59 protein-coding genes (1 of these 59 running past the window's edge) are annotated in these 53149 nt (G+C 71.2%); 34 read left to right on the forward strand and 25 right to left on the reverse strand.

Going from position 1 to position 53149, the window contains the following annotated elements:
- Positions 1 to 180 carry the 5' end (the start) of an MBL fold metallo-hydrolase gene (locus ACQ5BE_RS14755; RefSeq protein ID WP_430297763.1) on the reverse strand. 456 nt of this gene lie to the left of the window's left edge, so 180 of the gene's 636 nt are visible here — the first part of the coding sequence; the start codon lies at positions 178 to 180; its stop codon lies off the left edge, out of view.
- A gap of 94 nt (positions 181 to 274) precedes the next feature.
- Between ACQ5BE_RS14755 and ACQ5BE_RS14760 the strand changes: the two genes are divergently transcribed.
- The 3 genes from ACQ5BE_RS14760 to ACQ5BE_RS14770 all read left to right on the forward strand — a co-directional run bounded on the left by ACQ5BE_RS14760 (position 275) and on the right by ACQ5BE_RS14770 (position 2220).
- A complete protein-coding gene (locus ACQ5BE_RS14760; protein ID WP_430297764.1) occupies positions 275 to 817 on the forward strand; it encodes a TetR/AcrR family transcriptional regulator in 543 nt (180 codons plus the stop codon).
- Positions 818 to 881: 64 nt separating this feature from the next.
- Complete coding sequence (locus ACQ5BE_RS14765) at positions 882 to 1559, forward strand: hypothetical protein (protein ID WP_430297765.1); 678 nt, start codon at positions 882 to 884, stop codon at positions 1557 to 1559.
- Between the two features lie 118 nt (positions 1560 to 1677).
- Complete coding sequence (locus tag ACQ5BE_RS14770) at positions 1678 to 2220, forward strand: flavodoxin domain-containing protein (protein ID WP_430297766.1); 543 nt, start codon at positions 1678 to 1680, stop codon at positions 2218 to 2220.
- A gap of 229 nt (positions 2221 to 2449) precedes the next feature.
- Here the strand turns inward: ACQ5BE_RS14770 and ACQ5BE_RS14775 are convergent, their stop codons facing one another.
- Positions 2450 to 2620 (reverse strand): CHY zinc finger protein, encoded by a 171-nt coding sequence (locus ACQ5BE_RS14775; RefSeq protein WP_430297767.1) that lies wholly within the window; start codon positions 2618 to 2620, stop codon positions 2450 to 2452.
- A complete protein-coding gene (locus tag ACQ5BE_RS14780) occupies positions 2617 to 3309 on the reverse strand; it encodes a biotin transporter BioY (protein WP_430297768.1) in 693 nt (230 codons plus the stop codon). Before ACQ5BE_RS14780 ends, ACQ5BE_RS14775 begins: the two co-directional genes overlap by 4 nt.
- A gap of 223 nt (positions 3310 to 3532) precedes the next feature.
- Between ACQ5BE_RS14780 and ACQ5BE_RS14785 the strand changes: the two genes are divergently transcribed.
- Entirely contained in the window at positions 3533 to 4069 is a 537-nt protein-coding gene (locus ACQ5BE_RS14785) for a flavodoxin domain-containing protein (RefSeq protein WP_430297769.1), read from the forward strand.
- A gap of 410 nt (positions 4070 to 4479) precedes the next feature.
- Here the strand turns inward: ACQ5BE_RS14785 and ACQ5BE_RS14790 are convergent, their stop codons facing one another.
- Complete coding sequence (locus ACQ5BE_RS14790; protein WP_430297770.1) at positions 4480 to 4884, reverse strand: hypothetical protein; 405 nt, start codon at positions 4882 to 4884, stop codon at positions 4480 to 4482.
- A gap of 214 nt (positions 4885 to 5098) precedes the next feature.
- Here ACQ5BE_RS14790 and ACQ5BE_RS14795 point away from each other — a divergent pair, with 214 nt between their 5' ends.
- Entirely contained in the window at positions 5099 to 5479 is a 381-nt protein-coding gene (locus ACQ5BE_RS14795) for a hypothetical protein (protein WP_430297771.1), read from the forward strand.
- Between the two features lie 78 nt (positions 5480 to 5557).
- Positions 5558 to 6478, forward strand: a complete 921-nt coding sequence (locus ACQ5BE_RS14800) for a dihydrodipicolinate synthase family protein (protein WP_430297772.1) — start codon at positions 5558 to 5560, stop codon at positions 6476 to 6478.
- Between the two features lie 35 nt (positions 6479 to 6513).
- Here the strand turns inward: ACQ5BE_RS14800 and ACQ5BE_RS14805 are convergent, their stop codons facing one another.
- Positions 6514 to 7275, reverse strand: coding sequence for an HpcH/HpaI aldolase family protein (locus ACQ5BE_RS14805; RefSeq protein ID WP_430297773.1), 762 nt, complete (start codon positions 7273 to 7275; stop codon positions 6514 to 6516).
- Positions 7275 to 8204, reverse strand: a complete 930-nt coding sequence (locus tag ACQ5BE_RS14810; protein WP_430297774.1) for a DUF6282 family protein — start codon at positions 8202 to 8204, stop codon at positions 7275 to 7277. The genes ACQ5BE_RS14805 and ACQ5BE_RS14810 overlap by 1 nt, the downstream gene beginning before the upstream one ends.
- 128 nt (positions 8205 to 8332) lie before the next feature.
- On the opposite strand from ACQ5BE_RS14810, the gene ACQ5BE_RS14815 reads away from it, so the two are divergent.
- Genes ACQ5BE_RS14815 through ACQ5BE_RS14825 form a run of 3 tightly spaced genes read left to right on the forward strand, consistent with a single transcriptional unit; the run spans position 8333 to position 10907 of the window.
- Positions 8333 to 8746: a cupin domain-containing protein gene (locus ACQ5BE_RS14815; protein ID WP_430297775.1), complete on the forward strand. Its 414-nt coding sequence runs from the start codon at positions 8333 to 8335 to the stop codon at positions 8744 to 8746.
- 32 nt (positions 8747 to 8778) lie between these two features.
- Entirely contained in the window at positions 8779 to 10101 is a 1323-nt protein-coding gene (locus ACQ5BE_RS14820) for an MFS transporter (protein WP_430297776.1), read from the forward strand.
- Positions 10102 to 10145: 44 nt separating this feature from the next.
- Positions 10146 to 10907: an IclR family transcriptional regulator gene (locus ACQ5BE_RS14825; RefSeq protein ID WP_430297777.1), complete on the forward strand. Its 762-nt coding sequence runs from the start codon at positions 10146 to 10148 to the stop codon at positions 10905 to 10907.
- Positions 10908 to 11027: 120 nt separating this feature from the next.
- Here the strand turns inward: ACQ5BE_RS14825 and ACQ5BE_RS14830 are convergent, their stop codons facing one another.
- The gene (locus tag ACQ5BE_RS14830) at positions 11028 to 11417 is read right to left on the reverse strand and encodes a hypothetical protein (protein ID WP_430297778.1); all 390 of its coding nucleotides are present in this window, start codon (positions 11415 to 11417) and stop codon (positions 11028 to 11030) included.
- 167 nt (positions 11418 to 11584) lie between these two features.
- Between ACQ5BE_RS14830 and ACQ5BE_RS14835 the strand changes: the two genes are divergently transcribed.
- Positions 11585 to 11836: a hypothetical protein gene (locus ACQ5BE_RS14835; protein WP_430297779.1), complete on the forward strand. Its 252-nt coding sequence runs from the start codon at positions 11585 to 11587 to the stop codon at positions 11834 to 11836.
- A 47-nt stretch (positions 11837 to 11883) separates the two neighbouring features.
- Here ACQ5BE_RS14835 and ACQ5BE_RS14840 read toward each other — a convergent pair whose 3' ends face one another.
- From ACQ5BE_RS14840 to ACQ5BE_RS14850, 3 genes are all read right to left on the reverse strand, one after another.
- A complete protein-coding gene (locus tag ACQ5BE_RS14840; RefSeq protein ID WP_430297780.1) occupies positions 11884 to 12810 on the reverse strand; it encodes a nuclease-related domain-containing protein in 927 nt (308 codons plus the stop codon).
- Between the two features lie 197 nt (positions 12811 to 13007).
- Positions 13008 to 13358 (reverse strand): HepT-like ribonuclease domain-containing protein, encoded by a 351-nt coding sequence (locus tag ACQ5BE_RS14845; RefSeq protein ID WP_430297781.1) that lies wholly within the window; start codon positions 13356 to 13358, stop codon positions 13008 to 13010.
- Complete coding sequence (locus ACQ5BE_RS14850) at positions 13355 to 13798, reverse strand: helix-turn-helix domain-containing protein (RefSeq protein ID WP_430297782.1); 444 nt, start codon at positions 13796 to 13798, stop codon at positions 13355 to 13357. The genes ACQ5BE_RS14845 and ACQ5BE_RS14850 overlap by 4 nt, the downstream gene beginning before the upstream one ends.
- 224 nt (positions 13799 to 14022) lie before the next feature.
- Between ACQ5BE_RS14850 and ACQ5BE_RS14855 the strand changes: the two genes are divergently transcribed.
- The 3 genes from ACQ5BE_RS14855 to ACQ5BE_RS14865 all read left to right on the forward strand — a co-directional run bounded on the left by ACQ5BE_RS14855 (position 14023) and on the right by ACQ5BE_RS14865 (position 17021).
- Positions 14023 to 14376 (forward strand): DUF898 family protein, encoded by a 354-nt coding sequence (locus ACQ5BE_RS14855; protein ID WP_413250165.1) that lies wholly within the window; start codon positions 14023 to 14025, stop codon positions 14374 to 14376.
- A gap of 384 nt (positions 14377 to 14760) precedes the next feature.
- Positions 14761 to 16017, forward strand: a complete 1257-nt coding sequence (locus ACQ5BE_RS14860; RefSeq protein WP_430297783.1) for an MFS transporter — start codon at positions 14761 to 14763, stop codon at positions 16015 to 16017.
- Complete coding sequence (locus tag ACQ5BE_RS14865; protein ID WP_430297784.1) at positions 16014 to 17021, forward strand: TolB family protein; 1008 nt, start codon at positions 16014 to 16016, stop codon at positions 17019 to 17021. Before ACQ5BE_RS14860 ends, ACQ5BE_RS14865 begins: the two co-directional genes overlap by 4 nt.
- A 298-nt stretch (positions 17022 to 17319) precedes the next feature.
- Here the strand turns inward: ACQ5BE_RS14865 and ACQ5BE_RS14870 are convergent, their stop codons facing one another.
- The 5 genes from ACQ5BE_RS14870 to ACQ5BE_RS14890 form a co-directional block, all read right to left on the reverse strand.
- Positions 17320 to 18771 carry an amino acid permease gene (locus ACQ5BE_RS14870; RefSeq protein WP_430297785.1) on the reverse strand — a complete coding sequence of 484 codons (1452 nt, stop codon included), beginning with the start codon at positions 18769 to 18771 and terminating at the stop codon, positions 17320 to 17322.
- 221 nt (positions 18772 to 18992) lie between these two features.
- Positions 18993 to 20735: a glycoside hydrolase family 13 protein gene (locus tag ACQ5BE_RS14875; RefSeq protein WP_430297787.1), complete on the reverse strand. Its 1743-nt coding sequence runs from the start codon at positions 20733 to 20735 to the stop codon at positions 18993 to 18995.
- Positions 20736 to 20880: 145 nt separating this feature from the next.
- A complete protein-coding gene (locus ACQ5BE_RS14880) occupies positions 20881 to 23454 on the reverse strand; it encodes a hypothetical protein (RefSeq protein ID WP_430297788.1) in 2574 nt (857 codons plus the stop codon).
- Between the two features lie 147 nt (positions 23455 to 23601).
- On the reverse strand, positions 23602 to 24144 hold the full coding sequence (locus ACQ5BE_RS14885; protein WP_430297789.1) for a hypothetical protein: 543 nt from the start codon (positions 24142 to 24144) through the stop codon (positions 23602 to 23604).
- A 60-nt stretch (positions 24145 to 24204) separates the two neighbouring features.
- Complete coding sequence (locus ACQ5BE_RS14890; protein WP_430297790.1) at positions 24205 to 24672, reverse strand: hypothetical protein; 468 nt, start codon at positions 24670 to 24672, stop codon at positions 24205 to 24207.
- Positions 24673 to 25018: 346 nt separating this feature from the next.
- Between ACQ5BE_RS14890 and ACQ5BE_RS14895 the strand changes: the two genes are divergently transcribed.
- The 4 genes from ACQ5BE_RS14895 (at position 25019) to ACQ5BE_RS14910 (ending at position 27486) form a co-directional block, all read left to right on the forward strand.
- A complete protein-coding gene (locus tag ACQ5BE_RS14895; protein WP_430297791.1) occupies positions 25019 to 26059 on the forward strand; it encodes a fatty acid desaturase family protein in 1041 nt (346 codons plus the stop codon).
- Between the two features lie 73 nt (positions 26060 to 26132).
- The gene (locus tag ACQ5BE_RS14900; protein WP_413250156.1) at positions 26133 to 26594 is read left to right on the forward strand and encodes a hypothetical protein; all 462 of its coding nucleotides are present in this window, start codon (positions 26133 to 26135) and stop codon (positions 26592 to 26594) included.
- A gap of 213 nt (positions 26595 to 26807) precedes the next feature.
- The gene (locus ACQ5BE_RS14905) at positions 26808 to 27011 is read left to right on the forward strand and encodes a cold-shock protein (RefSeq protein ID WP_208711856.1); all 204 of its coding nucleotides are present in this window, start codon (positions 26808 to 26810) and stop codon (positions 27009 to 27011) included.
- 106 nt (positions 27012 to 27117) lie between these two features.
- On the forward strand, positions 27118 to 27486 hold the full coding sequence (locus ACQ5BE_RS14910) for a hypothetical protein (RefSeq protein ID WP_430297792.1): 369 nt from the start codon (positions 27118 to 27120) through the stop codon (positions 27484 to 27486).
- A 106-nt stretch (positions 27487 to 27592) separates the two neighbouring features.
- Here ACQ5BE_RS14910 and ACQ5BE_RS14915 read toward each other — a convergent pair whose 3' ends face one another.
- Positions 27593 to 28093, reverse strand: a complete 501-nt coding sequence (locus tag ACQ5BE_RS14915) for a hypothetical protein (protein ID WP_430297793.1) — start codon at positions 28091 to 28093, stop codon at positions 27593 to 27595.
- A 162-nt stretch (positions 28094 to 28255) separates the two neighbouring features.
- On the opposite strand from ACQ5BE_RS14915, the gene ACQ5BE_RS14920 reads away from it, so the two are divergent.
- Both ACQ5BE_RS14920 and ACQ5BE_RS14925 read left to right on the forward strand, forming a co-directional pair.
- Complete coding sequence (locus tag ACQ5BE_RS14920) at positions 28256 to 28978, forward strand: DUF4386 family protein (RefSeq protein ID WP_430297794.1); 723 nt, start codon at positions 28256 to 28258, stop codon at positions 28976 to 28978.
- A 9-nt stretch (positions 28979 to 28987) separates the two neighbouring features.
- Positions 28988 to 30511 carry a CHAD domain-containing protein gene (locus ACQ5BE_RS14925; RefSeq protein ID WP_430297795.1) on the forward strand — a complete coding sequence of 508 codons (1524 nt, stop codon included), beginning with the start codon at positions 28988 to 28990 and terminating at the stop codon, positions 30509 to 30511.
- A 27-nt stretch (positions 30512 to 30538) separates the two neighbouring features.
- Here ACQ5BE_RS14925 and ACQ5BE_RS14930 read toward each other — a convergent pair whose 3' ends face one another.
- Complete coding sequence (locus ACQ5BE_RS14930) at positions 30539 to 31657, reverse strand: alcohol dehydrogenase catalytic domain-containing protein (RefSeq protein ID WP_430297796.1); 1119 nt, start codon at positions 31655 to 31657, stop codon at positions 30539 to 30541.
- A 101-nt stretch (positions 31658 to 31758) separates the two neighbouring features.
- On the opposite strand from ACQ5BE_RS14930, the gene ACQ5BE_RS14935 reads away from it, so the two are divergent.
- Positions 31759 to 32091, forward strand: a complete 333-nt coding sequence (locus ACQ5BE_RS14935) for a TfoX/Sxy family protein (protein WP_208711849.1) — start codon at positions 31759 to 31761, stop codon at positions 32089 to 32091.
- Positions 32092 to 33054, forward strand: coding sequence for an SDR family NAD(P)-dependent oxidoreductase (locus ACQ5BE_RS14940; RefSeq protein WP_430297797.1), 963 nt, complete (start codon positions 32092 to 32094; stop codon positions 33052 to 33054). It abuts the gene before it with no gap.
- A gap of 27 nt (positions 33055 to 33081) precedes the next feature.
- Here the strand turns inward: ACQ5BE_RS14940 and ACQ5BE_RS14945 are convergent, their stop codons facing one another.
- On the reverse strand, positions 33082 to 34005 hold the full coding sequence (locus ACQ5BE_RS14945; protein WP_430297798.1) for a hypothetical protein: 924 nt from the start codon (positions 34003 to 34005) through the stop codon (positions 33082 to 33084).
- Positions 34006 to 34116: 111 nt separating this feature from the next.
- Positions 34117 to 35124 carry an adenosine deaminase gene (locus ACQ5BE_RS14950; protein WP_430297799.1) on the reverse strand — a complete coding sequence of 336 codons (1008 nt, stop codon included), beginning with the start codon at positions 35122 to 35124 and terminating at the stop codon, positions 34117 to 34119.
- A gap of 57 nt (positions 35125 to 35181) precedes the next feature.
- Here ACQ5BE_RS14950 and ACQ5BE_RS14955 point away from each other — a divergent pair, with 57 nt between their 5' ends.
- Positions 35182 to 35847: a hypothetical protein gene (locus ACQ5BE_RS14955; protein ID WP_430297800.1), complete on the forward strand. Its 666-nt coding sequence runs from the start codon at positions 35182 to 35184 to the stop codon at positions 35845 to 35847.
- Between the two features lie 24 nt (positions 35848 to 35871).
- Here the strand turns inward: ACQ5BE_RS14955 and ACQ5BE_RS14960 are convergent, their stop codons facing one another.
- Positions 35872 to 36567, reverse strand: coding sequence for a type 1 glutamine amidotransferase domain-containing protein (locus ACQ5BE_RS14960; protein WP_430297801.1), 696 nt, complete (start codon positions 36565 to 36567; stop codon positions 35872 to 35874).
- Between the two features lie 70 nt (positions 36568 to 36637).
- Entirely contained in the window at positions 36638 to 37507 is an 870-nt protein-coding gene (locus ACQ5BE_RS14965; protein WP_430297802.1) for an NAD(P)-dependent oxidoreductase, read from the reverse strand.
- Positions 37508 to 37644: 137 nt separating this feature from the next.
- Here ACQ5BE_RS14965 and ACQ5BE_RS14970 point away from each other — a divergent pair, with 137 nt between their 5' ends.
- The 10 genes from ACQ5BE_RS14970 (at position 37645) to ACQ5BE_RS15015 (ending at position 47018) form a co-directional block, all read left to right on the forward strand.
- Positions 37645 to 38649 (forward strand): ABC transporter ATP-binding protein, encoded by a 1005-nt coding sequence (locus ACQ5BE_RS14970; protein WP_430297803.1) that lies wholly within the window; start codon positions 37645 to 37647, stop codon positions 38647 to 38649.
- 4 nt (positions 38650 to 38653) lie between these two features.
- Positions 38654 to 40276 (forward strand): ABC transporter permease, encoded by a 1623-nt coding sequence (locus ACQ5BE_RS14975; protein WP_430297804.1) that lies wholly within the window; start codon positions 38654 to 38656, stop codon positions 40274 to 40276.
- On the forward strand, positions 40273 to 40758 hold the full coding sequence (locus ACQ5BE_RS14980) for a GbsR/MarR family transcriptional regulator (RefSeq protein ID WP_430297805.1): 486 nt from the start codon (positions 40273 to 40275) through the stop codon (positions 40756 to 40758). Before ACQ5BE_RS14975 ends, ACQ5BE_RS14980 begins: the two co-directional genes overlap by 4 nt.
- A 35-nt stretch (positions 40759 to 40793) precedes the next feature.
- Positions 40794 to 41444 carry an SDR family oxidoreductase gene (locus tag ACQ5BE_RS14985; protein ID WP_430297806.1) on the forward strand — a complete coding sequence of 217 codons (651 nt, stop codon included), beginning with the start codon at positions 40794 to 40796 and terminating at the stop codon, positions 41442 to 41444.
- A gap of 89 nt (positions 41445 to 41533) precedes the next feature.
- Complete coding sequence (locus tag ACQ5BE_RS14990; RefSeq protein ID WP_430297807.1) at positions 41534 to 41962, forward strand: universal stress protein; 429 nt, start codon at positions 41534 to 41536, stop codon at positions 41960 to 41962.
- 68 nt (positions 41963 to 42030) lie between these two features.
- A complete protein-coding gene (locus ACQ5BE_RS14995) occupies positions 42031 to 42342 on the forward strand; it encodes a hypothetical protein (RefSeq protein WP_430297808.1) in 312 nt (103 codons plus the stop codon).
- A gap of 203 nt (positions 42343 to 42545) precedes the next feature.
- A complete protein-coding gene (locus ACQ5BE_RS15000) occupies positions 42546 to 43112 on the forward strand; it encodes a dihydrofolate reductase family protein (protein WP_430297809.1) in 567 nt (188 codons plus the stop codon).
- A gap of 102 nt (positions 43113 to 43214) precedes the next feature.
- The gene (locus tag ACQ5BE_RS15005) at positions 43215 to 45401 is read left to right on the forward strand and encodes an McrB family protein (RefSeq protein WP_430297810.1); all 2187 of its coding nucleotides are present in this window, start codon (positions 43215 to 43217) and stop codon (positions 45399 to 45401) included.
- Positions 45398 to 46579, forward strand: a complete 1182-nt coding sequence (locus ACQ5BE_RS15010) for a 5-methylcytosine restriction system specificity protein McrC (protein ID WP_430297811.1) — start codon at positions 45398 to 45400, stop codon at positions 46577 to 46579. The genes ACQ5BE_RS15005 and ACQ5BE_RS15010 overlap by 4 nt, the downstream gene beginning before the upstream one ends.
- Positions 46580 to 46658: 79 nt before the next feature.
- Positions 46659 to 47018: an iron chaperone gene (locus ACQ5BE_RS15015; RefSeq protein ID WP_430297812.1), complete on the forward strand. Its 360-nt coding sequence runs from the start codon at positions 46659 to 46661 to the stop codon at positions 47016 to 47018.
- A gap of 6 nt (positions 47019 to 47024) precedes the next feature.
- Here the strand turns inward: ACQ5BE_RS15015 and ACQ5BE_RS15020 are convergent, their stop codons facing one another.
- Both ACQ5BE_RS15020 and ACQ5BE_RS15025 read right to left on the reverse strand, forming a co-directional pair.
- Positions 47025 to 47363: a CU044_2847 family protein gene (locus tag ACQ5BE_RS15020; RefSeq protein ID WP_430297813.1), complete on the reverse strand. Its 339-nt coding sequence runs from the start codon at positions 47361 to 47363 to the stop codon at positions 47025 to 47027.
- Positions 47360 to 49609, reverse strand: coding sequence for a CHAT domain-containing WD40 repeat protein (locus ACQ5BE_RS15025; RefSeq protein ID WP_430297814.1), 2250 nt, complete (start codon positions 49607 to 49609; stop codon positions 47360 to 47362). The genes ACQ5BE_RS15020 and ACQ5BE_RS15025 overlap by 4 nt, the downstream gene beginning before the upstream one ends.
- A 200-nt stretch (positions 49610 to 49809) precedes the next feature.
- Between ACQ5BE_RS15025 and ACQ5BE_RS15030 the strand changes: the two genes are divergently transcribed.
- Complete coding sequence (locus ACQ5BE_RS15030) at positions 49810 to 50514, forward strand: DNA alkylation repair protein (RefSeq protein ID WP_430297815.1); 705 nt, start codon at positions 49810 to 49812, stop codon at positions 50512 to 50514.
- Positions 50515 to 50549: 35 nt separating this feature from the next.
- Here ACQ5BE_RS15030 and ACQ5BE_RS15035 read toward each other — a convergent pair whose 3' ends face one another.
- Positions 50550 to 51296 carry an HNH endonuclease family protein gene (locus ACQ5BE_RS15035; RefSeq protein ID WP_430297816.1) on the reverse strand — a complete coding sequence of 249 codons (747 nt, stop codon included), beginning with the start codon at positions 51294 to 51296 and terminating at the stop codon, positions 50550 to 50552.
- Between the two features lie 154 nt (positions 51297 to 51450).
- Positions 51451 to 52272 carry a glycosidase gene (locus ACQ5BE_RS15040; protein WP_430297817.1) on the reverse strand — a complete coding sequence of 274 codons (822 nt, stop codon included), beginning with the start codon at positions 52270 to 52272 and terminating at the stop codon, positions 51451 to 51453.
- A gap of 250 nt (positions 52273 to 52522) precedes the next feature.
- Here ACQ5BE_RS15040 and ACQ5BE_RS15045 point away from each other — a divergent pair, with 250 nt between their 5' ends.
- Complete coding sequence (locus ACQ5BE_RS15045) at positions 52523 to 52861, forward strand: hypothetical protein (protein ID WP_430297818.1); 339 nt, start codon at positions 52523 to 52525, stop codon at positions 52859 to 52861.
- Positions 52862 to 53149 lie beyond the last annotated feature (288 nt).

Genomic DNA, 53149 nt, shown 5'->3' on the forward strand with positions numbered 1-53149 from the left:
GGTGAGGACCAGGCCGCGGATGTCGGACAGCGGGCGGCCGATGGCGTCCAGCTCGCGGCGCAGGTCGTCCCAATGGCCCGGCAGGCCGGCATCGATGAGCGTGATCCCCTCGGGCAGGTCGACGAGGTACGAGGCGACGATGTCGTTGCCGAGGCGATGCAGGTGCGGCGCAAGCTTCATGGCGATCCCTTCCGCTACTATGGCTACGATCAGTAGCCTTCATAGCTACAGTACGTAGCCATGATGGCTGGCGTCAACAGCCGAGGAGGCCCGCGTGGCGGCACCCGCACGCATCACGAACGAGGAGGCGGTCAAGGCTGCGCGGGAGATCCTCGAGTCCTCCGGACCGGCCGGGCTCACGATGCAGTCCGTGGCCGCTCGTGTCGGCGTCCGGGCCCCGTCGCTGTACAAGCGCTTCCGGGACCGCGAGGCCCTGCTTTCGGCGGTGGCGTCGTCGTGCATCGACGAGCTGACCGGTCGGCTCGAGACCGCAGCGCCTGACCTGTCGCGTCTGGCCACCGCCTACCGGAGCTTTGCCCATGAGCACCCCGAGGCGTTTCGTCTGATCTTCACTCCCTCCGCTCCGCAGGAGGCCCTTCAGCGCTCGGCTGCGCCCGTCATCCGCGCCGTCGCCGCACTGGTCGGCGAGGAGCACGCGCTCGATGCGGCCCGGCTGGTCACCGCCTGGGCGACGGGTTTCGTGCAGATGGAGCTCGCGGGAGCCTTCCGCCTCGGCGGGGACGTCGACGAAGCGTTCGACTACGGGCTGCGGCGCATCGCTGCAATGCTCGACGCCGAACGTGCGCCGCGCAGGTGATCTCCCTGCCCTCACTGCCGCGCTCCCCCTTGCGGCTCCGAGCGCCGCTCGGGACGCTGGATTCATGAACAAGGTGCTCGTTTCATTCGGCGCGTCCACCGCCGCGGCCGTCGCCTGCTCGGCTGCCCTCCGCCCCGTGTTCAGGCACTGGGGCGCAACCCGCGACGAGGTCGACGGCCCGTACCCCGGCGAGGGCATCGTCCCCGACGGCGAGCGCGGCGCCACGATGGCCGTGACCATCGACGCCCCGCCCGAGGCCGTCTGGCCGTGGCTCGTCCAGCTCGGCGGCGACCGCGCCGGCTGGTACTCCTGGGACCGCCTCGACAACGGCGGCCTGCCGAGCGCCGACCGGATCCACCCCGAATGGCAGGACCTCAAGCTCGGCGACACCGTCAAGTACTGGACCAAGCGCAACGGAGCGGTGGACGCCTGGACTGTCGCCGCCCTCGAGCCCAACCGCTTCCTCGGGCTCCACGGGCTCAGCGACCTCACCGGCCGCCCCCTCGATCCCGCGCAGCCTCGCCCCTCCGCCTACACCGAGGGCCTGTGGGGCTTCCAGCTCAAGGGGCTCCCCGGCGGAAGGACGCGCCTCGTGATCGGCGGGTACGAGACCTTCCGGCCGCGCTCGGTCGGCTGGCTGCTCTCGCAGTGGATCTTCCCCCCGCTCGTGTGGGTCATGCAGTCCCGGATGCTCGCGGTCCTCAAGCGCAACGCCGAGCGGGCAGGGACGCACGCCGGCTGAGCGCGCGGCGGCCACACGCCGTCGTGCGCCGGAGCTCCACCCGGCGGGACCTTCGCCACTGGGCTCCGCCTCCGGCCAGGCGGACCATGGAGGAAACCCGCCTCTGGAAGGAGCCGTCATGGGCAAGGTCCTCATCGCCTACAGCACGCATGAGGGGCAGTCGGCGAAGGTCGCGGACTTCATCGCGGAGGTCCTGCGCGGGCGCGGGCTGGACGCGACGGTCTCCGACATCAAGGAGTCCCCCAACGCGACCCCGGCCGGGTACGACGGCGTGATCGTCGGCGGGTCGATCCACATGGGCAAGCACGACAACCGCATGGTCGAGTACGTCCGCAGCAACCTCGAGGCGCTGTCCGCGGCGCCGTCGGCCTTCTTCTCCGTCAGCCTCAGCTCGCACGGCGAGCCGGAGGAGGCCGAGGGCTACGTCAAGAACTTCGAGGAGCAGACCGGGTGGCGGCCGGACAGCGTCGCCATGTTCAGCGGCGGCCTCCCCTACACCCACATGAACTTCATCCTGCGGCACATGATGAAGAAGATCGTCGAGGGCAAGCCCGGAAGCATGGACACCGACACCTCCCGCGACTACGTCTACACCGAATGGGACGGCGTCCGGCGGTTCGCCGAGGACTTCGCCGCCCAGCTCGCGCCCGCCGCCTCCTAGGGGCGGTGGGCGCACGACGGCGGGTGCGCACCCGCCGTCGTGCGCCCGCCACCCGCGGGGCTCGGTCAGCTCACCCGAAGTAGAGGTGAGTGTGGAGCGCGCAGCGCTCGTTGAACCGGGCGCCGCAGCTGGGGCACGAGGTGGTCGCGAGATAGGCCTCAACGGCCATCTCGCCCTTGCACACCCCGCACAGCACCGCCGGCTCCGCCCAGCGGTCCGTGGGCCAGGTCTACGGCTCGTGGTCCGTGTCCTCGGCGTGGCAGAGGTGGCACGGGTAGTACCGCAGGCAGCAGGCGAACTTGATGGCGACGACGTCGACCTCGGTGCGGTAGTGGACGCAGCGGGTCTGGTCGTCGACGGTGGCGCCGAAGACCCGCACAGCCTGAGCTCTCCCGCTCACTTCACCCGGCGCACGAGCACGTCGGGGAACGCCCGGTGCACGGCCACCGCGGCGACGGCCGCCACGGCGTCCTTGAGGAGGTCGCCCGGGTAGAAGACGAGGTCGGCGGCGAAGGCGGCCTGCCAGGAGAGCTTGAGGTTGACCATCATCCCGAGCACGCCGGGCAGGTGGGAGGCGAACACCGAGACCACGGCCGCGGCCAGGAAGAACCACAGGGCCCGGCGCTTGGCGGGCAGGCGCCGGATGATCTGCTCGGCGGCGACGCCCACGAGGAAGGCCGCGAGGACGAACCCGACGATGTAGCCGGCGGACCCGCCGGCCATGACCTGCAGCCCGGCGCGGCCGCCCGAGAAGATCGGCAGCCCGGCGAACGCCAGGACGAGGTAGAGCCCCACCGCCGCCGCGGCGCGCCCCCCGCCGAGGACGAGGCCGGTGAGCATGATCGCGAGGGTCTGCAGCGTGATCGGCACCCCGAAGCCGCCCACCGGGATGCCCGGGACGAGCGCCGAGGCCGCGATGAACGCGGCGAAGACCGAGATCAGGGCCAGCGACCGGGAGTCCCACATGCGGCGGGGCTTGCGGGTGCTCTCGCGGGGGGTGTCACCGGGGTTCGTCTCGGCCTTCGGGGCGGTTTCAGTCTTCGGGGCGGGGCGGCCGGGTGCCGGGGTCGGCGTCGTGGGGTTGCTCATGGTTCCTCCAGAGGGTCCGGGCGGACGTTCTGCAGGAAGGCTATGCCGCCGCGGCGCCGGCTGTTTTGTGGGGAATCCACCACGTGCACGGGTGGTTTGTAGATCGGTGGCTACAAAGGCGGGCGCGCGTGACGTAGCACATCGCGGGCGTGCGTCAGTGGCTCGTACGCTGGTGCCATTGGCCCGGCACCCCGGCGGCCGGCCGCGCACCCAAGGAGCGTCCATGACCCAAATCCTCGTCGCCTACGGCACCACCGAGGGGCACACCGGCACGATCGCCGCCTTCGTGGCGGACGTCCTGCGCGAGCAGGGCCACGAGGTCACGGTCGCGGACGTGGAGGCACTCGAGACGGTCCCCGACACCTGCGGCGCGGTGATCCTGGCGGGCTCGGTCCACGTCGGCAAGCACGATACCCAGGTGGTCGACTTCGCGGCCGCGAACCTCGAGGCGCTCACCTCGCGCTCCTCGGCGTTCGTGTCCGTGAGCCTCGCGCTCGTCGGCGACACCGCCGAGGCGCAGAAGTACGTCCAGGACTTCGAGGCCGCCTCGGGGTGGACCCCCGAGCAGGTCTCCCTCGTGGCCGGCGCCCTGCTCTACACGCAGTACGGCTTCGCCAAGCGCCAGCTCATGCGCGGCATCGCCGCCAGCAAGCGCGGCGCCCTGAGCACCGACACCAGCCAGGACCACGTCTACACGGACTGGGACGCCGTGCGCCGCTTCGCCGAGGGCTTCGCCGCGCAGGTCGCCGCCGCGGCGTAGCACCCCGGCGGGCGGCGGGCGCACGACGGCGGGTGCGCACCCGCCGTCGTGCGCAGAGGGCCGCGGACCTGCAGGCCCTCCCGCCCTCGCCCATCAGGCCTTACAGGTGTGGTCGGACTCCTGTACCGTGCCTACCGCGGCCTCGGGGAGTGCAGCTGCGGGGGACCTTGCGCATGGCGCTCATCCGCGTGGTCCACATATCGCCGAATTCCTCACCGGAGAGGAAGAAGCCGGAGAACATGCGGTAGGTGTCCGGGCCGAACACCATGAGCTGTTCCTCGCCGAAGAGGTCGGCATGGTGCTCGAGGAGTCCGGGGCCCTGCTTGCCCCAGTACCCCGTCCACTCGTCCGTCGCGGAGCCGAACCCGTCGAGACGCCACCGGATCTCCGGAACCGCGCTCCGCGGCGCCCTACCGGCCGGCCCGGGGCCTGGTTCTGATCGACAGCAGCACGAAGGTGGCGACGAGCACGGGAAGCGCGACGAGGTGGTAGGCGACGTCCCCCGGTTCGCCCCCGAGGAGGGTGAACGACAGGCCCACGATGAAGCCGGCGACGGCGAAGCCGGTCGCGACCTGTGCCGCGAGCCGCCCTCGACGGGGGCGGCCGAGGAGGGCGACGGCCCCCGCGACGAGCACGACGCCGATGATCGCCTCGGCGACGCCCGCGGACGTCGGGCTGTAGGGCCGCCTGCCTTCTCCCGTCATGCCCGAGAGGTGGAGGGTCGAGACGACCGCGAGACTGGCCGCCTCGAGGATCATGAGCGCCGACAGTCCGCGGCGCGCACGGCCCGATGCGAAGACTGGGGTGGACGCCATCGTGATCTCCTGATCGTTGCCGGCAATCCCAGAATAGGCGCCTCCCCGATGCTCGCGCTGGTTGGCCCCTCACCCTCGGGTCTACACTGGCCACCTCACGTTCCACGTTGACCTTCAGGGGGCTTCCGGTGCTGCACAAGGGACTTGATAACCGGCAGCCGCTTTCTGCGTCGGACTGAACGTCATGTCTTTGCGTGTTTCGGGCGCACTTGCCGTGATCGGCGGACTCGCATGGCTCCTGAAGGTCGCCCTGATGTGGGCGAATGGCGGAACTGAGAGCACCACCGGGTTCGTTGGCTTTCTGTTCCTCGTGGGCATTACCTGTATCGCAATGGCAGGCAGCGTCAGAGCCTGGTTCTTCAGCCCCAGCGCAAGGGTGTGGCGGAGAATACTGGCGATACTCGCATTCCTGGTGGCGCTCGTCCTCATGGTGGATCTTCCGATCCTGGCCGGATGGCAGATCTTTGGCCGCGTGTGGATCGCCGAGGAACTCGGCATCATCCTCACAGCCGCGCTTGCGCTCGGAGTGGGGGCTCGCTGGCTCGTTCGTGGGTTCGGAACGAAAGCTGCAGCAGCCCCAGAAGCCGTCCTGTAAGGATTCCGGTCGCCCGCAGCAGACGCAGCGAGGGCCCCGGTCCCGAATATGCTGGCCACATCCGACCCGAGGAGCCGCATGTTCACCGGCCTGAGCGCCTTCACCCTGACCCCGCTCGACGAGCAGCGCATCGACGAGTCTGCGCTCGGCCGTCTGGTCGAGCGGGCAGCCGCGGCCGGCGTCGACAGTCTGGGCGTCCTCGGCTCGACGGGCAGCTACGCCTACCTCACCCGCGAGGAGCGGCGCCGCGTCCTCGAGGTCGCCGTCTCCCACGCAGGCCGCACGCCGGTGCTGGCCGGAATCGGCGCCCTCCGGACCCGCGACGTCCTCGCCCACGCCGCCGACGCCCAGCAGGCCGGCGCCGCCGCCGTCCTCCTCGCCCCGGTGTCCTACCAGCCACTCAGTCCCGACGAGGTCTTCGGCCTGTTCGAGGACGTCACCGCCGAGCTGTCCGTCCCGCTAGTCGTCTACGACAACCCCACCACCACGCGCTTTGCCTTCACCGACGGGCTCCACGCCGCCATCGCGCAGCTCCCCCACGTAGCCTCCATCAAGATCCCGCCCGTCCCGACCGACCCCGCCGCCGCCGCGGACCGCATCTCCGCCCTCCGCGCCCTCCTCCACGACGGCGTCACGATCGGGATCAGCGGCGATGCCTCCGCCGCCACGGCCCTCACCCACGGCGCGGACGCCTGGTACAGCGTGCTCGCCGGGATCCTCCCGGAACTCTGTGTTGAGCTCACCCGCGCCGCGCTCGGCTCACCGGATCAGGCGCACGACGCCGCCCGCGCCCTCGCGCTCTCGGCCCGCCTCGCGCCCCTCTGGGACCTCTTCGCCCAGCACGGCAGCATCCGCGTCGCCGCGACGGCCGCCGAGATCCTCGGCCTCACCACCGGCCCGAGCCTCCCCAAGCCCCTGCGAGCGCTCGACGGCAAGGCGCGCGCCGCCGTCGTGCGCGCCCTCGGCAGCCTGCCGCCCCGACACCGCCAGGGCAGCTGAGGCGCGGCGGGTGCTCACCCGCCGTCGTGCGTCCCCTACACCCGTGCGAGCAGCGAGCTGAACTGCTTCGCCCCGCTGGCAACCATGGTCAGGTCCGAGCCGGCGACGATATAGCGGTAGCCGCGGGCCACGGCGTCGGCCGCGGCCTCCGGCGAGCCGGCGAAGATGCCCATCGGCACCCCGCGGGCGGCGGCGGCAGCCTCGATCGCCGCTGCAGCGGTCCGCATCGGCTCCGAGTCCTGCTCCCCCGGCGTCCCGAGGTCGACGGACAGGTCGACGGGCCCGATGAACGCCACGTCCAGGGCGGCCATCGCGGCGTCGATCCCGTCGGCGTAGTCGGCGGTCTCGAACTGCCCCACCGCCAGCACGGTCGAGTTGGACCGTTCGAAATGCCCGGCGAGGGTCACGCCGATTCCGTAATCGGCGGCCGGCTGCGCCAGTGAGACCGACCGGGACCCGAGCGGCGGGTAGGAGACGAGCTGCCGCAGCTCTCCCGCCGCGGACCCCGAGCCGCGGGCGAGCTGGATCCCGGCGGCGCCGGCCTCGAGCAGGCGGTTGATGTCGCCGCGGTCCAGGGCGGGGACCCGGACCAGAACCGGAAGGCCGCGCGCGCGGCCGGCCCGCACGACGTCGCACGCCTCCCCGACCGACATCTGCGAGTGCTCGTAGTCGCACACCACGAAGTCGAAGCCGGACAGGGCCAGCAGGTCCACGATCTCGAACCGCGGGATCTTCAGGAACGTGCCGAGGACGGGGCGCTCGGCCATGAGGTCCCGGAGGGACTGCGGGAAGGCCATCAGATCCCCAGCAGGTCGGCGGGGTTGTCCGCGATGAGCCGGCGCACGTCCTCCTTGGAGACGCCCGCGTCCAGCAGGCCGCGGACAATGCGCGCGTAGGCATCCACCGGCAGCGGGTTGTTCGCCTGGCCCAGGTCCGAGCCCAGGAGGGTGTTCTCCACGCCGGCGGCCTTCACGAAGCCGAGCAGGGTGTCGAGGCCCCACTGGTAGAACGAGGTGCGGTCGTCGTACTGGCAGATCGAGTGCTCGATCCGGGCCCCGAGGCCCACCCAGCGGCGCACCCGCTCGGGCTCGGCGCCGATCACGAAGTTCGGGTGGTTCACGAGGATCCGCTTGATCCCCATGGAAGAGGCCTGCTCGATGAGCCGCTCCGTCTGGTCGGCGTCGAGGTGGCCGCAGGACATGATCGCGTCGTGGCCCTTGATGACCTCGAGGATGTCCAGGACCTCTGGCTTGAGCGCGCCCTCGGCGTCGAGGATGCCGATCTCGGTCGTGTGGCGCAGGCCCAGGTTGTTGGTGGGGAAGCGCATGTTCTGGCCCTCGGCCTCGTGCACGCAGATATGGGCGTGCGAGGAGATGGTGGGGAACCAGACCATCCGGCCGCCTTGGGCGAGCGCGAGCTCCGCCGCATACGGATTGAGGCCGCCCACGTAGTTGTTCAGCGCCACCCCGGAGACCACCGGGATCGGCAGCCCGCCGAGCGCCTCGGACGCCGCTCGGATGTCCGTGACCATCGAGTGGTGGTGGCTCTTGACCAGGATCGCCTGGAACCCGGCCTCGTGCGCCTGCCACGCGGCCTCCGCGATGGGCAGCCGGCGCGGGAACGGCGAGGGGCTGGGGTGGACGTGGAGGTCGACGGCGCCGTCGAGGATCGCGGCGACCTCGGGATCGTCGATGGTGACGGACTCATGGTCTGCAGGCTTCAGCATCGTTGCTGTCCTTCCGTTCGGTTGTGCCCTAGGGGCATTGACAGTGACCGTGATCACGATGCTACGCTCGTTCCACATTGCGCACAAGCTGTTCCGACAAACGGAACACAAGGTCAAAGGAGATCGCGGTGTCCCTCAACGAATCGCTCTACTCGGAGGTCGTCAGCTTCGACGACATCCCGCTCGAAGTCGCCCGCCCGGGCATCACCCGCAAGGCCTACGCCACGGACGAGGTCATGATCGTGTGGAACACCGTGGAGAAGGGCCTCGAGCTCCGCCCCCACTCGCACGAGGACTTCGACCAGCTCGTGTTCATCCTCGAGGGCGAGGCCGACTACTACGTCGACGGCGTCCCCCACCACATGGGTCCGCGGGACCTCATGCTCGTCCAGCGGGGCAAGGAGCACTACATCGATGTGACCTCCGGCCCGTGCGTGAACATCGACATCTTCGTGCCCCCGCGGGCCGACTACGCCCACCTCACCTCCTGGGTCGCCAATCTGGGCGCCAAGGAGCCCCTCACGCTGGGCGGCCGGGCGTGACCGCGCCGGCCCTGAACAGCCACACTGGGGCTGTGGGCACGACGGCGGGCGGCCACGAGCGCCGCGCGGTGGTCGGCGCGAGCGCCGGCTTCTTCATCGATATGTTCGACATCTACCTGCCGGTGATCGCCCTCGCCCCGGCGATGGCCTTCTTCACCCCCGCCTCGATCGACGCGGCCACGACGGCGATCCTCGGCGGCCTCGTCTTCGCCTCCACCCTCGTGGCCCGCCCCCTCGGGTCCATCATCTTCGGCTGGCTCGGGGACAAGGTGGGGCGCAAGAAGGCGACGGTCGCCGCCGTCGCCGGCGCCGGGGTGGCGACCGGGCTCATCGCGGCGCTGCCGGGCTACCAGAGCGTGGGCATCGCGGGCGTCATCGCGCTGATCGCGCTGCGGTTCATCGGCGGCGTGTTCCTCGGCGGCGAGTACACCGGCGCGGTCCCGCTCGCGATGGAGCACTCGGCCAAGCGCAACCGCGGCCGCAACGCGGGCCTGATTGCGCTCGGATTCCCGTCCTCCTACGTGGCCATCTCGGCGCTGACGCTGCTCGTGCTCACGTTCGCGCCGGCCGGCAATCCGGCCTCGGCCTACTCGCAGTGGGGCTGGCGGATCGCCTTCATCGTCGGCGCCGTCATCTCGATCGGCTTCGCGATCGCCTACGCCCGCGGCGTCGAGGAGAGCCCTGCCTGGGAGAACACCGCCGCCAAGCGGGTCAACCCGTTCAAGGAGCTCCTCGCCGGGTCCAACCGCAAGCCGCTCGCGCAGGCGTTCCTGCTCATGACCGGCGTGTGGTTCTCCTCCAACGCCTCGATCGTGATCCTGCCGCCCACCATCGCGCCCACCACCGGGCTCAGCGCGGTGCAGACCTCGACGCTGATGATCATCGCGTTCGCCGTAGTCTCCGTGGCGTACCCGCTGTTCGGGATGCTCTCGCAGCGGATCGGCCGCCGGGCGTTCTTCGTGCTCTGCGGGGTGGGCTCGCTGCTGGCGATCCCGCTGTTCGTGCTCTTCGCGTCCGGCGCCGTCAAGGGCTTCTGGGCCGCGACCGTCGCCGTCACCGCGATCGCGCTCCTCGGGATCCCGGCCTTCGGGGCCATCGGGGCGTACATGTCCGAGCGGTTCCCCGTGGAGATCCGGGCGACCGGGTACGGGGTGGGCTACTCCCTGGCGCTGATCATCCCCTCGTTCTACGCGTTCTACATGGCCGCGCTCGCCGGGATCATGCCGCTGAACCTCACGCCCACGGTGCTGCTCGCCGTCGGCGGCATCTGCCTCATCGCAGGCGCCCTCTGGGGTCCGGAGACCAAGGACCGGAACCTGGCCGAGCACACGATCGCCGCCGAGCGGCAGCCGTGACGCGGGCGCCTGTGCGGCGCGGCGCTGCGGCTAGAGTGTGGGCTATGCCAACGGACAGGGACGACGCCGCGCCGTCGGGCGGGCTGCAGGTGGTGAGCCGGAGCGCCCAGATCCTGCGGATGTTCAGCTCGGACCGCACCGAGGTGCGCATCAACGACGTCGCCGAGGAACTGGGGATCGGGCGGACCTCGGCGCACCGCTACCTCCAGTCGCTCGCCTCCGAGGGCTTCCTGCAGCGGATCAACGACAACGACTACCGGCCCGGCCCCCTCATCATGGGCATCGCCGCCTCGATGCTGACGGGGCCCAAGATCGTCGACGTCGCCGAGCCCCTCCTCGCGAGCCTCGCCGAGCTCTCGGGGCAGACCGCAGTCCTCGGGCTGTGGACCGGTTCCAGCGCCGTGGCCGTCGCGTCCAAGGAGCCGGCCGGGAAGTCGGTCAACATGACCGTCCGGATCGGCGCGCCGCTCGGCCCGCAGTCCGCGCAGGGCCTGGCGTTCCTCACCTGGGGATCCGCGGGAGCCAGGGAGCGCTCGCTCGGGAGGCTCGGCACCGCGCGGACGGAGGTCGAGCGGAAGCTGGCGGAAGCCGCGGCATCGGGCTACACCGTGAGCGAGGCGGTGATCGACGGCGTGGCCGCGATCGCGGCGCCGGTCTTCGACGCCGGCGGCAGCATCATCGCAACGCTCGCGCTTGTGGCGCCTTCCGGCGTCCTGGACACGTCCGCCGAGGGGCGCCACGTAGCGGACCTCAAGACGGCGGCGGCCGCCCTTTCTGGGCTGCTCGGGGCCTCGACCGCCGCATAGACCCATCACGCACGACGCCGGCGACTCGCCCCTGGCGGGGCGGCCGCCGGCGTCCTGTGCAGCCCGGTCATGCAGCGCAACTGAATCCCTGCTATGAACGGTCGCTCGGTTCAGCCGAGCTCACGACGGCCCCGCAGATTCTGGGTCGGGATCGTACGACACTGGGTTCCTGCGGTACTCGACCTGAGTGCCCATTAAAGCCTCACTCACGGGATGCCCCGCTGGCAGCGGGGCGCCTACAAGGGCCCTCTTCGGCTTGCCCGTCCGGCTATCCGATACTGTTTCGTGGTACGGGCCGTAGAGCTCCGCCACAAGCACTATTCGGCCTTGATAGTTGAGCGCCGCCCACCGCTCTCCCTCGATCCGCTTCTTGGCCAACCACCAGTCGCCGCGGTTATTCTCCCAAAGCTCCTCAGGCGTTACATCAGGGTCGTAGCCCCACCAATCGCGCCCGAGCGGATCATCGCGGTCTGCAATCTGCCGATCGATGAGCCTGATGTTGATGACCATGGGTCGAGTATCGCTGGTCAACCTGCGAATGTCGGAGCACCGTGCCAAGATTCTCTCGTGGCAGCGATTCCCTCTTCACCGCTTGGGGTGCCCCTCCGCAATAGGTGGGGTCTATGCGGAGCGCGTTCCGCGTAGCGGCTTTAGCCGCAGGTGAAAGGAAAGTGTCCATGCCCAAGTTCAAGGTCGCCAAGAAGCCCGTGGTCCCCACGCTCTCCTACTCCGATTCGAGGGGGATGGGCGAGAAGATCGTCGTGTGGCCGAGCATCCTCCACGATGATGACCCGTGCATCCAGATCGACCCCGACCACGAGTGCGAGATGAGCCGCGCCATCCACTTCCGCAGGGAGGACGCGCCCAAGCTCGCCGCGGCCATCCTCGCCGCCGCGATGGTGAAGCCCCGGAAGAAGAAGCGCCGGTAGGAGCGCGGCTAGCGGACGACGGCGGCCATGCACCCGCGGTCGTCCGCTCACCCTCCGCCGGGCGCGGCGTTGCCCGGTCCCGGCGGCCGTGGCGGAAGCGGGGGCTTGAGCTTCCCCACGAGCGCGGCGTGCACGGCGGGGTTGTCGGGCCAGTAGCCGATGGTGGCAGCGAGCGTGTTGCCGATCCGCTCCATGGCCTGCGCTGCGGTGGCGAGGTGGACCCCGTGCGCGGAGATGATCGACGGCCCGACGGTGACACCGCGCCCGTGGAGGAGGACCAGCGGGATGACCTCGACCTGCGGGCCCAGCAGCCGCCGGTAGCCTTCGGCGGCGACGTGCATCGCGTTGGGGCGGGGCGACCCGTACCCGTCCGTCCGGACCAGGACGTCGCGGTCCCGGCGAACATCCCACTGGTACGTGCCCCACCGGTAGAGCTTCGAGTCGATCAGGAAGACGACATTCCCACGCGCCACGGCGTGGTCGACGTCGGCCTTGTCGTCGTAGGGGAACAGCAGGCCATGGAAGACCGCGGTGCCGGGGATGCTCAGCAGCATGTCCAGGAGGAGGGCCGTTGCCTCCTCCCCCACAGCGCCAGCCTGCACCTGCGCCGCCCCAAATCTGCTTCCAGCGGTGCGGATGCCGCCGGGCGAACCGTGCGCCCTGCCCGCCCGGGCCGCCGCTGCCGCCACCTCCCGGTTGTGCTCGCGCTGGCGGGCGGCGGAGGCGAGGATGCGGATGAACCAGACGAAGCCGACGAGCAGCACACCCAGAACGAGTGGCGCCCACACCGGCGACTTCGACGTCCCCGTGACGAAGGCGAGCAGGGACAGTGCAACGAGCGCCCCGAGCGCAGCGGAGAGGCAGCCCCCGACGCGCAGCAGCGCCCGCCAGCCCACGGCGCGGTTGGCCTTCCTCAGCTCCGGCGTCACATAGTTGGGGCCGCCCCCAAAATTCCGGTACCAGGCCCACTGCATCGGATAGAGCCCAGAAAAGGCGACCGACCGCGCATCACGATCCACAGCTCCCCCACCGTCCCCCCAATTCAAGACCGGGCGCCGGCGCCTCGGTATCGCCCATTCCACCATCTGGGCGAGCGCCGCGACGAGGCCTGAAGTCCCGAAGGTGTTCTCCGCATCCGGGGAACCGGACATTCAACTAAACGCGCGCCCGCCTACGTGTCTAACCGACTCAAAATGCTCCGCACACGTTCCGCCTCGATCGGCAGCTGACGAGCCAGCGCGCCCCAGAGGAGGTCGTAGTCGACCTGGTCGTCGCTGTGCGCTACGAGATTGCGAGTCGCCTTCATGGACCGCCACGAGACTTCGGGGTTTGCGGCGGTGAAATCTTCGGGCAGCCGCGCGACGGCTTCCCCTATCTTGTGGAGGATCGCCTCCGCGGCAAGCCGCAGCGCCTCGTCGGAGTCGTAGGCCGCCTTGCCTCTGGCAATGATGACTTTCGCGGCGGTGTCGCTGAACCGCAGGAAATCGACCAGGCTTCTGAGGACCCGCTCCCGATCGCTCACAGGGCGACTGCTTCGTCCCGGATCGGATTCGGACCGGTGCGGAGACCGCCGTCGGAAACGACGTCCACATGGAGCCCCGTCAGGTCCTCGAGCTCGACTGTGAGTTCCGCTAGGTCGAGGACGGTGGCGTCGGGAGCCAGCGTGACCAGCAGGTCGATGTCGCTTCCGGAGATGTCCTCCCCGCGCGCGACCGATCCGAAAACGCGCACGTTCTCGGCCTTGTGCTCCTTGGCTACGGCGATGATCTGTCCGCGCTTCTCCGCGATCACTGCAGAGGGCCGCGGAGGGGCCGTATGCCTCAGTCGCGAGAGCATCGTCGCGGAGGGCGTGCGCTGTCCGCTCTCGTATGCCGCGATGTTGGGCTGGGCGACTCCCGAGCGTGCCGCTAGCTCGGCCTGCGTGAGTCCCGCCGCCAGCCGCAGTCGACGAATCTCATCCACACTCCCGATCATATCGCTTGATATAGTCCTTCGTTCCTCGCGCGGGGGCATGCAACGACAGAAAATCGGATCGAACGAGAACTGTCGGAGGTGTGCCCTATCGTTCATCTCACCTAGCAAGATCGACGCCGCAAGGCGGCGGAATTCTACGGGCGCGGTAACGATGTAGAGTCGGCTCCGCTGTCTCCGCACGGCACAGGAAACATCACTATGGGGGGATTCTGATGACGCATCAAATCATCATCAACAATGGGCCGGCGAACGTTCCGTCCGGAAAGATCATGGAGTTCGACGGCGGCGCGGCCGACTTCCTTGGAACCCAGATCCTCGGCTGGCTCATCACCGTTTGTACCGTGGGCATCTGCTACCCCTTCGCGCTGGTCCTTCTCGAGCGGTGGCGAGCGAAGCACACCATCCTGCACGGTCGCCGCCTTCAGTTCCGGGGAACGGCCATGGGGCTTTTCGGGCTCTGGATCAAGTGGCTTTTCCTGATCATCATCACGGTCGGGATCTACTCCTTCTGGGTCATGCCGCGGATTACGCGGTGGAAGATTGAGAACACGGTCTACGCGGACTGACTTCGCCATTCGCGCACGTTCGCGGCCCTTTCGACTTCATCGATTGCACGAGTCCTTGGCCCAGCAAGGCCTGGAGAGAACAACGGAAATCTTGCATGCCTCGAAGGCTTCGCAAGAACAGCGCCGCCTGGATCAAACAGAGCTGATCCGAGCGAGCGCGTCACTGTTCCCCACCCGCGCCCGCTGCATCCGCTCCTCCACCGCCTACGAGGCAGCCCAAGACGGGAGGAGCGTGAACGCGAAGTCGGGTACTCCCAGTGGCTTTTTCGAGTGGTCGGAGGTGGAGCTTTCGCGTACACCGATATGCCAGAGTGGGCCTACCGGCGCCGCAGTGTGGCCGCGGAGCCGGCCCACATGGGGCGATGGCGGCGATCGGAGCGGCCGATGTATCTATCCCTCGCGGACTGGCGCAGCCGCAGGACCGAACTCGCTGCCGGCAAGGCGCCGCCTTTCAGGCTGGCCCCCACGATCGTCGCGTTGGGTGTGGTGAGCCTGCTGACCGATGTCTCCTCCGAGTCGGTGGCGTCGGTCCTCCCCCTCTACGTCACGGCATCGCTGGGCCTGTCGACGGTGGCCTACGGGTTCATGGACGGGATCTACCAGGGCGTCAGTGCCACGGCCCGGATCGCTGCGGGCATGGCCGCGGACCGGTCAGGCAGCCAGAAGTGGGTCGCGTTCTTCGGCTACGGGCTCTCGGCCGCGGCAAAGGTGGTCCTGCTGGCGGCCAACGGGTTCAACTCGCTCGCCGCCGTGATCGCCGTCGACCGCGTCGGCAAGGGCATCCGCACCGCCCCGCGGGACGCGATGATCCGCTTCGCCGCACAGCCGGAGCACCTCGGCCGGTCGTTCGGCGTCCACCGCATGCTCGACACGATCGGCGCCACGCTCGGACCCGTCCTGGCGTTCCTGATCCTGCTGGCGATCCCCAACGGCTACGGCGTCGTCTTCGTAGCCTCGCTCGCGTTCGCGCTCGTGGGGCTCGCCGTGCTGGGCCTGTTCGTCCCGAATGATCGGGGGCGCCTCCCGGCCGACACCGTACCACCGCCCCCGCGCCCGCGCCCCCGCTGGCGGGACGTGAACACCCGCCCGATGCGGCGACTGCTGCTCGCCGCCGGGGTTCTCGGGCTCCTCACGGTCGGCGATGGGTTCCTCTACCTCGTCCTCCAGGCCCGCACATCGTTCGCCGCCCAGTGGTTCCCGCTCCTGTATGTCGGCACGAACACCGCGTACCTGGCCCTGGCCATCCCCATCGGCCGACTCGCGGACCGGTGGGGCCGCAAACGCGTCTTCCTCGCCGGTCATGCGGCTCTCCTCGCCGCCTACGCGTGCGCCGTCATGCCCTGGGCCGGGCTGCCCGCAACCGTCGCCACGCTGGCCCTGCTGGGCGTCTTCTACGGCGCAACCGACGGCGTGCTGGCCGCGATGGCCGGCATCCTCGCGCCCCGGCAGGCCGCCGCGACCGGGATTGCCGCCGCGCAGACGGTCGTCGCCGTCGCCCGCCTGCTCGCGTCGACCGGATTCGGCCTGCTCTGGTACACGGTCGGGAGCGACGCCGCGATGTGGCTGGTCGCCGTCGCGCTCGCGGCCGCCCTGCCGGTCGCGGCGATGCTGCTGCGCACCGCCCGGACGGCGGCTGCGTGACCGCCCGCGCGCGGAGCATCCTGCTCATCGTCATCGCCGTCCTGGCCCTCGGCGGTGCGGGCGGCTACGGCGCCTGGGCGTACGCCCAGTACCAGTCCGAGTCCCGCGCCCCCTCCCAGGCCGCCGTCGCCGCAAGCGCGCCCGCAGGCCCCGTTGTCTACTTCCGCAACGTCGCATCGGGCCAGGGCCAGGGGATGGTGGCGACCGTCCCGGTCGACAACTCCCTGGGACCGCGGACGATCACAGACCAGGCCTGCGACCGGATCTACGCGGCCGCCGCGCGCCGCGTCTGCCTACGCGCCACACCGGGCCTCGCGAATACGACCGACGAGGAGATCTTCGACGCCGACTGGAACCTCCTGCGCACACGCACCCTCAACGGGTCGCCCAGCCGGGCCCGCCTGCTCGCGGACGGCACGCTCGCGTCGTCGACGGTGTTCGTGGCCGGCAGCGGCTACGTCGGCGGGTTCTCCACCGCCACCGAGATCTCCGCGACGGACGGCGAGAGCTTCGGCAACCTGGAGAAGTACGCGATCGACATCCCAGGCGTCGCCCTGAGCCCCGCCGATCACAACCTCTGGGGAGTGACGTTCGCCGAAGACGGGGACACCTTCTATGCCACGGTCGGCTCGGCGGACCGCACCTGGCTCGTCAAGGGCAGCGTCAGGGCACGGACCCTCACGGCCGTCCGGCCCGGCGTCGAATGCCCCTCGCTCTCACCGGACGGGACCAGGATCGCCTTCAAGTACAAGGCCGACCCGAACCAACCCCGCACGAGGGTGCTGGCCGTCCTGGACCTCGCCACCGGCGAGGTGACGGTCCTCGCTGAGGGCCGCAACGTGGACGACCAAGCCGAGTGGCTGGACAACACCACGGTTCTCTACGGCCTCGCTCGCGGGGTTCCGATAGGCGACAGCGACGTCTGGTCGGTGCCCGCTGACGGCACGGGCAGGCCCACCCTCTTCATCGAGCACGCCTGGTCGCCCTCTGTCGAACGGCGGTAGCCTGCGCGCCCCGGGCCGAAGGGGCGGGGGAGCCATCGACCCGCAGCAGTGGGGCTGCCGCGCGGACGACGGCGGGTGCGCACCCGCCGTCGTGCGCCCGTGGTTTCGACTCCGCTCAACCACCGGTGTGCGTCCGTGGTTTCGACTCCGCTCAACCACCGTTGTGCGTCCGTGGTTTCGACTCCGCTCAACCACCGTTGTGCGCCTGCGGTTTCGACTCCGCTCAACCACCGGTGTGCGTCCGTGGTTTCGACTCCGCTCAACCACCGTTGTGCGCCCGCCCCTCGGAAGGGTTCGGTCAGCCTCGCAGGCTCGCCTCCTGCAAGCGGCGCGGGCTGTCCGGGTTCATGAGCGAGTGCTTGCGCCCGTAGGCGAAGTAGATGACCAGCCCGATCACGAGCCAGACCAGGAAGCGTAGCCAGGTCTCCCAGTGCAGCTGGCTGATCAGCAGAAGCGAGGCGATGACGCCCACCGCGGGGACCACCGGCATCCACGGCAGGCGGAAGGTGCGCGGGGCGTTCGGCTTGGTGCGGCGGAACACGATCACCGAGACGCACACCACCACGAAGGCGGCGAGGATGCCGATGTTGGTCAGGTCGGCCACGGCGCGGATGGGGAACACACCGGCCAGGAACGCCGAGCCGACGCCGGCGATCCAGGTGACGCGCTGAGGGGTCCCGCCGCGGTCCACCTTCGAGAACCACTTCGGCAGGAGACCGTCGCGGCTCATGGAGAACCAGACGCGGGTCACGCCGAGCAGGAAGGTCAGCATCACGGTGAGGATGGAGAGCACCGCGAACACCGAGATGATGCTCGCGATGACCGGCAGGCCCACCCCGGTGAACGCGGAGGCGAACCCGGCCTTGGGGTCGATGTCCTGGTAGTTCTGCATGCCCGTCAGGACCAGCGTCGCGGCCACGTAGAGGAGCATCGCGATGATCAGGGACAGGATGATGGCCTTGGGCATGTGCTTCTTGCCCTCGGTGGCCTCCTCGGCGGCGGTGCTCATGGCGTCGTAGCCGAAGACGGCGAAGAAGACCGTGGCCGCGCCGCTCATCACCGGCCCGAAGCCGCTGGGCATGAACGGCGTGTAGTTGTTGGTGTTGATGTAGAAGACGCCCAGGCCCACGATGAACAGGATCAGGGTGACCTTGATGGCCACGACGGCGAGCTCGAAGCGGCCGAACGCCTTGGTCCCGCGGCTGAGGATCAGCGTGACGAGGAGGCAGATCAGGATGGCCGGCACGTTGATGATGCCGCCCTTGCCCTCGTCCACCGTGGAGGTCATCCACGCCGGGAGGTGCACGCCGAAGCCGCTCAGGAACGCGTCGAGGTACCCGGAGATGCCGATCGCCACCACGGCGACGATCGCGATGTACTCCAGAAGCAGGTCCCACCCGATGAACCAGCCGGTGATCTCGCCGAGCGCGACGTAGCCGTAGGTGTACGCCGAGCCCGCGCGCGGGATCATGCCGGCGAACTCCGCGTAGGAGAGCGCCGCGGCGGCGGAGGCCAGGCCCGCGACCAGGAACGAGACCAGGACCGCCGGCCCGACCCCGGGGTTGTCGGCGTCGCCGTGCGCCACGAGCCCGGCGAGGGAGAAGATGCCCACGCCGATGATCCCGCCGACCCCGATCGCCGTCAGCTGCCACAGGCCGAGACTCCTGAACAGCCCGCTCTTGACGGTCTCGTCTTCCATGTCCTCCAGTGGCTTGCGCCGCCACATCGACCGAGGATTCTGCCCACTCATCGAGAAACTCCCACCGTTGCTCCAGACCCGTTGCCGGGCCTTCTGGACTGTGCGGCCTCCGCGGGCAGCGGCTCCCCAACGTGACGCCCACCACATCGGCCTTGTTCAGTATCTGGAGGTGTGTCCCATCAGGTAAAGCGACTCTTCCCGAAGACTATCGGTCAGCTTTTCCGATCAGTACCGCGCAGAGGGCCATCCGGTGGGGCCCCCAAGACGGGCGTTCAGGCCGAGACGGCGCGGATCCGGCAGGCGAACTCCCAGGGCCCCAGGTCCAGGCCCGGGCTGTCGGGGTAGTTGCCGAGAAGGACTTCCGCACGGCCCCAGCCCGGGTCGCCGAGGTCCACCGGCTGCGGCTCGCCCGAGAAGTTGCCGAGCACGAGCAGCTCCGTGGCGTCGAGCCGACGGGTGAAGGCGTAGACGGCCTCGTCTTCGGGCAGGAGCATGGTGAAGTCGCCGTCGGCAATCACCGGCAGCTCGTGCCGGAGGCGGATGAGCTCGCGGTAGAACGCGAAGACCGAGTCCTCACGGTCCACTTGGTCCGCGGCGTTGATCTCCGCGGCGTTGGGGTTGACCACGATCCAGGGGGTGGTGCCGGTGGTGAAGCCGGCATTGGGCCCGGCATCCCACTGGACGGGCGTGCGGGCGTTGTCCCGGTTGAGCGGGGCGATGGACTCCAGGACCTGGACCGGGTCCAGGCCCAGGCCGCCGGTGGCCTCGCGGTAGTGGTTGAGGACCTCGATGTCCCGGTGCGCGTCGATCCCGGCGAAGGCCATGTTCGTCATGCCCAGCTCCTCGCCCTGGTACACGTACGGGGTGCCGCGGTGCAGGTGCAGGACACCGGCGAGCATCTTGGCCGAGAGCTCCCGGTACTCCCCGTCGTCGCCCCAGCGGGACACGATCCGCGGCTGGTCGTGGTTGCCCCAGTAGAGGCTGTTCCACCCGCGCTCCTCGAGCCCCTTCTGCCATCGGCCGAACGAGGCCTTCAGGTCCGTGAGCCGCATGCGGCCGGGGCGCCATTTGCTGCCCCCGCCGTGGTCGAGGTTCACGTGCTCGAACTGGAAGACCATGTCCAGCTCGTGGCGGTCGGGATCGGTGAACAGGACCGCGTCCTCGACCGTGACGCTGGGCATCTCGCCCACGGTCAGCAGGCCCGGGTCGCGGTGTGCGAACACCTCCCGGTGCATCTCCTGGAGGAACTCGTGGATCCGGGGGCCGCACGCGTAGCCGCGGCGGTCGTGGCTGTGGAGCTCGCCCTCATGGATGGGGGTGTCCGCCAGGGCGGGGTCCTTGGAGATGAAGTTGATGACGTCCATCCGGAATCCGTCCACCCCGCGGTCCAGCCACCAGTTCATCATCGCGTAGACGGCCTGCCGGACCTCGGGGTTCTCCCAGTTCAGGTCCGGCTGCTTCCTCGAGAAGAGGTGGAGGTAGTACTCGCCGGAGGCCTCGTCGAACTGCCACGCGGACCCGGAGAAGAACGAGCCCCAGTTGTTCGGCTCCGCGCCGGGCGTGCCGGGCTTGCGGCCGGGGCGAGGCGGGCGCCACCAGTACCAGTCGCGCCGCGGCGAGTCCTTCGACGCGCGCGACTCCTCGAACCACGGGTGCTCGTCCGAGGTGTGGTTGACCACGAGGTCCATGACGAGCTTCATCCCGCGGGCGTGGAGGCCCTCGATGAGCTCATCGAGGTCTGCGAGGGAGCCGAAGAGCGGGTCGATGTCCCGGTAGTCGCTGATGTCGTAGCCGTTGTCGTCCTGGGGCGACCGGTACACGGGCGAGAGCCAGACCACGTCCACGCCAAGCCGCTCGAGGTAGTCCAGCTTTCCGATGATGCCGCGGAGGTCGCCCACGCCGTCGCCGTCGGAGTCCGCGAAGCTGCGGGGGTAGATCTGGTAGACGACGGCGCTGCGGAACCACTGGGGGTCGGCGGCGGGGTTGGCGTGGGGCGAGCGGTCCGGAACGGTCATGGGTCCTCCTGTCGCGGTCCGGGCATCGTAGGCACGGTGCGGACCCCCGGGCCAGAGCGCCGGGCACGGCCGGTGGGCGGCCAGCCCGACGGACCGCACCGCCCAGATTCAGGACCCCGTCGCCTCCCGCTCGGGACTCGGCCAATCAGGAGCCCGGCGTGTAGGACCCGTACGGGGCGTACTGGAACTCGACCTTCCCGTCTCTGACCTTGGCCACGCCGTAGAGGTAGATGCTCGTGCTGTCCTTGGTGTCCGTGTACGGGCTGTCCTTGGCGTAGGAGGAGGTGCTCTTGCTCTGGTAGGTGAGCTCCGCGGCCCCCGGGGCCTTCGGCTGCACGGCGACCGCGCCGTCGGAGTAGACGCGGTCGCCCACCGTGTAGGCCGGCGCCTTCGTGATGCTCCAGTGGACATTCCGGTAGTCGTAGCCCGACCATGCCGAACGGTCGAACGGGCACGCGCTGTCGCTCGAACTGCTGGACTTCGAGAGCTCGGTCCGGGCGGCGCAGCGGTCCAGGAAGGCCTTCACCGACGCGTCGAGCTGATCCTGGAAAGCCCTGCTCGGAGCAGCCCTGAGGCCTGCTGTTGCCGGCGCCTGCGCGCCGATGGCCACCCTGAGCCGTTGCTCGGGAACCTCGAGCAACGGGCTCCCGGTGTCGATGCCGAACGTGTACTCCCCCGGGAGGGCGTAGAAGGTCATGGCCGTGGTCCGGTCCGATAGCCAACCGTCCGGGCCAGTCGGCGCGTCCGCCGCGCCGAAGGCGTAGGAGTTCCCCACCTTCACGTCGGACGCACCGGTGCTGACGGCCGTCCCGTTGGCCAAGACCTTGGGGTTCTTCGTGTTCACGGCGACGGTCAGCGGACGCACGAGGCTGCCAGAGTCGACGGTCCAGTGGTCGTCGAGCAGGCTCGGATCGCGCTTGGACACGGTGAACGTCTGGCGCTCGGTGCGCCCGCCCTGGCTGAGCTCCACCACCACCGTCGATGCATTCCCTGCGGACTCCGTGCTCACCACCGAGTACCGGTCGATCCGGCCGCCTGCCTTCCCATACACGTCGTCGCTCAGCAGCGCCCGCGACTCATTCGGCACGTTCGGCGAGACCTTCTCCATGGCAGCCTCCGCCCGTCCCGCCACGACGTCGTCCAGGTACGCGCGGACCACTGCATCGGGTCCCTTGCCCACCTTGACGACCGCCACAGCGATCGCTCCCGCCCCCACGAGCAGGCCCACGCCCACGACGGCGACAGCCACTACGAGCGCCCGCTTCCTCGCCCGCGGGCTCAGGGTTCTGAGGGCGGGGGAAGCAGCCGGTGCGGTTCCAGCGGCCGCCGCGGCCCCGGCGTCGTGCGTCGGCGCCTCGCCGCTGGCTGCCGCGGACAGGACAGCGCCGTGCCCGTCCGGCGCGGGAGTGCCGGCAGGGGGCGCCTGGGGCCCGAGCCTGCGGCCGAGCCCGGCGAGGACCGGGGCCGGTAGAGCGCCCAGGGCGTACGGGGCGAGCGTCCGGCTCGCGACCTCGGCGAGCAGCCCCCACCCCGCGAGCACGAGCGGCGACCACGCCGAGGGGCCCGCGGACACGCGGGCCGAGCCCGTCCCCAGGAAGGCGCTGAACGTCACGTCCACCGAGACATGGAACACGCCCAGGATCACGAGGCCCGCGAAGGCGTAGGCGACAGGGCCGGTCCACGCCGACCTCCGGTCCCCGGCCGCCGCGCCGCGGGCCACGGAGAGCACGGCACCGGCGACCGCCGTCGCCACGAGCGCCAGGACCACGAGAAGCCACGCGGCCCAGACGGGAACCGGGCCGCCGTCGCCGGCGAGGAAGTAGTAGAGTCCGTCGCCGCGCATGGTGGCGGAGCTGCCGGCGGAAATCCCACCGACATGGCCGATGGTGAAGGCTCCAGCGACGGCATGGCCGAGCCACAGCGGACCGGAGAGGGTCGCGCCCCACCCGCCTTGGACGCCGCCGACGATCCAGGCGACGGGTGCCGCGATCAGGCTGAAGACCAGCAGGTGGGCGGCGCAGGCCTTCACGGGCGGGAGCAGCAGAGCGGCCACACTGGAGGTCTGGGAGCCAGTCAAGGGCCGCGGTGTCGACGGGCGGCCGATCCCGGACCCGATCCACCCCGTGGCGGCGCCGAGCACGAGCGCCACCAAGAACGGCACGACGCCGGCCGCGCTGAGGTCGAGCGTTGTGCCGGGTTCAACGGAATGCACCCGTGCGGAGGCGGCGATCGCAGTCGTGGTCGCGGCAAATCCGACGCCGAGGGCACCGGACTGGGCCGCTCGGACGGCAACACTCGGAGCCGGCGCGAGGCGTGCCTGCACGGCGCCGGCCCACAGGGCGAGCACCGCGGCGACGACCGTGAGCCCGAACGGCACCACGAAGGCGCTCACCGAACCCTGCATGCCCAACCCTGCAGATGCGCGGCCTTCCGACGTGCCCAGAAGGGCCATCGCGCCCACCTGCGCCGCGACCCCCACGACCGCACCGACGGCCCCCTCCGGGACCGCATCCCCGACCCCCGGGAGAGAGTTGCCCACCGACTGGACCGCGCCTCCCGCCGCCGCGAGGAGGACGCTCGCCAGGCACAAGGCCAAGAACACGAGTCCCGCGGCCACGCCGGCTACCGCACCCTCCCACGGAACCGCGGCCAGGTTCGGCGATGCCCCGGGCTGGCCCTCCCCCGCTGTCGGACTGTCAGCAGGCACATCAGAACGCATCGAGCAATCTCCCCCCGAGATAGACCTTGTCGGCGCCTTTCACAGACAGTCTGAGCGTAGCCCCCGGCGCGCTGGGCGGCGCACCGGGAAGGCCGCCTGTGGACAACGTGCAGAAGAGCTAGTGCCCGTCCCAGCCCTCGGGCCCTGTCAGGCCGGCCGGTGCCTGATGGGAGGGTGTGCGGCGTGGGCTTCGGCACGCCACTCCGCGCGGAGCAGCGGGACGATCGCCACGAGGACCACCGCGGCGTAGGCGGTGAGGAACCAGGAGAAGAACACGCCGAGGGCAACGTGGAAGAGGATCGCGCCGATCAGCCCGATGCGGGTCGGCCACCCTCCCGAGAGGATCATGATGCCCATGAGCGCCTGCAACACGACCAGCAGCCCGATCCACAGGAGTGGTTTGGCGGGGACAACCTCGCGCCAGATGTGTGTCACCCAGGCGAACTTCGCGTCATTGGCGAACGTCGCGTAGTCGGCGCCGGAGGCCAGGAACGAGGCATTCACCGCCGCGCCTCCGAGGAGCATCACGAGCCCCATGCCGATGCGCCCAACCAGTCTGGCCCAGACGTTCACCCCTGCGAAGAGGCCACCGATGACCGCCGGTATGGCCAGAATGAAGAAGACGATCATCGAGTTCTCGACGACCCTGTTCATGACCATTCCCCCAGTGCCGAAGGCCTCAGATGCCATCAGAATAGGACTGCTGCGACCCGAAGGTAAGTGGGGGATTCCGTCCGCGCGGCCAGCGGGTCAGTCGTCGTAGACCGTGTCGCTGCCAGCGTCGGATGGCCCAGCTTCGTCCTCCACCACGTGGTCCTCGAGCCCCGTCAGCGACTGGCCGGCGTAGCCGTACTGGTCGAGGTACTTGCCGTCCGTGAGCACAGTGCGTGCGGGGACGTCGGCGTACACGATGGGCCAGTCGTGGGCGATGAAGTCATCCCGTATGGCATGCTGGCGGGCGAAATCCTTGGAGAGCGTCACCCAGTCCCCGCTGTTGATCTCCCCGAGGCCCGGGGGCAGCGCCCTGTAGATCCTCACGGGGCCGTCGGGGACGTCACGCGCCAGCACGAGCTGCCGCATCGTCTCGGCATCGCACTCGCCGAACCCGTATTCACGGGGGTGGCCGAAGGCATCCTCCCCCAGTACCGAGGCGAGCTCGGTGATGGCGAAGCCCTGCTCCCCGGCTCGAGGGGCGCGGGGAGACATGGCGTAGTGCATGCCTTCAACAGTACTCCACAGCAATCACGTGTAGACTGGTGAGGACGCGGACTACCCAGATGGTCGTTCGGCGCAGGCTCGATGAGATCGCCGAGCCTCACGTATTCCTCCTTCCCCTCCTTCCCGGCGCGGACAGCGCGCTGTGCTGGAAGGACTCGTGCCGCTCCAGCGTGGCGGCCTCTGCCCCTTGTCCGGCAGCTCCCATCACCCATTTCCCGCCTGCCAGCGCCGCCGGCGCGGCGCATCCGCCCTCGAGCGGACGCAGTCAAGAAGGTCCCTGATCGCCACAGCATCCAGCACCGCAGTCCACCCCTCTCGCCGCGCCCAGCGCTATGCGGGCACCGACATGTTCCCGCCGCTGACCCAGGCCTATCTCCAGGTCGCCCAGGTGGTCCGCGAAACCGGACTCCTGCGCCGCACCCCCTGGTTCTACGCCTTGGTCGGCGCGGGCCTCCTCGCCACGCTGGCGGGCTTCCTCACCGGTTCCATCCTCTTGGGCCACAGCTGGTTCCAGCTGCTGATCGCGGCCGGCCTGGGGATCCTCTTCACCCAGGTCGCGTTCCTGGCCCACGAGGCAGCTCACCGGCAGATCCTCGCGACCGGGCCAGCGAACGATCGCCTCGCAAGGGCCCTCGGTGCGGTTGCCGGCATGAGCTACTCGTGGTGGGACTCCAAGCACACCCGCCACCACGCCAACCCGAACCGGGTGGGCAAGGACCCGGACATCGAGGTCGACACGATCTCCTTCCTGGTCGAGGACGCTGCAGAAGCCCGGGGTCTCCGGGCCTGGATCACCCGCCGCCAGGGCTGGCTGTTCTTCCCCCTGCTCACGCTCGAGGGGCTCAACCTGCACTTCCTGAGCTTCCGGCACCTGTTCTCCCGGGGCAAGGTCAAGGGGCGCTGGACCGAGCTGGGCCTGATCACGCTGCGCTTCGGCCTCGTGCTCGTCCCGCTCTTCTGGCTCCTGCCGCTCGGCATGGCGTTCGCATTCCTGGGCGTGCAGCTGGCGGTGTTCGGCCTGTACATGGGGGCAACGTTCGCCCCGAACCACAAGGGCATGGCGGTGATCGCGCGGGATGCGAAGCTGGACTTCTTCAGCAAGCAGGTCCGCACCTCGCGCAACATCACGGGCGGCTGGTGGGCCACGTGGCTCATGGGCGGCCTGAACTACCAGGTCGAGCACCACCTGTTCCCGAGCATGCCGCGACCCCACCTCGCGAAGGCGCGGCGGATCGTCCGGGAGCAGTGCGAACGCCTCGCGGTCCCCTACACCGAGACGAGCCTGTGGCGTTCCTACGGCATCGTCGTCGGCTACCTCAACCGGGTTGGGCTCGCCGCGCGCGATCCCTTCGAATGTCCGGTCACTGCCGCGTACCGGCGGGCGTAATGGCCACTCAGAACTCCACCATGCATCGAGCAGTCCGCACTTCAGCGCGGTGCCGAAGCGCATGCGTGACGCCATGACCGTCAACTACGTCCGGGGGGCCTCCCTGACCTGCTCGGATTCCCAGTCAGAGATCGAGGCCGTCCTGCTCGCCGCGGGTGCCGCGGGCTTCCGCTGCGTGTCGCAGCAGGGACGGGCCGTGCTCGCCTTCAGCTCCGGAGGCCGCCAGTTCCGCATCGTCCTCCCGCTTCCGGGACCGAGCGCTCCCCGGGTCGATCCCGCGGGACCGCGCCCCCACCGGCGCAGCGCGCCTCAGGAAGACGCCCGACGGCGCTGGCGCCAGCTGGCCCAGCTGATCCGCGCCAAGGTGGAGGCCGTCGAAGCGGGAATTGCCAGCTTCGACGAGGAGTTCCTGGCCTACATCGTCATGCCGGGCGGTGGCACGGTCTTCGAAGCCGCCGCGCCGAGCATCGCCACGGCCTACGACGGCAGAGAAGGCCCCGCAGCGGTTGCGGGCGGAAACGCCCGGACCATGTAGACTGGACTGACGATCGACCCAGAGCCGACGCGCGAGAACGGCGCCGTCCGCCGCCCACGTCAGCCATCATCGAACCGCGCACTCGCGACCAGCCGAGGCAGCGCCCCTCATTCTCAACCTCCATCACCCACAGTTGTCCCGCGCCGGCGCCGCCGACGCAGCACAAAACCGGCCGCGGACAAGCGGCCGGATCAACACAAGAAGGAAACACGCATGGCCACTGGCACCGTGAAATGGTTCAACTCCGAGAAGGGCTTTGGATTCATCGCCCCCGAAGACGGCACCCCTGACGTCTTCGCCCACTACAGCGCGATCGTCTCCACCGGCTTCCGCTCCCTCGACGAGGGCCAGCGGGTCGAGTTCGACTCCGAGCGTGGACCGAAGGGCCCGCAGGCCACGAACATCCGTCCCCTCTGAAGGGTGTAGGCCCCTGATCCAGGGCGCCAACGGGCGGGTCCGCTTCAGCGGACCCGCCCGTGCTGTTTTAACGTGAACCGCCAAACAGGCGGGTAAGGATGGCACCATGAGCGACGAGACGGAAATGGTCCAGCGCGGCATCGGGATCCTGACCGCGGCCCTCTCGTGGGAGCCCGAGGACCCCGCCGCGACCGAGATGTTCAAGGAATCGCTGAAGACTCTGGCCCGGGTGGACGACATGGTGTCGGTGTCCTTCTCCGGGGGCTCACCGGAACAGGCCGCACTGCTGCGGGAGGTCCTCCCCCAGGTGGTCCGGCAGGTCATCGAGGCGCTGGCCCCGGACTACACGCGCCTCGTCCTGGGGATGGCGATCGGGTTCAAGAGCGTCGCCGATGCGTACCGCGAGGACGTCCCCGGCGCGAACATCGAGGCCGTCCTGCAGGCAGCGTCGCTGAACCTCGCCGACGACGAGTAGGCGGGCGGCCGGTCACGCGGTGACGTGCCCGGCCGTGCAGGGAGGTGCCCGCCCGTGCGGTGACGGGTCGGAGACGCTCTGACCCGTCACCCCACGATCGAAAGCCCTACGCCAGACGGTGCCGGCGGATCCTCAGCACGGGCGCCGGCTCACGGCCCCACTCGGCCCGCAGCAGCAGCACCATGGAGACGATCATGACGGCGGCGTAGTACGTCAGGAACCACGTGAAGAACACGCCCAGCCCGAGGTGGAAGGCGATCGCGGCGAGGAGGCCGATCCTCGTGGGCCCCCCGCCCGAGAGGATCAGGATCCCGACTACGGCCTCGAACACGATGAGCAGCGCAATGTAGAACACCGGATTCGCGGGCACCACCGCGCGCCACGCCCGCGTGACCCAGCCGAACTTGGCCTCGTCGGCGAAGTCCACATAGGTCGCGCCGGCGATCAGGAACGAGGCGTTCACGCCCGCTCCGCCCACCAGCATCATCAGCCCGGTCCCGATGCGGCCGAGGTACCGCGCCCACGGGTACCAGGCCGCGAGCACGCTCCCCACGACGGCCGGGACCGCGAAGCAGAAGAAGACGATCATCTGGACGATGGGGTTCATGGCAACCACTCCCTCGGGAAGACGTCCTGCCCCACTCACCTCGACAGTAGGCCCGCACCAGCCGGCCGCGGCAGAGGCGGAGGTCCCGCAGCACGCCGGGCCACCCATCGCGGGCCCTTCGGCCCATGGCCGGCCGCGGCCTGGCGCACATACGCTCGACGCATGACGGCGCACCCCTGGCCTGCTGCCCGCGCGTGGGTCCCGCTGTACCGGGGCGCGGGGATCGCGGCGTTCCTCTTCGTCCTCTTCGGCCTGACCGCCCTCGCCCTGTACTTCGTCGACCCGCCCCCGGTATCCGGCGGCGAGGCGACGCTGCGCTTCATCGCCGACCACACGGCGTCGTACGTCGCGCAGCAGCTGCTCTGGCTCGTGCCGTCCGTGTTCGGGCTCGTCGTGTTCGCGGCGCTCCTCGTGGCGCTGCTGCCCGCCAGCCCGAGCCTGGCGGTGCTGGGCTTCGTGGCGGGGGCTGCGTCGTGGACGGCGCTCATCGCAGTGCCGACGACCAGCGTGGGCAGCCTCTCCCTCGTCACCCTCAGCTCCCAGTACGCGGCCGCGGCGGACGACGGCGCGCGGTCGGCCCTCGCCGCCGCCGCTGAGGCCCTCGTGGCGGAGAACAACACGGTCACCTTCGGAGGCGTTCTCACACCGCTGGGCATCCTGCTCATCTCGCTGCCGATGGTCCGGAGCGTGCTGCCGCGCTGGATCGGGTGGCTCGGGATCGTCACCGGGGCCCTGGGCCTTGCGGGCGAGGCTCTGCGCTTCGCCGTCCCCGGCGTGTACGCCGTGTACGGCCCGCTCCTGTGGATCTGGTTCGCAGCCGTCGGGGCGGCCCTGCTGAGGCTGGCTGCCTCGCCGCCCGGTGCGCTCCGGCTGCCCCAGCCGTAGGCTGAGCCCATGGCAGCCCAGGACGCCCTCGAGGTGGAACGCAAGTACACCGTCGAGGCAGCCACCCCGATCCCCTCCCTCGAAGGCCTGCCCGAGGTGAGACGCGTCGGCACGCCCGTCACCCACACCCTCGAGGCGGTCTACTTCGACACCGAGGACTTCGCCCTGGCCGCGAACCGCATCACCTTGCGCCGGCGCACAGGCGGCAAGGACGCCGGCTGGCACCTCAAGCTCCCCGGCAAGGGGGGCGCGCGGACCGAGGTGACCGAACCGCTCGGGGCCGACGCCGCGCGGGTGCCGGAGCGGCTCCGGCACCTCGTCTCGGTGCACACCCGGGCCAGGGACCTCGGCCCGGTGGCCCGACTGAGGACCCAACGCACGGTGGTGCTGCTTCTCGACGCGGAAGGCACCGCGCTCGCGGAGTTCTGCGACGACCGCGTCGAGTCCGAGGCACCTCCCTCGGGCGGGCTGCGGCAGGCGTGGCGGGAATGGGAGATCGAACTCGTCGGCGGCGAGGAAGAGCTCCTGTCAGCGGCCGATGACCTCCTCGCCGACGAGGGGGTGCACCCCGCGGAGCTCCCGTCCAAGCTGGCCCGTGCCCTGGGCCCCTCCTACCCGGTGCGGCCCGAGCGTGCGGCGAGGCCGAAGCGCAAGGGCCCGGCCGGCGTCGTGCTCCTGGCCCGGCTGCGGGAGCAGGCCGAGGCGCTGAAGGCGATGGACCCGCAGGTGCGCCAGGACGCGCCCGACGCCGTGCACCAGCTCAGGGTGGCCGCCCGCCGCATGCGCTCGGCCCTGGCGACGTTCCGGCCGTTCGTGGACGCGGGGAGGGCCAACCGGCTCCGGGACGAGCTCAAGTGGCTCTCCCAGACCGTGGGCCAGGCGCGCGACGTCGAGGTCATGCGCGAGCGCCTCGCCGAGCTGGCCGGCGCGGAGCCAGCAGCGCTCGTCGTGGGCCCGGTCGCGGACCGGATCCGCCGCGAGTCGGACGACCGGTACCGGCAGGCGCACGAGGTGGGCCTCGTGGCGCTGGACAGCGAGCGCTACTTCCGCCTCCTCGACACCCTCGACGCGTTCCTCGCCGAGCCGCCCCTGACCGAGCGGGCCGCGAAGGCAGCCCGCAGGGCCGTCGCGAAGCGCGTCGCGAAGGACATCGAGCGCCTCCACGACGCCGTCGACGCCGCGGAGGAGGCCGAGGACGCCGACGCGGACCAGGACACCGTCGACGCCGCCCTGCACGAGGTGCGCAAGAAGGCCAAGCGGCTCCGCTACGCGGCCGAGGCCGCCCGCCCCGTCCTGGGCAAGCGGGCCAAGCGGCTCGCCAGGGCCGCCGAGCAGATCCAGGAGACCCTCGGCGAGCTCCAGGACAGCGTCGTGAGCCGCGGGCACCTGCTGGACCTCGCCGCCCAGGCCCACGAGGAGGGCGACAGCGCGTTCAGCTTCGGGCGCCTGCACGCCCTCGAGCAGCAGCGCGCGGCGGAGGCGCGCACGCGGTTCGCCCTCGACTGGGCCGACTTCACCGAACGCCACCCCTGACCTGGCGCGGCGCACGACGCCGGCCGCTCATCCGGCGTCGAACGTCACCACCTGGCGGATCACCGAGCCCGAGGCGAGGGCGTCCATGCCCTCGTTGATCTCGTCGAGGGTGATGCGCCGGGAGACGAGCCGCTCGAGCGGGAGGCGGCCCTCGCGCCAGAGCCGCTCGAACGCGGGCACGTCCCGCTTCGGCACGGCCGAGCCCAGGTAGCTGCCCACTACCGTCTGGGCCTTCGCGGTCAGCTGCAGCGGCTCGATCTCGGCGGTCGCCCCCGGCGCCGGGAGCCCGACGGTCACGAGCGTCCCGCCCAGGCCCAGGAGCCGGTACGCGGTCTCGAACGCGCGCGGGTGGCCCACGGCCTCGAGCACGACGTCGGCCTCGACCTTGCGCTCGACCGCCTCGGCCGGGGTGAACGCCTCGGCGGCGCCCCACTCGCGGGCCGTGGCGAGCTTGGACTCCTGCGCGTCCACCGCCACGACCCGGCAGCCGGTCGCGAGCGCGGTCAGCAGCCCGGCCATCCCCACTCCCCCGAGGCCCACGACGGCGACGCTCGTCTCCGGCGTGATCCTCCCTGCATTGAGCAGCGCCCCGCCGCCGGTGAGCACGGCGCAGCCGAGCAGGGCGGCGACGGTGGGCGGGACGTCGTCGCCGAGGGGGACAACCGAGCGCTCGTCGACCACCGCGTACGTCGCGAAGCCGGAGACGCCCAGGTGGTGCTGGACCTCGTCGCCGGCCCGGGTGAGGTGCCGGGTGCCGGTGAGGAGCGTCCCGGCGGCGTTCGCGGCGCTGCCCCGCTCGCAGGGCAGGCGCCCGTCGGTGGCGCACGCGGCGCACTCGCCGCAGCGCGGCAGGAACGTCATGACGACCCGCTGGCCCGGCGCGACGGCGACCCCCTCGCCGACCTCCTCGACTATGCCCGCGGCCTCGTGGCCCAGCAGCATCGGCAGCGGGCGCGGGCGCGAGCCGTTGACCACGGAGAGGTCCGAGTGGCACAGCCCCGCCGCCTCGATGCGGACCAGGAGCTCGCCGGGGCCGGGGCCTTCGAGCTCGATCTCGTCGACGGTGATGGGCCGGCTGGCGGCGTACGGCTGCTCCGCCTCCATGGTGTTCAGGACGGCGCCGCGGATCGTGCGGGTGGCTGGCATCGGTGCTCCTTGATCTCGGGATGTTCTCGGGACGTGAACGCTCATCCGCTCTGTGCCCTCCCATCATTGCCCCAGACGCCCTCGCACCGCAGGATGAGCGCATGGCTTACGACCCTGAACTGGCGGACCGCGTCCGGCACACCGTCGCCGGCATGGCCGACGCGACCGAGAAGAAGATGTTCGGCGGGCTCGCGTTCCTCGTCGGAGGGAACATGGCCGTGGCCGCGAGCGGCGAGGGCGGCCTGCTGCTCCGGGCCGATCCGGCCGCGAGCGCGGACCTCTGCGCGAACCCCGGCGTCGAGCGCGCCGTCATGCACGGCAAGGCCATGGACGGATGGCTCCGCGTCTCCCGGGAGGCCGTCGAGCTCGACGACGCGCTCGACCGGTGGGTGCGCGTCGGGGTCGACTACGCGGCCTCGCTCCCGGTCAAGTAGATGCCGGCACCGCTCCCCGGCGGCTTCCCGCGCCTGGACGGCAGGACCGTCCTCGTCACCGGCGCGACGGCCGGGATCGGCTACTTCGCCGCCGAAGGCCTCGCGCTCCTGGGCGCGCAGGTCATCATCGCCGCCCGCAACCCCGCCCGGGCGGGCGCGGCGGTGGCGAGCATCGCCGCCCACGTGCCGGGCGCCGTCGTGCGCCACGAGCCGCTGGACCTCGCGAGCCTGGGATCCGTGCACGACGCCGCCGCCCGGCTCTCGCAGCTGCCTCGCCTCGACGCGGTGGTCGCCAACGCGGCCGTGGTCGGCATGCCGTCCCACCTCAAGCCGCGCGGCGAGCGCGGACCGACCCCCCGGACGACAGCCGACGGCTTCGAGCTGTTCTGGGGCACGAACCATCTGGGGCATTTCGCGCTCGTCGCGCAGCTCCTGCCCCTCCTGCTGGACTCGGGCGGCCGGGTGGTCCACGTGGGGAGCCTGAGCTACACGGCGCCGAAGCAGCCGGCCGACTCGCTCCCCGACCCGTCCGAGCCGCAGTCGGACCTGCACAAGTACGCCCGCTCCAAGCTCGCCGCGATGGCGTTCGGGTTCGAGCTGGCCCGGCGCCTCGGCGACGCGGGCGCGGCGGCGAGCTCCGTCGTCGTGCATCCGGGGACGGCGATGGACGCGCTCTCGCCGGCGCGCGCCGGAGTGGGGGTCAACCAGCCGGCGTCGAGCCCGGCGCTCCGGCCCCTCCTGCCGCTCATCGGCCAGGGCAAGCACGCGGGGGCCGAGCAGCTCGTCGCCGGGGTCGCCTCGCCACAGGTGGCGAACGGGCAGTACTGGGGGCCGGGCGGCGCGTTCCACCTGAGGGGCCGCCCGGCGCGGCTCTCCCCGCGCCCCGTGGTGCTGGACCGGGACGTAGCCGCGCGGCTCGTGGCGCGCTCCGAGGAACTCAGCGGGGTGCGGCTGGGAGTGTGAGCTTTCGCGCCGCGGTGAGCGGCGCGGTCAGGAGCGCCGCAGCGCGTCGGCGACCCGCTGCACGACGGTCTCGAACCGCCGCCGGAGGACCTCCTGCTTTCCCGCGGGCCACTGGGAGTACGCGAGGCAGAGGCTGACCGTCTCGCCCCGGGGCAGCTCGAAGTGCGCGTACAGGTCACCGTACGGGCTCGGCCCGATGTCCAGGGGCAGGGCGTCGTCCGCGCGGTCCGTGCCGTCGACCCGGTCGGTGCCGAGGAGGCCGAAGGAGTCCGGCACGAGGAACACGGCACCCTCGAGGTCGTCCAGGGCGAACAGGACGGCGCCCTTCTCGGGCACGCCCGTGGGCAGCAGGGCCGCCGTCGCGGGCGAGAGCATCCCGTCGGTGAGGACGAACGCGAACCCGCGCGGCGTGCTCACGAGGGCGCCGTTCAGCTCGACCGGGTCGGCGTCTCCCTGGTCGAGGAGCAGGAACCCGGGAAGGAGCACCGACTCGTCCATGTAGAGCTCGTGGTTGTACTCCGGGTCCGAGGCGGCCGCGTGCTCGAGCGCCGCCCGCATCATCATCGGCTCCGCCTTCGCCGCCGTGGCGAGCAGCGGGTCCTCGATGGCCTCGTCCTCGGCCTCCCGCGCCATCTCGCCGAGCACCTCGGCCGCCTCGGGAACGTGGCGGAGCACCAGCCGGCCGGCTTCCTCGGCCCCGAACAGCACCGCCGCCGCACCCAGCATCGCGACGACCGCCTCCCGCGGCCCGGGCTCGGCCTCCAGCTGGCCTTCGAGCCACTCCACCACGGGCCGAGCGTCGGCCTGGTCGAGCACGCACCGCGCCGCCTCCCCGCGGCGTTCCGCCCCGGCCATGGTACAGGTCTCGGCGAGGACCGCGGCGAGCGAGTCGGGCACGCCGGCCCGCGCAAGCCGCGTCGCCAGCGGCAGGCCCGATGGCGTTGTGCTCACGGTCTCAGCCTTTCAGCGGCCGACGTCCCGGGTCAACCGGCCCGGTGCCGGTGACGGATCGAGTCGCCCCGGTAGCTCCGGTAGTCCATCGGTACCCATCCGCGCTCCGGCTCAACCGCCGTGGGACCCCTCCCACGCGTCGATCTCGGCGGACAGCTCAGCTTTGCGCTCCTCGGACGCGAAGCTCGCGGCGACGGAGTTCCGTGCGAGCAGGGCGAGGTCCTCCCGGCCCAGGGCGAACCGCTCCGCGACGGCCTCGATGTTCTCGCCGGCGTACCCGCCGAAGTACGCGGGATCGTCGGAGTTCACCGTCACGTGCAGCCCCGCGCGCAGCATGGCCGGCAGCGGATGGTCCGCGAGCGTGTCCACTGCCCTCAGCCGCACGTTCGAGAACGGGCACACTGTCAGCGGCACCCGGTGCTCCGCCAGATGGCGCACCAGCTCGCGGTCCTCGAGGCACCGGATCCCGTGGTCGATCCGCTCCGCGCCGAGGCTCCGCAGCGCGTCCCACACGTACTCGGGGCCGCCTTCCTCCCCAGCGTGCGCGACCGCGTGCAGCCCCAGCGCGCGGGCCTCGGCGAAGATCCCCTCGAACTTCCCGGCCGGGTTGCCGACCTCGGCGGAGTCGAGCCCGACGCCGATGATCGCACCCAGGTGCCCCTTCGCCTCGGCCCACGCGGCCTCGGCGTCCTCGATCGGCTGGTCGCGGAGGAAGCACAGGATGAGGCCGCCGCTGAGCCCGAGGAGGGCGGCGTCGTCGAGCGCGTCCTGGAGCCCGCCCACGACGTCGGCGAACGCGACACCGCGCGCGGTATGCGCCTGGGCGTCGAAGAAGAGCTCGGCGTGGCGCACTCCCTCGGCCGCGGCGCGGCGCAGGTACGCGGCGGCGAGGTCCCGGAAGTCCTCGCGCGTGCGCAGCACCTCCATGCACGCGTAGTAGAGGTCGAGGAAGGACTGCAGGTCCGTGAACGAGTACGCCGCGCGCAGCTCCCCGACCGAGGCGAAGGGCAGCTGGACGCCGTTGCGCGCGGCGAGCTCGAACGCGAGCTCCGGCTCGAGCGTGCCCTCGATGTGCAGGTGCAGTTCGGCCTTGGGAAGGAGCATGGCGTCGAAGGTCATGGCGTATACCTTCGCACACGGTTCCCGCGCGTTCCGCTCTTTGGCAGACTGCGGAGGATGACGCATCCGACCACCCTCTTCGGCCGGCTCTTCGCCGGGGCCTTCGGCGTCGTCAAGGCGTTCCGTCCCAACCGGCCCATCCACACGCAGGGAGTCCTGCTGTCCGGGACGCTCGAGCTCACCGGAGCCGCGTCCGGCATCCCGTTCCTCGACGGCGCTGCGTCCCTGCCGGTGACCGCGCGGCTGTCGCGCTCGTTCGGGTTCCCCGTGGCGTGGCCGGACTTCATCGGCCTCGCCGTGCGCGTCCGCGCGGGCGACGCCGACGCGGACCTCCTGCTCGCCTCCACCGGCTGGCGCGTGCCCGGCAGGTTCGCGCTGCTCATGCACCGCACGCCCGGCGGCGCGCGGCTGACCTCCCTCATGCCGTACCGCGGGGCGCGGGGCGCGGTCCTGCTCGGGGCGCGCACCGTGGGCGCGGACCCGGGCGCGCCGGGCCGCTTCCGTCCGGACGCCCGGTGGGACCTCGAGCTGTTCCGGGCCACGCCGCTCGGCCCGTGGAACCGCTGCGGCTCGCTCCGGCTCACGCCCGTGCTCGACGCCGACGGACGCGTCCAGGACACGCCGCTGCGGTTCGACCCCCTGCTCAACCAGCTGCCGACGGCGCAAACGTACAGCTGGACCCGCCGCCTGCGCGAGCATTCCTACAGGCTCGCGCGGCAGTAGGGCACTCAGACCGCGCCCAGTAGGCTAGGCCCCCAGCTCCCTGATGACCTCCTGCGCGACCGACGCGCTCGACTGCGGGTTCTGCCCCGTGATGAGGTTCCCGTCCACGACCACGTGGTCGCTCCACGCCTTCCCTGCCTCGACCACGAGCCCTGCGTTGCGCAGCTCCGTCTCGACGAACCACGGGGTCTTCTCGCCGGTCCCGCCGGCGCGCTCCTCCTCGTCGGTGAAGACAGTGACGCGGCGGCCGGCGAAGGCGTTGGAGCCGTCGTCGCGCTTCGCAGCGAGGAGGGCTGCCGGCCCGTGGCAGAACGGGGCGATGACCTTCCCGGCCTCGTCGGCCTCGATCAGGAGGCGCCCCACCTCGGGGTCGAAGGCGAGGTCCGTCATGGGGCCGTGGCCGCCCGGGAGGACGAGGGCGTCGTACTCCTCCACCACCGCGTCGAGCGGGAGGACGGACTCGAGCTCCCAGCGGATCTCCTCGAGGTAGGCGGAGAGGTCCGCCGCGGTCTCGCGCCCCACACGCTCGGGGTCCAGGCTCACGGCGTCCGCGACGGGGACCGCTCCCTTGGGCGTTGTGATGGTGACGGAGTGGCCCGCGCGGATGAGCTCGCGGTGCGCCGTGACGAGCTCCTCGGCCCAGAAGCCCGTGGGGTGCTCCGTCCCGTCGGTGAGCCGCAGCGTGCTGGCGCCGGTGACAATCATGAGGATCGAGGACATGGTGGGTCTCCCGTCGTCGCGGATGGTGGTCGCTGGAGAGACTACCCAGTCGGGGTGCTCCCGACGCGGCTCAGCTGCGAGTGCCGCGGAAGGCCGTGACGACGGCGGCGAGGTCGTCACTGCCGTGGCCGGCCCCGGCCGCCTCCGCATACAGGCCAGCGAGGGCCTCCATGATGTCCGAGCGGGCGCCGGCGCTGCCCATCGCCTCGAGGATGAGCCGGGTGTCCTTGGCCGCGCCCTCGAGCGGGAAGCTCGTGGGGAACTCGCCCGCGATCATCGCCCGTCCCTTCATCTGGGCGTAGGTGCAGTCGGAGGCGCCGCCGGCGATCGTGTCGAGGAACATCTGAGGGTCCAGGCCGAGCCTGGAGGCGAGGTCGATCGACTGCGCCGTGGCGGCCACCACGGAGACGACCCAGGAGTTGGCCACGAGCTTGAGACGGTGCCCGTCTCCGGGGCGCTCGCCCACCCACACCGTGCGGACAGCGATCGCGTCGAAGACGGGCGCGACGGCGTCGTGCACACCCTCGGGCCCGGCGGCGAGGACGGTGAGCTTGCCCTCCTCGGCCGGCTGGCGGGTACCCATGACCGGAGCGTCGACGAACCGCACGCCGGCCTCCGTGGCCCGGTCGGCGAGCCGTTCGGTCTCCTCGACGCCGAGCGTGCCGCTCTGCACCCACACCGCGTCGGGGCGCATCGCCGGGAGCGCCTCCGTCATCACCTCGGCGGTGGCCGGCTCGTCGAACAGCATGGTCACGACAACGTCGGCGCCCTCGACAGCCTCCGCCGGGGAGCCGGCGACGACGGCGCCGGTGTCCGCGAGCGGCTCGGCCCGGTCCCGGCTGCGGTTCCACACCCGCACTTGGAGGCCGGCCTTGGCGAGGTTGCGCGCCATGCCCGCGCCCATGATTCCGGTGCCCAGAACAGCCACGGTCGTCGTCATCGCTTCCTCATTCCTCTAGACGTCAGACGTCAGCCACCCTATGCGCCGCCGCCGCGCAGGGGAACCTCGGTTCCTTTGCGGATTCTTGATGCTTCCGAATCTTCAGAAAACGGTGAAGCGCGCGTACCGTCCTAGCCATGGACACCGTCATCCAGACTGCCGAGCTCCACAAGCACTACGGCCGCGTCCACGCCCTCGACGGCCTCGACCTCGAGGTCGCCCGGGGCGAGATCCACGGCTTCCTCGGCCCCAACGGCGCAGGCAAGTCCACCACGCTGCGCGTCCTCCTCGGCCTCGCCCGCGCGACGTCGGGCACCGCCCGGGTCTTCGGCAAGGACCCATGGTCCGACGCAGTCGAGCTCCACCGCCGCGTCGCGAGCATCCCGGGCGACGTGAGCATCTGGCCCAACCTCTCCGGCGGCGAGGCGATCGACCTCATCTCCCGCCTGCGCGGCGGCACTGCGGACCATGCCGCCTACAGGGCCCGCAAGAAGGAGCTCTGCGAGACCTTCGACTTCGACCCCACCAAGAAGGGGCGCGCGTACTCGAAGGGCAACCGCCAGAAGGTCGCCCTCATCGCCGCGCTCGCCACCGAGGCCGAGCTGTACCTGCTGGACGAGCCGACGAGCGGCCTCGACCCGCTCATGGAGGCGGTGTTCACGCGCGAGGTCCGCGCGCTTGCCGACCGCGGGGCCACGGTGCTCCTCTCGAGCCACATCCTCTCGGAGGTCGAGCAGCTCGCCGACCGGGTGAGCATCATCCGGTCCGGCAGGATCGTCGACGGCGGCACGCTCGCCTCGCTGCGGCACCTCACCCGCACCGAGATCTCGTTCTCCGCGGGCGCCCCAGACACGGCCGGCGTGCCCGACATGGCGGCCCTCGCCGCCCGCCCCGAGGTCCACGACCTCACGGTGGCCGACGGCCGCGTGAAGTTCGGCGCGGACTCCGACCAGGTCGCCCGGATCCTGCCCCTCCTCGGGAGCATGGACGTCCAGGGCCTGCTCGTCTCTCCGCCGTCGCTCGAGGAACTGTTCCTGCGCCACTACGGCGACACGACCGGCGCGGCGCCCGCGCCGCAGGATGAGCACGACGACGGCCGGTCGCCACGCCGGCACCGTGCGGCGACCCGGGCGGGAGCCTGACGACATGGGCACCTTCCTCGCGCTCTACCGGCAGAGGCTGCGCCGCGACCGGTGGCAGCTCGCGAGCTGGGTCCTCGGCATCGGCGCCATGACCGTCTTCGCCGCCGCCGCAGTGGCGAAGACCTACGGCGACCTCGCCGAGCAGGCGGCGATCCTCAAGGTCGCCCTCGCGACGCCGGCCATCCTCGTCTTCCGCGGACTGGCCCGCGGGCCCGGCCTCGGCCCGTTCACGTTCTTCGAGATCTTCACCTTCCTCGCTTTGCTCGCCGGCTGGATGAGCACCTTCATGGCCGTCCGGCACTCCCGCGCCGAGGAGGAGAGCGGACGGGCCGAGATGGTCTCCGCGACCCCTGCGAGCCGCATGCTCCCCCTGGCCGCCACCGTGCTGCACGGGCTTGTGGCGAATGTCCTCGCGGCGATCGTCGTCGCCCTCGGGTTCATCTCCGCGGGCCTCGACCCGGCCAGCTCGGTCCTTGCGGGGGCGGCCACCGGCGCTGTCGGCGTCTCGTTCCTGGGCGTCGGGCTGCTCGCCGGCGAGTTCATGAGCACCTCGCGCGGCGCGAACGCCGTCTCGGCCTCCCTCGTGCTCGCCGCCTACCTCCTGCGGGGACTGGGCGACGCAGCCGGGACCCCTGGGGCGGACGGGATGACCATGACGGCGGGCTGGCCGAGCTGGGTCTCCCCCATCGGCTGGGGCCAGCAGACGTTCGCCTACACCGGGGACCGGTGGTGGCCGCTGGTGCTGCCGCTCGGCCTCGGGGCCCTGTGCGTCGCCGCCACCGCGCTGATCATGGACCGCCGGGACGTCGGAGCCGCGCTCCTCGCGGGACGCACCGGGCGCGCCGACGCCCGTCTGACGCTCGGCGGTTCCTTCGCGCTCGCGGCCCGGCTCCAGATGGGTTCCATCATCGGCTGGTGCATCGGCGGCCTCGCCACGGGGCTCCTCACGGGCGGCCTCGGCTCGGCGGTCGATTCCATCACGGCCGCCAACGAGAACACGACGACGGCGCTGCGCAGGATGCTCGCGGCCCAGGGCGCCTCGACGTCCCAGCTCCTCGTCTCTGTCTTCTTCCTCCTCGCCGGCGTCCTCGCCGCGGCCTGCGCCCTGCAGGCCGTGATCCGGGCGCGGCAGGAGGAAGCGGGCGGTACCGGCCCGTGGCTCGTGTCCCAGCCGCTGGGACGCGTCCGGTGGTTCGCGGACTACCTGGGCCTGGGCAGCCTGACCATCGTCGCCGTGCTGCTCATGACGGCGCTCGGTGCGTGGATCTCGCTCACCGCGTCCGGGGACACGTCGGCGGCGGCGGGAGACGTGTGGATGACCGCGGTCGACCAGATCCCGGCGGCTCTGGTCTTCCTGTCCGTGCCAGCCCTCGTGTTCGTCGTGTGGCCGCCAGCAACCATCCCGGCTGGCTGGACCGTCCTCGGGGTAGCGGTCCTGCTCGGCGTGTTCGGCGGGCTGATCGGCGTCGACGAGTCCGTCCGCGACATCTCGCCGTTCGCGCACACCCCCGTCCCGGGGCCGGGAGGCACCGACTGGACGGGAGGCTTCTGGATGCTCGGGATCTCGGTGGCCGCCGCGGCCGCCTCGCTCGCCCTCATGCGCCGCCGCGAGGTGGGTTCGGCATGACGCCCCCGCATGCGCCCCCGCCGGCGCGGATCCCGCCGAGCGCCGAGACCTCGGCCGCCGTCATGACCGCCGCCGGCTTCCCGAAGATGCCGGCGCGGGCGCTGATGGCACTCCTGGCCGCCGAGGAGGGCGCGCTCACCGCGACCGAGCTCGGGGAGGCCCTGGGTGCGAGTCCCGCGGCGGTCTCCGGCGCCGTCAGGTACCTCCAGCAGGTCGGCTTCATCCACCGCGTCTCGCAGCCGGGCAGCCGCCGCGACCGCTACGAGCTGCCCGAGGACGCGTGGTACGTCGCGAGCATGCGCCAGAACCCCGTGTACGAGAAGCTCGCCGGGCTCTCAACCGCGATGGCCGGCGAGCTGCCCGAGGGCTCCGCCGCACGGTCGCGCGTGGAGGACATGGCGCACTTCTACCGCTTCCTCGTGGAGCGCATGCCCCGTCTCATGGACGAGTGGGAGGCCGAACGGGCCGCCGCCTCCGGGTAGCCTAGGCACCGCAGACGCCTAGGTTAGGAGCACGCATGTCCCGAATCGCGATCATCGGCGGCCACGGCAAGGTCGCCCTCCTCCTCGCGCCGCTGCTCGTGGGCCGCGGCGACGAGGTCACCTCCGTGGTGCGCAACCCCGAGCACGCCGCAGACGTCGAGGCCACGGGCGCGAGCGCGGTGGTCGCCGACGTCGAGCAGCTCGACACGAAGGCGATCGCCGAGCTCCTGGCCGGGCACGACGCCGTCGTGTGGTCTGCCGGAGCAGGCGGCGGGAATCCCGCCCGCACGCGCGCCGTCGACCGCGACGCGGCGATCCGCTCGATGGACGCAGCCGCCGCCGCAGGCGTGCCGCGGTACGTCATGGTGTCGTACCTCGGCGCGCGCCCGGACCACGGCATCGCGGAGGACAACCCGTTCTTCCACTACGCCGAGGCGAAGGCCGCGGCCGACGAGCACCTGCGCGGCACCACCCTGGACTGGACGATCCTCGGCCCCTCCGCGCTGACCCTCGAGCCCGGAACGGGCAGGATCGACCTCGCGGACCACACCGAGTCCGGGAGCGTGAGCCGCGAGGACGTCGCCGCCGTCGTGGCCGCCGCCCTCCGCGAACCGCGCACGGTGCGGGAATTCGTGGGCTTCAACCAGGGGCAGACGCCGATCGCGGAGGCGCTCGCCTCCCTCTGAGCGGGGCGCCCGGGCCCGGCGGAGGCTGGCCGGTACTGTGGGGACAGGTGCCGGCCGGCACACCCAGCAGACCACAAGGGGGCTCAGCAATGACCGGACCCATCATCGTCGGCGTCGACGGCAGCATCACGGCGGAGAAGGCGGCCGAGTCGGCCCGCGACCTCGCGCGCGCCCTCGACGCCCCCCTCCACGTGATGTGCGCCTTCGAGAAGGACCGCACCGAGGTCATGGGCAGCGGCAGCGACACGTGGATCATGTCCGACGCCGAGACGGCGGTCGGCATCGCGAAGAACGTTGCGCTCGGCCTCGAGGCGCCCGGCCTCACGGTCACGTACAGCGCCGGGCGCGGCAAGCCCGCCGAGGCCCTCGTGGCGGAGGCCGAGCGGCTCGAGGCCCAGATGATCGTGGTCGGAAACCGCCGCATGCAGGGGCTCGGCCGGGTCCTCGGGAGCGTCGCCAGCTCGGTCGCGCACAACGCGCCCTGCGACGTCTACATCGTCAAGACCGTCGGCGAATAGGCGTCATCCACAGCCCACGCCGGGCGTGTGACAAGCGGGCGGCGTGGCCCTGTGATAGGCGTAGAGGCATGCAGGGCACGGAACACGAATACGAGCATGTCGTCACCTCCCAGCCGGTCAACGAGTCTGACCGCGCCTCCGAGGTACTCCGCATCCCCACGAGCGCGCTCCCGGCCTTCCCGGTGGGACCGGGGGTCGTGAAGGTCGCCGTCGACGGCGCGGTCCGGTCGGTGCTGTGGAGCCCGCGCAGCAACGAGCGGCGCTCCGGCACCCTCGCGGTCGGCAACGACGTCATGAGCTCGCTCCCCGCCTCCGAGCCGGTCAGGATCGGCGTCAAGGACGATGTGTTCCACCTCCTCGTTCCCTGCCCCACCGCCTGAGCGCGCCGTTTCCCACCCCGGAAGCAGAAATGTCGGACCCGTCTGGTTCGCTGTGAGCGCAGGCCGGGCCGCGAGCCCGGTCTGCGCCACACCCCGCTGCCCCGGGACAGGAGGCGGCGCGTGGAGCGCACTGCCCGGGACGGCTGACATGGGGGGCCGCCCCGGGCATTGCCGCGTCCGCGGAGCGCAGGGAGAGTAGACCCATGGGCCGGCTCCTCTACATGAACCTCATGTCCCTCGACGGCTACATCAGCGACCGCGGCGGACGCTTCGACTGGGCCATGCCCGACGAGGAGGTCCACGCCGCGGTCAACGACCTCGCCCGGCCCGTGGGGACCTACCTCTACGGACGCCGGCTGCACGAGGTCATGCGCGTCTGGGACGACCCGGGCTTCGCGGCCGGCGAGCCCGGCGTCGTGCGCGACTTCTCCGAGATCTGGCGCGCCGCGGACAAGATCGTCTACTCCACCACGCTCACGGGCGTCGACACGGCGCGGACCACCCTCGAGCGCCGCTTCGAGCCCGAGGCCGTCCGGCGCCTGAAGGCGCGCACGACGGCGGACCTCGCCATCGGCGGCCCGGGGCTGGCCGCGTCGGGGTTCTCCGCGGGCCTCGTGGACGAGGTGCACCTGTTCGTGGCGCCCGTCGCGGTGGGCGGCGGGACGCCGGCACTGCCGGACGCCCGGATGGACCTCGACCTCACCGCCGAGCGGCGGATCGGGCGCTTCGTGTACCTCTCCTACAGCGTCCGGCAGGCGTCCCGCGAGTAGCCCCCTGACCCCTCCGAACCGGTCACCTGGCGTTCACGAGAACATGATCTAATGCTCTGGTGCCGTGGACGCGGCGCGGTGCGCAGGAGGCAGGGTCAGTCAATGGTGGAAGCGGTCATCCCCGAGGGTCAGTACTGGTTCGTCGGAGCCTTCTACTCGGATCGTGACCCCCAGGACCAGTCCGACCGCTTCGTCTCGGAGGGCATCTGGGAGAACGGCTTCGAGGACCGCTACCTGGACACCGTGAAGTCCATGAAGGTGGGCGACCAGATCGCGCTCAAGTCCACCTACGTGCGCAAGAAGGGCCTCCCGTTCGACCCGCGCGGCCACGCCGTCTCGGTCATGGCGATCAAGGCAGTCGGCGTGATCACGGCGAACCCGGGCGACGGCCGCAAGATCGGCGTCGACTGGAAGCGCCTGGACCGGCCCCGCGAGTGGTACTTCTACACCGGGCGCCACACCATCTGGAAGGTCACCCCGAGCCACTGGATGCGCGAGGCGCTCCTGCGCTTCACCTTCCTGGACGAGCCGCAGGACACCGACCGTTTCCGCAACGATCCGGCGTGGGCCAAGCGCTTCGGCGACCTGGACCCGAAGCCCGAGCAGCGCTTCGAGTGGACGGCGTTCTACGAGGCCATGGCCACCGCGCTCCTGGACTTCCGCGGCCGCCGGGGCGAACTGCTCGCCCACCTGCGCGAGATGCAGGAGCGGCACGAGGAGCTCGGCTTCCTCATGGACCGCGACTGGCGCGACAACCCCGTGCCGCTGAAGGACATCTGCCCCTTCACGGTCATGGGCACGTTCAACCGGGGCACGACCACGGCCAAGCGCACAGAGATCGCGGCGGACTGGGCAGAGTTCCTCGGCGTCACCGTCGCCGCGCCGACGAGCTTCGACGGCATCCCCCTGCTGAACAACCAGAACTCGTGGTTCTTCCCGCCGGCGGGGACGCGGCTGAAGGACGACATCGACAGCCTCTGGGACGTGTTCGAGGCCGCGCTGGCCGTGGCGGACTCGAGCGAGGACCACGAGCGCTTCCGCCTCGCCGCCGCGTACGACCGCGCGCGGGAGATCTACCGGGTCGGCACCAAGCTGACGATGGGCCTGTTCTGGGTCCGGCCCTGGAACTTCCTGCCGCTGGACGGGCGCTCGCGCCAGTACCTCAAGAGCGAGCTCATGCTCGACCAGGACTTCTTCACCGCCGACGGCGCCGCGTACGTCGTGCTGCTGGACACGCTCGCCTCCAAGTTCGAGGACCCGCAGTTCGCGGTCCACTCCTTCCCCGAGCTGTCCTGGACGGCGTACCTCGAGCGGGACGGGCGCCGCGCCCACGCGGAGTCCGACGCCGAGGAGGTCCCAGAGCCCGAGGACGACCCGACACCTGTCTCCCCGCAGGCCAGCTACTCGGTACGGGACATCATCGCCGACGGCTGCTTCCTGGACGAGTCCGCGCTCAACGAGTACCTGTCCCGGTGGCGCTCGAAGAAGAACCTCATCCTCCAGGGCCCTCCGGGCACGGGCAAGACCTGGCTCGCGCGCCGGCTCGCGTACGCGCTCATCGGCACCCGCGACAACAAGTCCGCGCTGCGCGCCACGCAGTTCCACCCGAACTCCAGCTACGAGGACTTCGTGCGCGGCTGGCGCCCCGGCTCGGATGGAAAGCTGACCCTGGTGGACGGCCCGTTCCTCGAGATGGTCGAGCGCGCGAATGCCAACCCGGACGTCCCGCACGTCATGCTCATCGAGGAGATCAACCGCGGCAACCCGGTCCAGGTCTTCGGCGAGCTCCTGACCCTCATCGAGGCCGGCAAGCGCTCGCCCCGCGAGTCCCTCCAGCTGGCCTACCCGCGCACGACCACCGAGAGCGTGTTCGTGCCGAGCAACCTGTACATCATCGGCACGATGAACCTGGCCGACCGCTCCCTGGCGATCATGGACCTCGCGTTCCGCCGCCGCTTCGCCTTCATCTCCCTCGAGCCGAACGTGAACGACGCCTGGGAGTCGTGGATGTCGGCCCGGCATGGCGTCGAGTCGAAGGACCTCGAGCTCGTGCGCCATCGCTTCGAGGCACTCAACACGCGGATCTCCGAGGACCCGACCCTCGGCTCCGAGTTCCGGCTCGGCCACTCCTTCGTCACGCCTCCCGCCGAGGAGCGGGTCTCCTCCTTCGCCGACTGGTTCCGCGGCGTCGTGGACACCGAGATCGTGCCGACGCTCGAGGAGTACTGGTTCGACGACGCGACGAAGGCCGAGGCCGCCTCCGCCGCCCTCCTCGAAGGGCTCGAGTGACGCCGATCCCCCCGGCTGGCGGCGACACCGGCGAGGGTCAGCGACCTGCCGCCGCGCAGGAGACCACGACGGCGGCGGACGGCTCTGTCGTCGTCGCCCGCGGGGTGCGCATCCCCGTGCGCAACGTCTGGCTCCTCCTGCTCTACGCCTCCGAGTTCTACCAGCTGGGGCCCGAGGCGTTCGACGGCATCGAGGAGTACCCGGAGAAGCTCCCGGAGCTGCTCGCCGAAATCCTCGTGGCGAGCACCGAGGCCCGCCTGAAGCGACCGCTCACGCCCTCGTTCGCCAAGACCGCGCGGGACCTCGCCCGGGTCCGCGGCGGCATCGACACCCTGCGCACCGAGAGCCACCAGCTCCTCTCGCGCGGGCTCGTCGCCTGCCGCTTCGAGGAGCTCACCGTGGACACGCCGCGGAACCGGCTCATCCGCACGGCGCTGGACTCGATCGCCCGCCTGTGCAGCGACGAAGAGCTGGCCCGGCGCTGCCTCGGGCAGTCGCTGCGGCTGGCGCACCTCGGCGTCGGCACGCTCGACCTGCGGGCCGGCCAGCGGGACGCCGAGGTGCGGCTCACGCGCAACGACCAGCAGGACCGCTCGGTGCTGCTCGCGGCCAGGCTCGCGCTCCAGCTCCAGCTGCCCTTCGGGCGCACCAACCCCGGGCACGGCCGCGGGGCCCTCGACGAGCGGCAGTTCCGCCACCTCTTCGAGCGCGCCGTCGGCGGCTTCTACTCGGTGCACGGCCGCCCGCGCGGCTGGACGGTGCAGCGGGGGCGGAAGGTCGGCTGGAACGCGGTCGGGGCCACGCCGGGCATGGCCGCCGTCCTGCCGCATATGGTCACTGACGTGTGGATCGACGTTCCTGTGCTGGGACGCCGGCTCATCGTCGACACGAAGTTCACCGCCGCCCTCACCCCCGGGCGGTTCGCGCGCGAGACCCTCAGCTCGGGCCACCTCTACCAGCTCTACACCTACGTCCGCGAGCAGGAATCGGCCGCCGACGCGTCCTCGCTCGGGGCCGGCGGCCTGCTGCTCTACCCCTCGACGGGGGCGCACCTGAACGAGTCGTTCGTGACCGCCGGGCATCGGCTGGGCGCGGCGACCGTGGACCTCTCGGTCGCCTCGGTCGACGTCCGGAACCAGCTCATCGCGGCGGTGGAGCCCTACCTCGGCGCCCGCTGAGGCGGGGCGTCCCCGGGCTTCTCCGCGGCGGACTGCCCGCCCTCTGGGCGCCGGCAGCCGCCGGTGCGAGGATGGGCGCATGGGCGAGGTCACGGACTACCTGGCAACCCTCGACGGGCCCGACGGCGAGGCGGTCAGGCGCGTGTACGCCGTCGCGCGTGCGCTGGCCCCCGAGGCCGAGGAGGGGCGGAGCTACGGCATGGCCGCGCTGCTCCTGCACGGCAAGGGCTACGCGAGCGCGGTCGTGGCCAAGCACCACCTCTCCCTCTTCCCGTTCAGCGGGCAGATCCTGCCCGGCCTCACGGACCGGCTCGGCGGCTTCGACTGGGCCAAGGGCACGCTGCGGTTCAGCGCCGACAACCAGGTCCCCGAGGACCTGCTCCGGACCATCTTCGGCGCGCGGATCTCCGAGATCGAGTCGTCGCTGAAGAAGCGCTGACCGCACTCACCCGGAGGCAGCGGGCCTCTCCCCCGGCGGCCTGCGCCACGTCAGCTCGACCGTGAAGTTCGCCGACGACCCGGCCGCGGCGATCACGCCGCCCACGTCGGCCCGGAGGTCGAGTCCGAACGCGATGGTCACCTCGTCGGGGGGCTCCGCGACGTCGAGCATCTGCCGGACCATGCCCTGGACCGCCGGGCGGACCCGCGCCACCGCCTCCTCGAAGGTCCGCTGCGCCCGGTGGACCACGCCCGACTCGCCCCCGCCGCCGCGGGTGACCGGACCACCCTCCACCACCACGACGACCGGGCCGTCCTCGGACGGGAATTCCACGAGCTGGCTCACGGCAGGGCCTCCTGGAGGTTCCCGCGCCGTCCAGGCTGCGCGGCGGTCAGGTCCCACACGGCGAACGCGCCGTCGTCCTGGAGCGTGACGAGCCTCGAGCAGTCGCCGGCGAGCGCAAGAGCGAAGGGACGCCGGTGGCAGGTGGCGTCCACGTGCACCCTCCCGGAGTCCGGGTCCAGGACGAGGAGCCGGCCGTCGAGGCACCCCGTAGCGAGCTGGGTGCCGCCCGCGTTGAAGGCGAGGTGGCGCACCGGGCCGCTGCGCACGACGTCGAGCCGCGGCACCGGCCCCGCGAGGCTCCACACGCACAGGCCGACGTCCTCCGACCCGGCCGCGACCCGTTTCGCCTCCCGGCTGACGGCGAGGACGCGGACCTGGCCGGGCGCCTGGACCAGCGCGACGGTTCGGCCGGCCTCGTCGAACACCCGGATCCCCCCGTGGTGGTCCGCCTCGGCGAGCCACGCGCCGTCGGCGCTGAGCGCGACCGCGTCGGTCGCGTCGCTCCGGCGGGTTCGCCGGGCCGTGCGGCCCCGCTCCGCCGTCTCCACGTTCCACGTGCTGACCAGCGTGGTCCGGGCGTCCTCCGAGAGGCACTCGCGCGAGGCGACGACGAGGCGGGAGCCCGAGGAGAAGGCCAGGGCGTCCACCGAGGACCCCGTGGAGGCGGACATCGCCTGGACGCCCGAGCGCACGTCCCACACGCACAGCGACCCGAACCAGGAGCCCGCCGCGACCAGCCGGCCGCCCGGGTTCAGGGCCACCCGCGAAAAGTCCCGCCCGTCCTCCGTCCGCAGCTCGCGCACGACGGCGCCGCTCGCCGCGTCCAGCAGCGTCACCCCCTCGCGCCGCCCCACCGCGACGAGCGATCCGTCGGCCGAGATGGCGAGCCCGTCGGCGTCGTCGCCGGTGCGCGCGACCCGCGAGGGGGCTGCCAGGGAGAGCGCGGGAGCCGGAGCCGGCGTCCCGGTGGGATGCGGCGCCGCGGCAGCTGGTTCCGGCGCGTGCTGCCGTTCGGGCTGTTCTTCCTGCGCGGGCGCGGTGTGCGCTTCCTCCGCGGGCTCCCTGGGTGCGGGCGCGGGCCCCGGCGGGATCCGCGGCAGGTCCGGAGCCGTGGCGGGCCGGGAGGTCCGGCGCGGGCGCTTGGCGAACGTGAACAGCTCGGTGGCGCCGCCGCGCACGCACAGGACGGGGGTGACCCATTCGAGGCTCGTGTCAGAGCGGCCCCTGATGGCAATGCGCCCGTTGCGGGTCGCCTCGTCGACCGCCCGGCCGGCCGCGAGCGCCTTGTAGAAGCCGCGTGAGAAGGCGATGGCGCCGTCGTCGGAGACCGAGAACTGCATGGCCACCACGGCACTGATGCCTCCGCGGACGAGCGCCGCGGACGTGCTGGAGAACAGGTCCTCGTCGCCGGACCTCCCCGAGTTGCAGGAGTTGAGGAAGACAAGTCGCGGGGTCGGGGCCGCAGTGCTGAGCAGGTCGACGAGCTGGTCCGCCGTGACGCGGTGGGGACGCCCGCCCGGACCGTTGAAGATGACGAGTCCGGACTCGCTCGACGCGTCGTAGTCCCCATGGCCGATGAAGTGCACGACATGCCACGGCCCGGCGAGCAGCAGGTCGTGGATCTCGTCCCACGTGGCCTCCTCGGTCCAGACCAGCTCGATCTGCGCCGCCTCGACGTGCTCGGCTAGGGCTGCCGAGAGGTGCTCCTTCTCGGCCTCGACGTCCAGCTGCGGGAGCCCCCTCGGCGAGGCGACGATCCCCAGAATGCGAAGGGGCGGAGTGATGCGCAGCGGCTTCGGGTGGTAGTCCTCGGCGGGGATGGTCCGCAGGAGCGGCTCGGAGCGGCAGACGTAGGCGCCGACGCCCGAGTCGTACATCAGCTCCCACGGCAGCGCGGCGAGCTGGGGCGCGGCGAAGCTGAGGACGACGCGCAGTCGCTCGCCGGAGTCGGCAGCCGCCGCGAGGCTTGCCCGGTACGTGCCGTAGACATCGCGCGGGAAGGCGGCGGCGAAGAGGTCGCTGCCCATGCCGCGCAGGATCTGCTCGGACCGCGGAAGGACCCGGCGCGTCGGGACGGAGGAGGCCAGGACCGTCGACTCGACGTCGCGCAGCTGCTCCTGGATCCCTTCGACATCGAGGTCGAGGCTCCCCTGGGTCCGGCCTCCCGCCGGAGCGCTCAGGACGCGCACGGAGTACTGCCCGGAAAGGCCCGCTTCCCTGAGCTCGAGGCACATATCGACGCTCATGCCCGCTCCCGCACACACACGCGACTCTGCTGGCGCGCGATACGTCAAGCATGGACTGCGCCCGAGGCCTCCACAAGGGACCAACGGCCTTTTGTCCAACGGAATGAAGAACTCGTGCGTCTGCCCGCCGCAACCCTATCCATAGTTCTTTGTACGCGTTACGCTCGAATCGAGTTCGGTGTTCGGCCTGGGGGTGGGCAATGGTTGCCGGGACGGTGACCGCCAGCGGGTTCCTGGCGGCGCTGGAAGCTCTGAGTTCCGATGTCGAGCTCAGGAAGTACAAGCGTGCGTTCCCGCTGGCCCGGAGCGGTCAGGACCGCTTCCTCGGGGTGCGCATGGGAAGCGTCTTCGAACTCGCGCAGGCGTCCGCGGACATGCCCCTTCGGGAGGTCGAGCTCCTGCTCGAGAGCCCGTGGCACGAGGCCCGCGCCGGGGCGGTGAGCATCATGGACTTCCAGGCGCGGCGGCGCACCACGTCCCCGGAGCGCAGGAGGGAGCTCTACGAGCTCTACCTCCGTAGGCACGACCGCATCAACTCGTGGGACCTCGTGGACCGGGCCGCGATCCACGTCGTCGGCGGGTATCTCGCGGACAGGTCCCGCGACCCGCTCTACGCGCTCGCCCGCTCCGAGGCTCCCCACGAACGCCGCACCGCCATCGTCTCGACCATGTACTTCCTCGGAGCGGGAGAGACGACGGACCTGTTCGCAATCGCCCAGATCCTTGCGCAGGACCCGGACGAGTCGGTGCAGAAGGCCACGGGGTGGGCCCTGCGGACGGCGGGGACCCCGGCGCTCGAGGACTTCCTTGATTCCTGGGCCCCGAGGATGGCGCGCACCGCGCTCCGCTACGCGGTCGAGAAGCTGCCCAAGGGCGCCAGGGAACGGTACCTCAAGGCGTCGTAGCCCGGGGCTCTCCCCGGCCCGGTCAGGCCGCCCTGTCAGGCCGCCCGGCAGGCCGCCAGCAGCTCCCCCGCCTTGTCGTGCTCTGCCTGCGTCATCCACAGGCCGTACTCCGCCTTCACGGCGACGACCGCCACGGCATACTCGCAGCGGAAGGACTTGTTCGGGGGCAGCCAGGTGGCGAGGTCGCCGTCGCCCTTCTCCTGGTTCGCAGGGCCGTCGGCTGCCCTGAGGTTGGCCGGGTCGTTGGCGAACGCGAGGCGCTTCTGGGCCGGCCACTGCTGGGCGCCCTTCTGCCAGGCGTCCGAGAGCGGCACGACGTGGTCGATCTGGACGTCCGCCGAGCGCTCCCCGCGCTGGAACTCGATGTCCCGGCCCGTGTAGGGGTCGTGCAGCGTCCCGGAGAGCACCGTGCAGTCGCGCGTCCCGGGCTTGAACGTGGGAGCCACGAGGTCGCGCGCGAGGATGTCGTTCCTCGTGTCGCAGCCGTTGCGGTCGGTGTCGGCCCAGGCCTGCCCGAACTGCTCGCGCGTGTACCCGGTCTTGGGCGCGCGTCCCTTCACCGGGATCTGGGCGAGCGCTGTCTTCGCCGACTCGAGCTGCGCCGACGGGACGCTGCCGACCTGCTGCTGCACCCAGGGAGCCGGCGAGGACACGCCGGGGACCTCGACGAGGCCCACGAGCCAGGCGAGCACGGCGAAGGCCGCGGCAGCCAGCGCCGCGGAACCGGCGACCCCCGAACGGCGCCTCGGGCGCGGCGCGGCCTTGGACTGTCGTTGCAGCATGCTTCCCCCTGATGACGGCGTCTGGTTCGACCCTAGGGGAGGCCGCCGACAATCCTGCACGCGCCTTTGCCCCATGTGGACAGAGAACGGGGTGGACAGAGAACGGGCCGGGGCTGCCCGTGCAGCCCCGGCCCGTCGCCGTCGCGACTCCCGGTCAGGAGAAGGCGATGTCCTTGGTGGAGTGGTCGTACGCGATGGTGACCGGGCCGCCGTCGTGCGCGAGCTCGTGGTTCGCGCCGTTGAACGCGCCGAACGCGCCGTAGTTCTCGTCCCACGAGCGGTTGATCGCGATCTTGAAGGCGTAGTGGCCGGCCGGGAGGTCCACCCTGCGGACCCAGACACGCGAGGACGCGTCGAGGCCCATCTGGACCTCGTCGGGCTGGGGCGTCCAGTCCTCCTCGGCGCCGAGGTGCTTGGCGAAGTCGCCGGCGATCGCAACGGCGTGGGGCTGGTCGAGATCGGCGATGGCGACGGCTTCGGCCTCGTGCGCCGCCTCGGAGATCTCCTCGACAGCCGGCAGGGCCTGCGGGGTCACGAGCTCGGTGTCCGCCTTCGCGGCGGCCTTCGCGGTCGCCTTGCGGACACGCTTCTTCGGGGCCGGGGGCGCGGTGGGCACGGGGACGTCCGCCGGGACCGGCGTCCCGGCGGCGAGGGCCTCAGCGAGGGCCGTCGCGGTGGGGAAGGCGACCGTTGCCCGCAGGCCGTCCTCGGTGATGGACCAGCCGCTGCGGCCCTTGACCATCCACCCGGCCTTGACCAGCTTCGCCGTCGCCGCGGTCAGCGCCTTGTGGCCCCGCGGGATGCCGCCCGAGAGGAGGAAGGCCTCGTGCTCGTCGAACGGAACGGCCTCGACCGCGCCGGCCAGGACGGCGCGCGCGTCGACGGTCTCGTCAGCCCATGCTGCCTCCGCCAGGCCGTCGAGTACGGCCTTGAGCCGGAGATCGAGCTTCTCTACCGCGTTCGCGTTCCTCGCCATTGCTACCTCTCATTGCTTCGCATCCATCAGGTGCGGTCCCCTGCGAGCCTACCGCGGGCACCGCTTCCCATGCTGTCTCGTTACTGGCCGGTCGCCATGCAGGTGACCGAGTGTGACGTGCCGTACACCCACGCCTCCCACCACCCTGCCGTGGTTTGGTTTCCTGCGGGTTACGGCCACACGACAGACTGGTCGCGGACCCCGCCGTCGCCCCTCGGGAAATGTCGGAGGGCTGTGCTGTGCTGGACCCATGTTCTTCCTCGAGGGCGCCTTCGTCTTCTCGGCCTCGGACATCGTCACCGCCTCGGAGTGCGAGTTCGCGCTCCTGCGGCAGCTCGACGAGAAGCTCGGCCGCGCCCCCGTGCTCAGCGTCGAGGACCCGATGCGGGAACGGGCAGCCCGGCTGGGCGACGTCCACGAGCAGAACGTCCTCCAAGCCTACAGGGAGCGCTACGGCCTCTGGGCGCCGGGCCGCGGGGGCGGGGTCGCGGAGATCGAGCAGGCGTCCGCGATGACGTGGCAGGCCCTCGCCGCCAAGCACGCGGAGTCGATGGCGGCGCTCGAGGGAGGCGCCGACGTCGTGTTCTAGGCCAGCTTCTTCGACGGCGAGTTCCACGGCCGCGCCGACTTCATCGTCCGCACGCGGCAAGGGGACTACGCGGTGCAGGACTCCAAGCTCGCGCGCCGCGCGAAGGCCACGGCCCTGCTGCAGCTCGCGGCCTACGGCGACCAGCTCGTCCGGGCCGGGCACCGTCCCGCCGATGAGGCCACCCTGATCCTCGGCACGGGCGAACACCAGTCGTTCAGCCTCACGGACCTCATGCCCGCCTTCCGGGAGCGGCGCGCGCGGCTCCGCGACCTCGCCGCCGCCCACCTC

This window comes from Sinomonas sp. B1-1, from assembly GCF_050474465.1.
GTDB lineage: Bacteria > Actinomycetota > Actinomycetes > Actinomycetales > Micrococcaceae > Sinomonas > Sinomonas flava.

Excerpts from the sequence above, each read along its gene's own strand:
- ACQ5BE_RS14765 (WP_430297765.1), top strand. The coding sequence starts at position 882 with ATGAACAAGGTGCTCGTTTCATTCGGCGCGTCCACCGCCGCGGCCGTC.
- ACQ5BE_RS14770 (WP_430297766.1), top strand. The coding sequence starts at position 1,678 with ATGGGCAAGGTCCTCATCGCCTACAGCACGCATGAGGGGCAGTCGGCG.
- ACQ5BE_RS14780 (WP_430297768.1), bottom strand. The coding sequence starts at position 3,309 with ATGAGCAACCCCACGACGCCGACCCCGGCACCCGGCCGCCCCGCCCCG.
- ACQ5BE_RS14785 (WP_430297769.1), top strand. The coding sequence starts at position 3,533 with ATGACCCAAATCCTCGTCGCCTACGGCACCACCGAGGGGCACACCGGC.
- ACQ5BE_RS14790 (WP_430297770.1), bottom strand. The coding sequence starts at position 4,884 with ATGGCGTCCACCCCAGTCTTCGCATCGGGCCGTGCGCGCCGCGGACTG.
- ACQ5BE_RS14800 (WP_430297772.1), top strand. The coding sequence starts at position 5,558 with ATGTTCACCGGCCTGAGCGCCTTCACCCTGACCCCGCTCGACGAGCAG.
- ACQ5BE_RS14805 (WP_430297773.1), bottom strand. The coding sequence starts at position 7,275 with ATGGCCTTCCCGCAGTCCCTCCGGGACCTCATGGCCGAGCGCCCCGTC.
- ACQ5BE_RS14810 (WP_430297774.1), bottom strand. The coding sequence starts at position 8,204 with ATGCTGAAGCCTGCAGACCATGAGTCCGTCACCATCGACGATCCCGAG.
- ACQ5BE_RS14825 (WP_430297777.1), top strand. The coding sequence starts at position 10,146 with ATGCCAACGGACAGGGACGACGCCGCGCCGTCGGGCGGGCTGCAGGTG.
- ACQ5BE_RS14830 (WP_430297778.1), bottom strand. The coding sequence starts at position 11,417 with ATGGTCATCAACATCAGGCTCATCGATCGGCAGATTGCAGACCGCGAT.
- ACQ5BE_RS14835 (WP_430297779.1), top strand. The coding sequence starts at position 11,585 with ATGCCCAAGTTCAAGGTCGCCAAGAAGCCCGTGGTCCCCACGCTCTCC.
- ACQ5BE_RS14840 (WP_430297780.1), bottom strand. The coding sequence starts at position 12,810 with ATGCAGTGGGCCTGGTACCGGAATTTTGGGGGCGGCCCCAACTATGTG.
- ACQ5BE_RS14855 (WP_413250165.1), top strand. The coding sequence starts at position 14,023 with ATGACGCATCAAATCATCATCAACAATGGGCCGGCGAACGTTCCGTCC.
- ACQ5BE_RS14860 (WP_430297783.1), top strand. The coding sequence starts at position 14,761 with ATGTATCTATCCCTCGCGGACTGGCGCAGCCGCAGGACCGAACTCGCT.
- ACQ5BE_RS14870 (WP_430297785.1), bottom strand. The coding sequence starts at position 18,771 with ATGAGTGGGCAGAATCCTCGGTCGATGTGGCGGCGCAAGCCACTGGAG.
- ACQ5BE_RS14875 (WP_430297787.1), bottom strand. The coding sequence starts at position 20,735 with ATGACCGTTCCGGACCGCTCGCCCCACGCCAACCCCGCCGCCGACCCC.
- ACQ5BE_RS14880 (WP_430297788.1), bottom strand. The coding sequence starts at position 23,454 with ATGCGTTCTGATGTGCCTGCTGACAGTCCGACAGCGGGGGAGGGCCAG.
- ACQ5BE_RS14885 (WP_430297789.1), bottom strand. The coding sequence starts at position 24,144 with ATGGCATCTGAGGCCTTCGGCACTGGGGGAATGGTCATGAACAGGGTC.
- ACQ5BE_RS14890 (WP_430297790.1), bottom strand. The coding sequence starts at position 24,672 with ATGCACTACGCCATGTCTCCCCGCGCCCCTCGAGCCGGGGAGCAGGGC.
- ACQ5BE_RS14895 (WP_430297791.1), top strand. The coding sequence starts at position 25,019 with ATGTTCCCGCCGCTGACCCAGGCCTATCTCCAGGTCGCCCAGGTGGTC.
- ACQ5BE_RS14900 (WP_413250156.1), top strand. The coding sequence starts at position 26,133 with ATGACCGTCAACTACGTCCGGGGGGCCTCCCTGACCTGCTCGGATTCC.
- ACQ5BE_RS14905 (WP_208711856.1), top strand. The coding sequence starts at position 26,808 with ATGGCCACTGGCACCGTGAAATGGTTCAACTCCGAGAAGGGCTTTGGA.
- ACQ5BE_RS14910 (WP_430297792.1), top strand. The coding sequence starts at position 27,118 with ATGAGCGACGAGACGGAAATGGTCCAGCGCGGCATCGGGATCCTGACC.
- ACQ5BE_RS14915 (WP_430297793.1), bottom strand. The coding sequence starts at position 28,093 with ATGAACCCCATCGTCCAGATGATCGTCTTCTTCTGCTTCGCGGTCCCG.
- ACQ5BE_RS14920 (WP_430297794.1), top strand. The coding sequence starts at position 28,256 with ATGACGGCGCACCCCTGGCCTGCTGCCCGCGCGTGGGTCCCGCTGTAC.
- ACQ5BE_RS14925 (WP_430297795.1), top strand. The coding sequence starts at position 28,988 with ATGGCAGCCCAGGACGCCCTCGAGGTGGAACGCAAGTACACCGTCGAG.
- ACQ5BE_RS14930 (WP_430297796.1), bottom strand. The coding sequence starts at position 31,657 with ATGCCAGCCACCCGCACGATCCGCGGCGCCGTCCTGAACACCATGGAG.
- ACQ5BE_RS14935 (WP_208711849.1), top strand. The coding sequence starts at position 31,759 with ATGGCTTACGACCCTGAACTGGCGGACCGCGTCCGGCACACCGTCGCC.
- ACQ5BE_RS14940 (WP_430297797.1), top strand. The coding sequence starts at position 32,092 with ATGCCGGCACCGCTCCCCGGCGGCTTCCCGCGCCTGGACGGCAGGACC.
- ACQ5BE_RS14950 (WP_430297799.1), bottom strand. The coding sequence starts at position 35,124 with ATGACCTTCGACGCCATGCTCCTTCCCAAGGCCGAACTGCACCTGCAC.
- ACQ5BE_RS14955 (WP_430297800.1), top strand. The coding sequence starts at position 35,182 with ATGACGCATCCGACCACCCTCTTCGGCCGGCTCTTCGCCGGGGCCTTC.
- ACQ5BE_RS14960 (WP_430297801.1), bottom strand. The coding sequence starts at position 36,567 with ATGTCCTCGATCCTCATGATTGTCACCGGCGCCAGCACGCTGCGGCTC.
- ACQ5BE_RS14965 (WP_430297802.1), bottom strand. The coding sequence starts at position 37,507 with ATGACGACGACCGTGGCTGTTCTGGGCACCGGAATCATGGGCGCGGGC.
- ACQ5BE_RS14970 (WP_430297803.1), top strand. The coding sequence starts at position 37,645 with ATGGACACCGTCATCCAGACTGCCGAGCTCCACAAGCACTACGGCCGC.
- ACQ5BE_RS14975 (WP_430297804.1), top strand. The coding sequence starts at position 38,654 with ATGGGCACCTTCCTCGCGCTCTACCGGCAGAGGCTGCGCCGCGACCGG.
- ACQ5BE_RS14980 (WP_430297805.1), top strand. The coding sequence starts at position 40,273 with ATGACGCCCCCGCATGCGCCCCCGCCGGCGCGGATCCCGCCGAGCGCC.
- ACQ5BE_RS14985 (WP_430297806.1), top strand. The coding sequence starts at position 40,794 with ATGTCCCGAATCGCGATCATCGGCGGCCACGGCAAGGTCGCCCTCCTC.
- ACQ5BE_RS14990 (WP_430297807.1), top strand. The coding sequence starts at position 41,534 with ATGACCGGACCCATCATCGTCGGCGTCGACGGCAGCATCACGGCGGAG.
- ACQ5BE_RS14995 (WP_430297808.1), top strand. The coding sequence starts at position 42,031 with ATGCAGGGCACGGAACACGAATACGAGCATGTCGTCACCTCCCAGCCG.
- ACQ5BE_RS15000 (WP_430297809.1), top strand. The coding sequence starts at position 42,546 with ATGGGCCGGCTCCTCTACATGAACCTCATGTCCCTCGACGGCTACATC.
- ACQ5BE_RS15005 (WP_430297810.1), top strand. The coding sequence starts at position 43,215 with ATGGTGGAAGCGGTCATCCCCGAGGGTCAGTACTGGTTCGTCGGAGCC.
- ACQ5BE_RS15015 (WP_430297812.1), top strand. The coding sequence starts at position 46,659 with ATGGGCGAGGTCACGGACTACCTGGCAACCCTCGACGGGCCCGACGGC.
- ACQ5BE_RS15025 (WP_430297814.1), bottom strand. The coding sequence starts at position 49,609 with ATGAGCGTCGATATGTGCCTCGAGCTCAGGGAAGCGGGCCTTTCCGGG.
- ACQ5BE_RS15030 (WP_430297815.1), top strand. The coding sequence starts at position 49,810 with ATGGTTGCCGGGACGGTGACCGCCAGCGGGTTCCTGGCGGCGCTGGAA.
- ACQ5BE_RS15035 (WP_430297816.1), bottom strand. The coding sequence starts at position 51,296 with ATGCTGCAACGACAGTCCAAGGCCGCGCCGCGCCCGAGGCGCCGTTCG.
- ACQ5BE_RS15040 (WP_430297817.1), bottom strand. The coding sequence starts at position 52,272 with ATGGCGAGGAACGCGAACGCGGTAGAGAAGCTCGATCTCCGGCTCAAG.
- ACQ5BE_RS15045 (WP_430297818.1), top strand. The coding sequence starts at position 52,523 with ATGTTCTTCCTCGAGGGCGCCTTCGTCTTCTCGGCCTCGGACATCGTC.